Raw genomic sequence first — 57,313 nt, forward strand, 5'->3', positions numbered from 1 at the left:
ACTGCCAGGGGTCGGCGCCGTAACACACCTGACAAGTGTGGATATCCCAGAATAACGAGACGGCGTCCGCTCCATGGGCGAGGCGCCGCCCCAAGAGGTACACAGAATATGCCCGCCCTCCTGCCGAGTCTCAATGCCGATCCGCGCCCCCTGCCCCGCGCTACGTCCATCAAGTTCGCACCGCCTGCGCTCAGCGCCGGCCAGTTGGCCCGACCGAGACTGCTGGAGCAACTGACTGGCAGCACAACCGCCCGCCTGATTCTGATCCGTGCCGCAGCAGGTTTCGGCAAGACCACGTTGCTACGCCAGTACCACAGCCATCGATTGGCGCAGGGCGAGACCAGCCTGTGGATGAACCTAAACGCTGCCGACAATGATCTGCAACGTTTCGTTGCTACCTTGGGCGAGGCCTTGTACGGGCTGTACGGGTTCGATCGCGCAGTACGTGACCCCCAAGACTTGCTGGACCAACTGATGGTGCTGGGCGAACCGTTTGCACTGCTGCTGGACGAGTTCGAGGTCTTGCACAATGCCGAAGTACTCGGCTTCATTCAACAAATGCTCGGTGTGCTACCTAACGGTTGCTTGCTAACCATCGCTTCGCGGTCTGTGCCCGGTATCGGCCTGGGACGCCTGCGTGGCCGAGGGCAATTGCTGGAAATCCGCCCCGACGACTTACGTTTCACCTACGAAGAGACACAGCGCTTTCTTTGCGAAAAACGCAGCCTGCCACTGTGCGACGAAAATGTGCGCGCCCTTCACCGGCGCACCGATGGCTGGATCACTGGCCTCTATCTGGCCAGTTTGTCCCTGACCAGCCGCGATGATCACGCTGCGTTCATTGAGTCCTTCTCCGGCTCCCACCTGGAGCTGGCAGAGTACCTGGCCGAGGACGTGCTCGCTCGGCAGACCGCCGAGTGCCGCGACTTTCTGTTGCTGTCGAGCATCCCGGAGCAATTCTGTCCGGCGTTGTGCAATGCCTTGAGCGGCCGCGACGACGGGCAGGCTATGATCGAGCAGCTTGAACGCGCCAACCTGTTCCTTACCTCGGTCGACGGTACTCAGCGCTGGTACCGCTACCACCCCTTGTTCGCCAGTTTCCTGCGGGTTGCACTGCAACGTCAGGACCCGCAGCGGATTACTCACTTGCACGATGTCGCTGCTCGCTGGTTCCTTGAGCAAAACCAGCCAATCCCCGCCATCGAGCATCTGTTCCAGGCCGGTCATGAAGACGAGGCAGCCCAAAGCATCAACCAATATCTGAATACCCTGCTTGGCATCGGCCGCACCAACCTGCTGCTGCGCTGGCTGGACCGCTTTCCGGCGTCGACTCTGGCCCGCTATCCGGCCATGGGCCAGGCCTATGCTCTGCTGCTAGCGCTGACCAGCCGCTTCCAGGACGCTGCACGTGTCGCCGAGCGACTGGCCGACCAGTATGCCTACGTGCCCGAAGCAATCTATTGCCTGCACTTGGGGGTCCTCGACCAGGTGGATGAGTTGTGCCAACGCGGACCGCGAGTCCTCGCGCGCATACCCGACGACAATTTGCATCTGTACGTCGCCCTATCCCACTGCCTGACCGCAGCACTGCTCTCGAGTGGCCAACATGAAGAAGCCAGCCGTTTGATGTCCACCGCGATGCAACGTGAAGCGCAAGTGCATCGGGGCTTCATGGGCTACACCTTCAACGTCAACGAAGGCATCATGGACCTGATCCAAGGCCGCTTGGGCAGCGCCATGACACGCCTGGGCAGCATGCGCAGCACGCCACGCCACGATCGCATCGGCAAACCCCACGAGACACTATTGGCGCTGGATGTGTTGCTGGCTTTGGTGCATTACGAACGTGGTGAACGAGAAGAGAGTGAGCGCCTGTTGCTGCATTGCCTGCCATTCGCCAAGCAGGTCAGTTCTCCAGATCTACAGATCTCCAGCCATGTTCTCTGCGCGCGTCTGGCCCTGCGCCGGGGCGATCGCCATGGCTGGCTTCGCAATCTGGTCGACCTGCAGCACCTGGGCGAGCGATGCGACTCCCAGCGGATGCGTTGCGCTGCCTGGCTGGAGCGCGCACGCGTTGCCACGCTCGAACAGCAGCTCGACGGTGCCGCCCAGGCCTTGCGCAATGCCGAACAACTGGCCGACTGGGATCGCCCCGGCTTCAGTAAGTTCAGCACCGACAGCGACACCCTTGGCATCGCCCGCCAGCGCCTGCGTATTGCCCAGGGTGAGCACCTCGCTGCTGTGCGCGCGCTGCGCCCAGCGCTAGAAACAGCCTTGCACTGGCAGCATCAACGTCGAGCGCTGAAGCTGCGCCTGTTACTGGCGCTTGCCCTTGAGGGACTGGGACAACGTCAGGAGGCCTTAGAAACACTCAGCCAGGCGCTGGTCCTGGCTAGCCAGGAGGGGTTCGTCAGTACTTTCTGCGAAGAGGGTGAACGCCTGCATGCCTTGTTGCAGAGCTGGGCCATTCAGCAACGCAACGGTGGTCGCCAATCCGGAATGCAATGCGCTTTTGTCGCGGAGCTGCTGCGTCACATGGTCAGCAATAGTCCCACCCTGCCTGTCTCGACGACGCTGGTCGTGTCCTCGTTGTTGACCGAGCGTGAGTCGCAAGTATTGCGCCTGCTGGCTGCAGGACACCGGAACAAAGTCATCGCAGCCAAGATTTTTCTCTCCGAATGCACTGTTAAATCTCATCTGCAGAAGATTTACGCCAAACTGGAGGTCAGTGGCCGTACCGAAGCCTTGGCCTCAGCCCGCCAACATGGCTGGATTGATTGAACGCTAGCGTCCGTTCCGCCAAGCCTCCTGGGCCGAGGCCTTGAGCGGATCCTGAACAGCGACATCCGCGTTACGAAAAAGCGGTCGACGCGAGCATGACCATAGCCTGCTCACGCCGACCGCCAAAGTCTTACTGATCGAAGACAATCACCGAACGTGCCAGCTCGCCACGACGCAGTTCATCGAAGCCTTCGTTGATCTGCTCCAGGCGGATCCGCTGAGAGATCAGTTGGTCGAGCTTCAGACGACCCTGCATGTAGAAATTGACCAGGTTTGGCAGATCCACCGGGAAGCGGTTGGAACCCATGAACGAACCCTGGATACGGCGTTCATGCAGCAGCGCGTAGGGGTCGATATCCAAACGCGTGCCGGGCTTGAGCATCCCGATAATAGTGGCCGTACCCCCGCGGGCGAGCATACCGAAAGCTTGCTCGGCGGTCTGCTTGAGACCAATACATTCGAAGGCATGATGCACACCGCCGCGTGTCAGCTCCAGCACCTGCTGCACCGGATCACCGTTGTTCGGGTTCACCAGGTCGGTGGCGCCAAATACGCGGGCCAGCTCCAGCTTCGAGTCGAGCTTGTCCACGGCAATGATGCGGCTGGCACCAGCGAGCGCTGCACCATTGACCGCCGACAGCCCGATACCGCCGCAGCCGATGATTACCACGGTGTCGCCTGGGCGCACCTTGGCGGTGTTGAACACTGCGCCAGTGCCGGTGGTGACCGCACAGCCCAACAGTGCTGCACGGTCCAAAGGCATGTCGCGGTTAATCGCCACCAGCGCGTTCTCATGGACCAGCATCTGCTCGGCATAGGCTGAAAGATTGACGAACTGCACCATCGGCTTCTGTGCCAGGGACAACCGCGGCGCCTCCTCCGGCCCACGCTTGGTTTCCGGGGACACGCACAGAGACAAGTGGCCAGTGACACAATGCGCGCAGTGGCCACAGAACGCCGACAGGCACGTCACAACATGGTCACCCGGCTTGACGGTATGAACATCGGAACCTACCGCTTCGACGACGCCGGCGGCCTCATGGCCCAGCACCACTGGCGCTGGAAACGGGTACAGACCATCGACAAAGTGCAGATCGGAATGGCACATGCCGACGGCGACGGTGCGCACCAGGACCTCGCGCGGACCGGGCTTACCAATGCTCACCTGTTCAATGGTCAATGGGCTGCCCGGTTTATGGAACACAGCTGCTTTCATGGTTCACCTCAAGTTGGAGTGGGCGAAGCAGGCTTCCTGCCTCGCGCAGGGTCAGCGCTGGATCAGGGAACAGATGAGTTGACGGGTTTGCTCACTGAAGGGAGGGCGCATGACGTCCGGGCCGTCAGCGGCCCGCAGTACCGCCTTGGCATGGCTGAAGGTCTTGAAACCGTCGAAGCCGTGGTAGCAGCCCATGCCGCTGGGGCCGACACCGCCGAATGGCAGGGTATCGACCCCGGCATGCTTGAGCGCATCATTGATGGTCACACCACCGGAACAGGTACGGTTGATGACCTGTGCTTCTTCGGCGGCATCGTTGCCGAAGTAGTACAACCCCAGTGGGCGTGGGCGCGCATTGATATAGGCCAGCGCCTCATCGAAGGTCTGGTACGGTTTGATCGGCAACAGCGGACCGAAGATCTCCTCCTGCATGACCTGCAGTTCGTCGTGCGGATCGATCAGCAGGGTCGGTACCAGTTTGTGGTGTGGCTGGCCATTGAAGTCTTCGTCGGCGGGGTTCAACGCCACCAGTTCCACACCTGCGGCTCGCGCCTCGTCCAGATAGCCGCACAGGCGCTGGTAGTGGCGGGCATTGATCACCGAGGTGTAGTCAGGGTTGTCCAACAGTGTTGGGAACAGCTGGGCCACTATCGTGCGGGCGCAGGTTACGAAGTCGGCGACGCGTTCCTGCGGCACCAGAACGTAGTCCGGGGCCAGGCAGATCTGCCCGGCGTTCTGCAGTTTTGCGGTGATTATTTTGGTAACCACCGTTTTCAAATCGGCAGAGCGCGATACCAGGGTCGGTGACTTGCCACCCAGCTCCAGGGTCACTGGCACCAGATTCTCGGCAGCGGCGCGCATCACCTGACGGCCAATGTTGCTCGCACCGGTAAACAGCAGATGGTCGAACGGCAGACTACAGAACGCCTGGCCGACGTCGGCCCCACCGGAGATCACCACCACTTCACCGTCTGGATAAGCCTCGGCCACCAGGCGCACAAACAGCGCCGAAGTCTTCGGGTTGAACTCAGACACTTTGATCATCACCCGGTTGCCAGCCGCCAGGGCGTCGGCCAGGCCGCCGAAAATCATCACCCCCGGGAAGTTCCATGCAGTGACGATACCCACCACGCCCAGGGGCTGATACTGGACCCAGGCGTCGCCGCGATTGCTCGCACGTGCTTCCGGCTCCATCCACTGGGCAAGGTTGGCTTTGGCATATTTAAGCGATGCCAACGGGCTGAGAACATCGTAGATTCGGGACAAATCCTGACTGCGGTGACCGAAATCCTCGGTCAAGGCATCGATGATCGCCGCCTGGTGATCAACCAGAAGTCCGATGGCACGATCAATCAGAGCTATACGCTGCTCTGCACTCCAGGGGTCGCTGTTCAGGCTGGCTTGGCGCTGTTGCTGCAGAATCGCGCGTAAGGCGTCGTCGTGCAGAGATTCGTTCATGGTCATCTCAGGGCTCCTCGGTCAAGGCGCTAGGCCCAGGGGCTGGCCTCAGTGGTGTGAGCGCGGGCGGTAGCTAAAGCGCCGCCGCACAGGTGTCCGTCGATACTAGGAACGCCTGCAAGGGAGCGGCGACAGCCAAAGGGAGGACAACAGGAGGGTTTTGCACCTGGTTCAAACGAACCATGGGTAGGCGTAATCTCTGGGTAGGCCGCGGCCCACCCCGCTCGCACGCGCCGCAGGGATATATGTCGACCGCCCGTACACACTTGCGGCGGACGGCCCACACTGTTCTCGGCGCAGACGCTCGGCAATAATGCTGCCCTTGATCCTTCACTGGAGAACCTCGTGACCCGTGCCAGGAGCGTCCCCCCTCTTCTCGACTTCATTGTCGATCCCGCGGCGCTGCTCAGCGATGGCCCGTCGGTGCCCAGCTCGCCATTCAAATTCAGTGAACCGGCGGCCAGTGCAATCCATCTCCCTCGTGACGCCTTGCTCGCTCATCTGGGCCATGTCCGGCCTCGGTTGCTGGTGGTCTGCGCGCCAGCCGGGTTTGGCAAAACGACCTTCCTGCTGCAGTACCACCAACAGTGCCTGAACGAAGGGCGTGATGTCCTCTGGTGCAACGTCGATGTCGCCGACAACGACCTCGGGCATTTTCTCCAGGTCTTCGGCAGCCAGCTGGCGCACGTGTGGGGCCTGCTTCACACACCGCTGACGGCAAGCGAACTGCTGGCTTGCATCAGCCAACGCGAAAAAGCCTTTACCCTGATCCTCGACGAGTTCGAAGTGCTCGACAATCCGGCGCTGCTGGCGTTCATCCAGCACCTGCTGGACACCTTGCCTGCCCATGGCACCCTGGTCATTGGCTCGCGTCGTGTACCTGAGCTCAATCTCGGTCGCCTACGGGCACGCGGGCAGGTACAGGAGATAAGCCAAGGCGCCTTGCGCTTCAGCCTTGAAGAAGCCAAACGCTACATCCGCTTATGCTGCGCGCTGCACCTGAGCGATGACGACGTTGCCCGGCTGCTCGCGCGTACCGAAGGCTGGATCACCGCACTGTACCTGGCGACCCTGTCTTTGCGCTGGCAAGAGGATGCCAGTGCTTTTATCGACGCCTTCAGCGGCAGCCACCTCGAGGTGGCCGAGTACCTGAGCGAGGACTTACTGATGCGCCAGGACCCCGAAATCCGTGACTTCCTTCTGGACACCTGCATGCTCGACGCGTTCTGCGCGCCGTTGTGTGACGCCGTCACCGGGCGCGACGACAGCCAGGCGCAGATAGAGCGCCTGCTGAGGGACAACCTCTTTGTGCTACCCATGGACCATTGCCAGCACTGGTACCGCTATCACCCGCTGTTTGCCAGCTTCCTTCGTAGCCTGACGCAGCCGGCGCAGACCCAGCAGGGGCACTCGCGAGCCGCGCGCTGGTACCAGCAACAGGGCCGCTACGAACCCGCGATGGAGCACTTGTTCGCCGCCGATGAGACCGCACAGGCAGTGAGCCTGCTGGCCGCCCATGCCGGTACCTGGATGCTTGGCGGTCATGCGCGGATGCTGCTGTCGTACCTGCAACGCCTCCCGGAAAGCATCTTCAACGCACAGCCCGAACTGGGCATGGTGTACATCTGGTCGCTCCTCCATGCCCGCCGCCTTGCAGACGCCGAGCGCCTGATCGCGCATCCGGGGCTGGCCGCACGCGCCAGCATCGCCAAGGTGCAATGGCTGGCGCTGAGTGACCGCATGGAAGACGCCTATGTTGCGGGCCTGGCCCAGCTGGATAGCCTGAGCGCAAAAACGGACGACCCTGCCTATGCGCAGGTCGCCTACTACCTTTCGTATTGCATGATCTGCACTGGCCGCTTCGACCAGGCCCGCGCGCTGCTGGCCAAATTGCCGCGCCAGCCGGGTTACCTGCGCAACGGAGCCGACAGTCTGGAATCGTTGCTGGACCTGCATCAAGGGCAACTGGACAGCGCTCTTTCGCGCCTGCGTGTCACCGAGCAGGAGAACCTGCGCCTGAACGAGCATGCGACCACGTCGATGCAGACGTGCCTTGCCTTGCTCCTCTATGAAAACGACCAGTTGAGCGAAGCTAGGCAACGCCTGGAGCAGGTGCTGCCGCAGATCAAAGAGTTGAGTTCCCCGGACGCCTTGATCAGCGCCCATGTGCTGTTGGCACGCATGGCCGCGCTGGACGGCGAACATGACACCTGGATGCGCTACCTGACACAACTGGAACAGTTCGGGCACCAGAGCGGCTCATTGCGCATGGTCTGCTCTGCCTGGCTGGAACGTGCCCGCCAGGCTACCCATGCCGGGCACTTCGACACCGCCCGGCACGCCTTGCGTTCGGCTGAACAGGTGGCTGATTGGGCGGACTCCAGCGTGTGCTTCTACGCCAACGAAGTGGATACGCCCTTCATCGCCCGCCAGCGCCTGGCCATTGCACTGGGCCAGCCCCAAGCGGTAACCGAGGTGCGCGAAGCCCTGACACAAGCACGTCGCGAACAGCGTCTGCGTCGCGCACTGAAGCTGCAGTTGTTGCTGGCCATGGCCCAGAATGCCATCGGCGAACATCGGGAGGCGCTCGATGAACTCAGCATGGCATTGCGCTTTGCCAGCCAGGTCGGCTTTAAGCGCAGTTTTCTCGACGAGGGGCCGGCGCTTGGGGCATTGTTGGAGCGTTGGACGGTAACCCTATATGGGCAGGAACAGACGCTTTCGATCGCACCAGATTTCCTACCCGCGCTCCAAGCCCGCCTGTCGTTAACAACGCCCGCTAGCAACGCCGAGGCAGCCCTCCCCCAGGCCGGGCTGACCACACGTGAGCTGCAGGTTGTACGCTTGCTGGCCAAGGGTTACCGCAACCGGGAAATCGCCGAAAAGCTGTTTCTTTCCGAACTTACGGTCAAGTCTCACCTGCGCCGGGTCAACGCCAAGCTCGGCGCCCAAGGCCGGACCGAAGCGCTGGCGATCGCCAGGCAGCGGGGTCTGCTGGATTGAACGGGATCAACGCGGCACCACTGCCAGCGCCGCGTTGACGAAATCGAGCATCTGCCGGTGCACAGCGACCAGTTCGATGCTCACCGGGTCGAGCAGGTGTTGCAACATCACGCCACGCAAGGTTGCGAGGATCAGCGTGGCCCCGGCCGAGGCATCGACATTGCGGCGAATGTCGTCGCTGGCAATGCCCGTGCGGATGTGCGATGCCAGGTAGTCGTGCACCGAGCGGTTATAGTCAGCAAGAATTTCACGAGTCTCAGCATCCTCAGTTACTGCTTCGGCCATCAGCGCCAGCAGCGCGCGGGTATTAGTCCAATCGCCTGCGTCGCGACCCAGATAGACACCAACGAAGCCAAGCAAAGCATCCAGCCCAGGTTGCCGGCACGGTAACTCGATCTCCACCAGGTCCATGAAGTTGCGATTGACGTAGGCCGCCAGGGCACGTAACAGGCCTGCCTTGCTGCCGAAATGATGAGCCGCCAGGCCGCGGCTATAACCGGCCTCCTCACCGACTTCGGCCAGGGTCATACCGACCCAGCCCTTGCGCGCAACAATCTGCCGTGCGGCCTCCAGCAGGCGGCGCTCGGCATCGGCGCGGCGCTCCGTCTGGGTTCTGCGGCTAGCGTGACTGCTAGGTGAAGTGGCATCGGTCATGGACATTCCTCGTTACTGGCCGGTGAATACAGGCAAGCGCCGCTCAGCCATCGCGCGGTTGCCTTCAGCGAAGTCGGCGGTGACGATTTGCCACTCCTGCTCGCTGGCCTCGCGATCGATCACGGCGTCCACCGCATCGGCCAGGCCCGCGCGTAGTGTCTCACGACTGGACATTACCGCCAGCGGTGAGCACTGGGCAATTTCCCGCGCCAGCGCCAGCGCCGCCTCACGCTCACCGCCAACGTCCGCCAGCACATCGGCAAGACCGATGCGCACCGCTTCGCGACCGTCAATTCGCCGCCCGGTAGCGATCAACAACGACGCCATCTGGATCCCCACGACGCGCGGCAGGGTCACGGAAATACCAAACCCCTGGTGGATGCCCAGGCGATTGAAGTTCGCGCAGAAGCGCGCTTTCTCGCTGGTTACCCGGTAGTCGCCCACCAGTGCCAGGCCCAGGCCGCCGCCAACCGCGGCACCTTCGACCACAACAATCAGCGGCTTGCGCGTGCGGAACAGGCGCACCGCGTACTTGTACAACTGTCGGGGAAAACTCGGCTCGCGGGTATGCGCGGTGCCGTTGAAGTCGGCCCCGGCGCAGAACGTCTTGCCCGCTGCCTGCAACACCACAACCCGGCACTCCGGCAACTGATCGAGGTATTCGAGAGCCGCGACCAGGTCCTCGATCAGGGCCTGGTCGAAGAAATTTAACGGCGGGCGGCTGAACTCCAGTACTGCCACATGCCCTTGCAGGGCAAGCTCAAGTCCATGACCGGGATTGAAGGGCACAACGGCTGACATGAGGAACTCCTTAAATAGAAATGGGCTTGCCTGGATGACTAAGCTGCTGCTAGCGTATTTACTTGCTGACTGACAAGCAAGTTAAAAACACCCTTCACCTTGCGAGCAGATTCCTATGCAGGCCCTTGATATACGCCCTTGTACCCTGGATCCCCGCAGCGAAACACTGCGGGCCGAGGTTCGCGCTTTCCTCAGCGAAACGCTGCGAGACTTACCCGCCGCTGAACGCGCCAGAAACTGGAACGGCGTCGACGAAAGCTTCAGCCGCAAGCTCGGCGCACGCGACTGGCTGGGCATGACCTGGCCGCGTCGCTATGGCGGCCATGAACGCAGTGCGCTCGAGCGCTACGTCGTTCTCGAAGAGCTACTGGCCGCCGGCGCCCCGGTCAATGCCCACTGGATTGCTGAGCGCCAGAGCGGGCCGCTGCTGATCCGCTTCTCGCCCGATAACCTGGCACCGCGCATCTGTCCCGGCATCGCTCGCGGCGAAACCTATATTGCTATCGGAATGAGCGAACCCGACGTTGGTTCCGACCTTGCCGCGGTGCGTACCCGCGCCGACAAGGTAGCCGGTGGCTGGCGGGTCAACGGCCAGAAGATCTGGACCACAGGTGCCCAGCGCGCCCAGCATATGGTGACGCTGCTGCGCACCTGCCCCCGCGATGAAACCAATCGTCATGCCGGTCTATCACAGTTTCTCGTCGACCTGAGCGCCCCGGGGATTACCATTCGGCCGATTCTCAACATGCTCGGTGAGCACGATTACAACGAAGTATTTCTCGAAGACGTTTTCGTCCCCGACCACGATGTGATCGGCCAGCTCGGTGACGGCTGGAAGCAAGTGGGTGCGGAACTGGCACTGGAGCGCAGCGGCCCGGAGCGTTATCTGAGCAGTACCCAGTTGTACCTGGAAATGCTTGAAGTAGCTGACCCGCACGATGCCCGTCAGACCGTCAGTCTTGGCCGTGTCGCGGCGCGCTACGCGGCCTTGCGGCAAATGTCCCTAGGCATAGCAGGCATGCTCGCCCGGGGCGAGAGCCCCGCGATCGCCGCGACCCTGGTCAAGGACCAGGGATCTGTTCTGGAGCAATCCATGCCCGATCTGGCGCATGAACTGTTCGGCGGCCTGCGCACGTCGGGCTCGCCCTTGGACCAGACCCTGCATTACATCACCCAGACCGCGCCGTCCTTTTCTTTGCGCGGCGGCACCCGAGAAATTCTGCGTGGCATCATTGCCCGAGGACTAGGACTACGATGAACAGCCTCGAATCCCAAAGTGCCGATAGCGGCGCCTGTTCCGAACTGCAAACGATGATCGGTGACAGCGTCGAGCGCTTGTTCAGCCGCGCGATCACGCCGTCGGTGCTGGCGGACTTTGACACTCATGGCCGTATCGACGACCTGTGGCAGCGCGTGAGCGATAGCGGCCTGCCCCATGCACTGGTGCCGGAACACACCGGGGGAAGCGGAGCCAGCCTGCAGGATGTCGGTGCCGTTCTGCGCGCCATCGGCTACTGGCAAGCGCCACTTCCACTTGGCGAAACGTTGCTGGCCACGGCACTGTTGGCACGTGCCGGCCTGGACATTCCGGACGGACCGATCAGCCTGATTCAGGCCGGCCGTCTGGGTGACGTACGGCTCACCACGGATGCCCATGTCGTTGAAGGACGTGCCGAGCAAGTACCCTGGTCGCGCGCCTGCCGGTGGGCAGTGATTGCCGATACCGGACGCATCGCCCTGGTCGACCTGCAGCATGACAGCCTGACGCGCAGCGCTGCCTGCAACTTCGCCAATGAACAGCGTGACACCCTGTGCTTTAAGCGCACGCCGGTGGTTGCCACCGCCGAGCTCAAGCTACCCGGGGTTAGCGAACCGGTCTGGCTGCTAGGCGCACTGCTGCGTGCCTGTATGTCAGTCGGCGCTCTGGAGTCGGCGCTGGACAAGGCAGTGAGCTACGCCAACGAGCGCGTACAGTTCGGCAAGCCAATTGGCCGCCAACAGGCACTGCAGCAGTTGCTGGCGCAAATGGCCGGGGCGATCAGCCTGGCACGGATGACCACGCTCATCGCGCTGGGCAGCACCAGCGACTACCTCGAGGGACGTCTGGCACAGCCCCAACGCATACTATTCGACATCGCAGCGGCCAAGGTCTGCGCCGGTGAAGCAGCGACCCTCGGCTGCTCCGTGGCACATCAGGTGCACGGCTCGATCGGTTTCACTCATGAGCACAGCCTGCACCAGGTCACTCGGCGACTCTGGTCCTGGCGCGAGGAGTTCGGCAGCGATGCACAATGGGCGCACCTGCTGGGTAGTGCAGCCATTGAGTCGGGCGCGCAGGGCTTTTGGCACGGTCTGGTGGAGCGCGATCTGTGGCGTTCGCGTACGCAGGTGGCCTGATCAGAATCCTGATTCGCGGTCCTGCCATCGATTTCGACAGGACCGCGATGGTTCAGCTTTAAGCTGCAGCAATGAGGCGTGCTCATCGTAGCCTGATAAAGTGACTGACGGACGCGCATCATCGCCACATGAGGATCGCGGGCCCACATAATCCTCCCGCGCTGGGCCACCAAATCATCGAGCAACTGCTTCTTCTCCTCCACCAGGCACTCTGGTGTAGTGGTCTAATGATTCCGGACACCCATTTAGGCGAGAATGCTCGCCACAGAGAAGTGCCTGATGACCAAGCAACGCCGTACCTTTACCCCCGAGTTCAAGCGCGAAGCAGCCAGCTTGGTGCTCGACCAGGCTACAGCCACATCGACGCAGCCCGTTCGCTCGGACTGGTGGAGCGAGCAAGCCCAGACTATCATCTAATAGCCGATACCTCCTACTCCCTACCCCACTATCTGCTGCTCTCCGAATTGATCAGACTTGGCCACCAAGAAACGAACACCGGCCAATGCGAAGCGCCTTCAGTCTGCGTTTGAGCAGGTCACGCTCTTCGGCCAGTCAACCATCCGCTTCAACCCGGTTATACACGGCGAACGGCACGGCCTGTGACAGATAGTCCGCATCAGGCACGACAAACGACGCCCCGCCCTTTGGGGAATCTTCGCGCCTGATGGACGAACACTAAATTCAAGGCTCAATCACAGATGAAAATCGCCCGCAGCCTCCGGCTGATAAAGCACTTTCCTGATCTCAATCCTCCGGGTCCGATCAGAAATTCGCCAATCGATGGCGTCCCCCTCCTGATAGCCCAGGATGGCGGCACCGATGTCGGAGCACACAGAATGCTTCCCGGCGCTGCTGTCCGCGTCTTCTGGGTAAACCAAAGCCACCTCGATCTGTTCGTCGTCCAACTGCAGCAAGGCCCTGGAGTTCATCGTGACGACATTGCGCGCCACCTGCTGCGGTTTGACGACAATGGCTCGCTCAAGCTCATGTTCGAGTTCAATAACGGCCGGGCCTTGTTCGAGCACGATCAGGCTCTCGAGCCTGGCCTTGTCGATTTCAGTGATGTAGATCCCCGTGGCGTCGCCAACGGCACCTTCGCGTAGCAGCTGCAGATAGCGCCCCATCGTCATGGAGAATGATTTCAATGTCGGCGTTTCGCTCTCAAGCAGAAAGCCGCTGCGCAGGAAAGCTTTCAGCGAGCGCCCGTTGTCTGGGTGGATCTTGGCGATGAGCTTCTCGGCCCGCATGTCGAGGAAGGCCAGTTTCATGCCTTCGCGGATGGTGCGAGCGCCAAGGTTGCGGCCCCATTTTTTGCTGTCGCCGATGACCAGGACGATCTCGCAGTTTGAACCGGTCTTGACGAGACGGACAAAGCCCACTGGGGCGTCGTGCCGGTCGTAGGCCATGAAGAATCGGCCGCCGCGGTTGAATAGATGGGTCAGGATCGGCAATTGCGTTCGATCGATGGCTTGCTCGATGGAACGGGAGACATGACGTGAATCGCTCAGATAACAGGTGACGCGCTCATCCTCCAACCAGTCCATCAACGTCAGCGCGTGTGCCCGAGTAATTTCAGGGCACAGCGAAATGAAAGGCTTGTTCATCTTCACCACACTTATTTGCAAAGAATGAAAGCCCTTCATGGCAATGGCCATGACGGTTCTTTCGGCAACCGGCTATCTTAAGACATATCGCGAGAAATGCCGAACAGCGTGCGCACTTTGCCTTTACCAGCGTTCCTGATAGGGGGCGCTTGCCACCCCCTTCCCTGCTTCAAGAATCAAAAAACGGCGGAAGAGTGACAACGGCAGCGCTGCCAAAAAATGGCGCTGCACCCATCAGTCTGAGAAGTTTCCATAGGCTTATTCCACCACTTCGAAATCAGGCAATTTGAACGTCTTGTCGTTCATCTCCTGAGTGGGCCCATAGAAACGAATGGCGGGTAATGGACGCTTGCCGGATGTGGGAATCCAGTTCGACTCCATGCCTGCAGGCGCCTTCGGCCCGACGTAGAGGGTGACACCGCCATCGGCGTTCTTGTGCATTTTCTCCAGGTCAAAGGACGACAGCGTTGTCCGGTTCGATTCGCTGTAGATGAACGCCATGGTGGCGCGATCGTACACGGTCAGTGCCCAGAACTGCTTCACTGGCATCTTCGCGGGAATGTCCAGCTTGTAAAGCTTGCCGGCCTCCAGCAGCTTTCCATCCTTGTCAGCCATCGCCATCATGTACTGGGTCGCCGGTGTGGCACTCAGTGCCTTGGGCATGTAGGTGCACCAGAAGTACTCGGCGGCTCGGTTGATGAGGTCGACGCGGTTGTCATCGACGAAGGTGAAGGTCTTGTTGGCGTCGGTCATCAGCAACGAGGCGTAGTGCCGGTCGGTCCAGTAGAGCCTGTCTTTCGGGAAGTTGTCGAACCAGTGCTGCAGGTAATACCACGCATCGACGGCCGCCTGGCGCATCGCCCGCTTGCTGGTCTCGTCCGGTGCGAAGGGTTTGCCGTGCTCGATGCCCAGTGACGACAGCATGCCCATCATCACTTTGTCCTGCGGCTTGACCGGCTCGACGCTGACAATGGCATGCAGGTCTTCGAAGTAGCGCTCGTCGTACAGCGGCAATGTCGGATAGCGGTCGTTGATCGGGTCGACAAAACGTTGCTTCGGCGGATTGGCCGCATCGGCCAAGTAATACATGCGCAGCTTCTGGGCATACGCGTACGCGTCCGCCACGCTCTTGCCCGGTGCGGGCACAGAGCGGAATGCCAGGGCAATGCGGTAGTTGGGCGAAGGGATGTGGATATACCCTTGCGGAATTTTGCCGTCATAACCGGGGGGCGTGAACAGCAACTTGCCGCCCTTGCCCTTGTCCACCCCCGAGGGGCCGACGTCGGCAATCGTCAGTTGCCAGGCATCGACCACCTGGCCGTAGACGCTGCCTTGCTCTCCTGCGACGGGTACTTCCAGGACAACCGGACCTTTGCGCAAGTCGGTAAATGCAGAAATGTAAGGCGTGGTGCTGTTGGCCGTAATCGCTTCCAGCTTCGGCGTGGCGGTTGAGGAGTAGGCAATGATGTCATTGTCCTTCAGAGCAAGATCGTGCTCGCCGGCCCGCCGAAAGCTGTAGATGGCCGTTGCCGGAATCCCCCATAGCACCGCCTCGAAGGCTCGCTGGTACTTGAGCTGGTAATCGAAATCGCTGACCGAAGCCTTGGCATCGGCAGCTGGCTGTCCTCCCTGCGGGTCGGTCTGGGCGCTGGCCCAGTTCATCACCGCCATCAAACCAGCCCCTACGACGAATAATCTGCATGCTTTCATCTGCTGCTCCTAAATGCGTCTGAGGTCACTCAACTTTGGTCAGTTGTGGCATTACCCATTCGCCAGAAAGGATCGCTTGCGAAGGTTGGTATAGCCGCAGAATCACGTAGAAGCCGCCTTGCGGGGCGGGAAGCCAGTTGGCCGCGTTGTCACCTTGGGGCTTGGCATGGGAAATCGGCATGGTGATCGAGCCGTCCTTGGCCACCGTAAGGCCTGGCGTGTCGGTGCCGACCTTGTAGCGAGCCAGTTCGTTGTCGACCAGCATCTTGTCGCTGGCGTCGTACATCGTCAGCGACCAGAACGCGCCCACTGGCGGCGCCGAGGCCAGTTTCACCTCGTACCGGTTACTGCCAACCAGCGGCTGGTTGTTGCTGTCGGTAAAGCGGATGGGGTACATCGCTTCGTGCTCGCCCTGCCCACCCAGGTAAGGCCCGGCGACCATGGCCCGCAGCGGGTAGTTGTAGCCGAAGCTGTCCAGGCCGGTCACCCAGTTCCAGCCACTGCGGATCGACGAGGTGCTGGCCAACGAGGCAATGGCCACGTAGGGCGCGTCTTTCAGGCCCTCGGTCAGCCCTTTGCGGGTGGCCGGGTCGAGTTTGCCAGGGTCAAAGCTTTTTTCAGTCAGGCCGATACGGGAGAATTGCGCGAACAGTGCGGCGTCCGCCGGTTTAACCGGATTGTGCTGGAGCGCTGCGGCCAGCTCGGTGAAGAAACCCAGCTCATCGGCCCCGGTTGTCGGCAGGGGCGGCAAGGTGGAGTCCTTGGCGGGTTTGCCACTCAAGGGCACAAGGTTGAACTGCTTTTGCAGCGCCAGCACCGGTGCGGCGTTCTCACCTTGCTTGACGTGCAAGCGGCCCCAGAGCCAGACCTTCGAGGTGGAAACGTCCAGGCGCTTGGCATCCTCAGGTAGCGAGCCCTTCCAGCCCGGTGGCACCAGAACGAACTTGCCGGCCTTGGTACCCGTGGTGCGACGCCCGATGTAATGCTCCAGCTCCTGCCACATGTTGAAGACGTCGACCACGTAATAGCGGTCGTGGGTGTCGGGTACGGTGAGCACGTAGGGCTCGGTGAGGTTCACCACTGCGCTCATGTAGTAGGTGTCATTATTGGCCGTCGGCATGTCCTTCGCCGCCGGAGAGGCCAGCTCGGTGGCCCAGCCGATCTGGTTCAGCTCGGCGCGGTAGCTGGTCTTGGGTTTGGGCGAAGGCACCGTGGTGTACTCGCGTGCGACACGTTCCATGCGCACCAGCGGGTAGCCCCAGTTGTAGGCCGAGATGGCCAGGCTGTAGCCATCGGCCTGCAAGCCTTTCTGCACATTGTCGGGGGTTGCGGGTGTGGACAGCAGCAGATCCGCTGGTGCTGCCTGTGCCCCATGGCCCAGCACTAGGCAGAAAGGTAGGACACACAACAGTAATTTACGTGATGAGGCCATGCGGAACCCTCCGGTGGCACAGAGTAGAAAGACGTATCCAAACGCCATAGCGTCGAAGCTGGAAACCAGAAAGTAGACTAGTTGGCGGGGCTGAATCGTCAATTTCGGCAACGACCTGGTTTCGTCGAATCCCCTGACTGTGTAGTATCAGCGCAGGCTTATGCTGCCTGCCGCTCGCACCGATAAGGAAGGTGAAAGCATATGTACTCCAGACCCTTTCGCATCTCTCTTGATAGTCGAGGTTTGGCAACGCGAGCACCAAGAAGCTTCGACTCCAGGAGCAATGATGTCGACAATCGAAAACGCCAAGCGGATGGCCAAGCGTCTGCGTACCTCACTTGAGGCCCGCAATCACGAGTTATCCCATAGCGCTGCGCTTGAAATGGTGGCCCAGCAGCTGGGATACAAGGATTGGAATACCGCTTCAGCCGTGCTTCCTCACGAATCGACGGCCCCTGCCGTCACGCTGAAAAAAGCCATACCGATACTGCGAATGTTCGATGAAGCGAAGGCAAGAGAGTTTTATCTCGATTTTCTTGGCTTCAGCGTCGAGTTCGAACACCGTTTCGAAGCTGATCTTCCCCTGTATCTGGGGCTCAGCCGCGACAGTCTGCAGATCCACCTTTCCGAGCATCATGGCGACGCAAGTCCGGGAACGACCCTTTTCGTTCCCATGCACAACATTGAGCTGTTTCGCGACGAACTGATCAGCAAACGCTACGGTTTTGGACGGCCAGACATTGTCGAGCAGGATTGGGGCAAACTTCTGGAAGTCTACGATCCGTTCGGTAACCGTATCCGTTTCTGCCAAAGCTGATTGCTCGCTGAGCTAACTTCACTTCAGCGTAAATGAGGGGGCGCCTGTTTAATCATTCAGATTAAGCAGGCGTTCTCTTTTAAAATTGCCCTGCCTCAGTTTCAGCGCACCGGCAACGCCATCGGCCGCATCGGCGCCGCATCCGCTCCGCGCAGTTTCAACGAAGCGCCGACAAAGGCGAACTGATAAACCCGGTCCTTGGACAAACCTTCCAGGTTCACCAGTTCGATGATCGGCGCGCCCTGCATGGCCAACAGGTAGGTGTGCACCGGCAGGTAGTTGCCTTCGACTTCCGACGGGAACGTCTCGAAACTCAGGTTATCAGCGCCGACCACCATCGCCCCGCTCTCCTCGACCAGGAATTTCGCCGCATCCAGGCTTAAACCCGGTGGGTTGGCCATGTACGCCTGGGCGTTTTCATAGTCACGCATGCGCCCGGTACGGATCAGCACGACATCGCCTTTCTCCAGCACCACCTGTTGCTTGGCCAACGCCTGCTGCAAATCGCTGCGGGTGACGCGGTAGTTATCCGCCAGTTGCTCCAGGCCCTTGGCCACCGCGACATCAATCATGACCCCGCGAGCGATGATCGGTGGCAGTTTCTCTGCACCGGTGACGTTCCAGCCACGGTCTCCCAGGTGCTGGTCGGCACGAAAGCCGTTCCAGATTTTACCGTTGAGTCCAAAGTGGTTGAGTGCGTCGATATGGGTGCCCATGTGGGCGTACATCGACACTGCCGAGCCGCTGTAGCTGACGTGCTGGTTCATCGGCTCGCCGACTTTCATCGGGTCGGCGATGACGTTGCCGTGTGGAGTGTGGGTCATCCACATCTGGTAAGGCGGGTCGCCTGCGGCTTGCCAGCTGGGCATGCCGACAAAGTACTCCACCGCCAGGTCATAGGCCTGGGCGCCGTTGACCCGGGCCATGATCGCAGCCTGCGACTGCGGGGTCATCAGGTTCAGGCGCCCTATTTCGTCTTTCTCGCCCCAGGGGCTGATACCCACGTCGGGCTTGGCCAGCGCGCCGGCACTGTACAGTGAGCCGAGCACCGACAAGACGGCCAGCCCGGTAAGGTTTTTGATCCACGATCGCTGCTGCATGAGATAGCTCCTAAAAGGGGGAGCACTCATGGTATTGGCTGCTAAATCATAGATAATCAGGCGTTTGGTTAATTGATATTCAACCCAGGAGAAAATATATGGATGTATTGCTGGCCATGCGTACCTTTCGCCGCGTGGTTGAGCGCGGCAGCTTCAGTCTGGCGGCTGTCGACCTGGGGCAATCTACTGCGGCGGTGAGCAAGCAAGTGCGACAGCTGGAGGAACGCCTGGGCAGCCTGTTGCTGCTGCGCACCACCCGGCGCATGAGCCTGTCCGAGGCCGGTCAGGCGTACTTCAGCGAATGCTGCCACTTACTCGATGAGCTGGACGCTCTGGAACGTGCGACCCAGAGCGGTTCCAGCGAGCCCAGCGGGTGCCTTCGGGTCAACGCGCCGTTGTCGTTTGGCCTCAAGGTACTGTCGCCGATTCTGGTGGCGTTCATGCAGCGCTACCCGCAACTGAAGGTCGAGCTCACCCTCGATGATCGCCTGTTGGACGTGGTCAGCGAGGGCTTTGATGTTTCGCTGCGGATTCGCAGCCACTTGCCGGACTCATCGCTGGTCGCCAGACGCCTGGGGGACATTGCCCAAGTGATCTGCGCGGCGCCAGCTTACCTGCAGGCCAACGGCACGCCGCAGCGCGTCGACGACCTGCGTGACCACAGTTGCCTGGCCTATCGTCTGGCAGAACATCCCGGCAGCTGGCAGTTACAAGGCCCACAAGGCAATAGCCGTCTGGAATTGCCTGTGCGCCTTGCAGTAGACAACAGCCTGATGCTGAGCGACATGCTGCTGGCTGGCCTGGGCATCGGCGCCCTGCCCTCGTTCATCGCCCAGCCGTTGCTCGACAGCGGCCAGTTGCTGCAATTACTCCCAGAGCAGTCCATGCCGCGGCGTTCGATCTATGCCTTGTACGCCAGCCATCGGCATGTATCGCAGAAAGTCCGGGTGTTTGTGGATTTCCTTGCCGATGCACTGCAAGCGCTGCCAGTAGCGGCGGTGCCCAGCGGCGCAACGTCTGTTCGGGAGTAAACCTGTCCGACTCAGCGTGACGGCTATGGTACTGCCTGCAAATGAGCATTGGCGCCTAGCCCTTCGCCCAGCGTTTCGGCTGGTGGCTGTGGCTCGACGCCTCGTCGGCAACGGTGTTTACGCTGAAACCAGAGCCTCTTCCTCGGACTGCTCGATAGCTTCTTCTACTTCAAGCTGATGGCGCGTCCACTCTGCGGCAATGGCCGGGTTCTCGGTAATCTGCTGCTCGATACGCTGCGTCTCTTTGAACTCAAGTGCCTTAGCGCTCATCGTCCATTGTGTTTCAACACCCAACTGTTCGAGCTCTTCACGTATCGCCGGCAGGCCAATGCGGAAGAACTCCTTGCGTGGGTTGACCTTGTTCACCTGCTCTCGCAGGAAGTGACGGTGAAGCTTTTTCTCAAGCCCAGGGGCATCGTCGCTGAAGATCATGGCGTGGATGTCGAACTCGAACGGAACACTTGCGTCACCGAGTTCACGCACCCGATCCAGCGGTTCAAGGCGGCGGGTCATGCCGATCTTGAACACTTGCTCACCGAAGGAACCAATGTTGGAAATGACATAGACATGACCTGCACGCGTCTGCTGAGCCATGGAAAGAGCGCGCTGATTCTTGTCCTCAGCGGCCTGCAATTGCACTTGTAGAAGCGCCAGTCGAGCCTCGAACTCTGCTCGTTCAGCGGCGCTGGCGGCGGCAACCTGCTCCTGAGCTTTCTCCAGCGCTTTGCGCAAGGTGGCCTCTTCTTTGGCTGCTTCCTTGATCGCTCGCTCATATTCCCGGCGAGCTTTTTCTTCCTCGCGGATTTGCTCACGCAACTGGCGTTGCTCTTCACGTTCCTGATCTTTGAGCAGCTTAGCAGTCACTGCCCAACGCAACTCCTCCAGGCGGGAGGCCAAGTACTCTTCATTAATCCGGGCATTGCGGAACGGGGCTCCGTTGAGATTGACCAACGCAGCAGCATCACGGATCTCCTGTTCAAGCTTGCCGTGATTGTCGGACTTGGTACGGGAAAGAATTGAGTCGACTTTGCCGTTAAATGCGTCCACCACAAAGCGCACAGCAGTGTCACGTCGATTCGCCTCCACGTAATCACATGCTGCAGCTCTACCCGTCTTGATCATCAGACGAGAGAACTCCCGGGCCGCTTTGAGCTTCTGGCCGGCCTCGGTGAAGCCAAATTCCTCTGCCAGGTCGTCCAGCAGGTTGTAGGTCGGAACGATGTAAGCGTCGCCATACCCTTCCACAACGTTCTTCATAGCCTGGGCGGCATCAGTGTAGTGCTTGGCTTTACCCATAGCGGCCAAGGCATCCCCCGCTACTTGTTCAGCACGAATCTGGGCATCGGCAACAATTTTCGCTGCGTCTACAACGGCCTGCTGCAATCGTTCTTCAGCCTGGCTGACCTTAAGCTGAGCCTGTTGCAACAGTTGCTCACGTTCCAATCTGGTCTTGCCGAGGATCTGACCGCTCTGCGTTTCTGCATTTGCAATAGCCTGTTTCAGTCGGATCTCCGCCTCACTGACTTTAGCTTGGGCCTGGTGCAGTAGCTGGGTACGTTCTGCTCGGGTTTCATCCAGGATGCGAGCGGCTTCCGCTTCTGCGTCCAGGATGTCCTTGAAGCGCTCCAGCTCCTTCACCTCTCGTGCTAATTGCTGCCGGAGTGCAGTGACCTCTTCTTCTGTAGCCTTCAGATCGTTCTGCCTGGCTCCAAGCTCAGTTTTCAGCTGGCTGATCATTCCCTTTGCCCTGATGCTTTGCACCAGAAACACACAGGCGGTAATGCCTGCGATTAACGCTATAAGCTCCATTAGCGGCTATCCATGTCTATGACAAAGCGTGGATCGTACATGGCCTTCGTGGCTATAAGCCATCACTCTGGATCTTCTATCACCGACTGGTAGCCGAATTACACAGGCGGAGTACATTTGTACTCCGCCCGACTATTTCAGCCCTGTTCATTGTCCAGGCACGCAGTTGAACATCTCACTCGCGTTGTCTATTCCACTCAAATCTCCAGCGACTCACCGAGGCCACCCGCACGCGCAGTCTCCACACTCGCTCGAATACACCGCCAGTTGATATCAGGCACCGATTGCTAAAACAGCGCTGCGGATCGCAACGCTCAGCTCAACGCATGACAAATTCACCCACCATTCCGGCCTGATAATGGCCCGGCAAGGTGCAAGCGAAGTTCAGGCTGGAGGCATCGGCGAAGGTCCAGACAAACTCTTTGGTAGTGCCGGGTTCAACAAGGATGGCGTTAGGATCGTCATGCCTGGCTTCAATCACCTCTGGATAGCGCGGCGGGTCCATATCGCTCGGCGCGGTGAAGTACTCGCGCCAGACAATCGATTTCGCCTTGCCCGTCGGCGTCAGTGTGCCGTCTTTGAAAAGCGCCGCCATCTCGCGCTGATGTTCCAGCTGCGCAGTAGCCTTGCCGATGTTGAATTCATGCATCAGCGCCCCTTCGTTCTTCACTATAAAACGGACCGTCTCGCCAGGCGTTACATCAATCGACTTCTGACCGTAGCGAATGTCGTCCATCTTGATGAAAACGCTGCGTGTTGCAGGCGTTGCTTGAGTCTGTTGGCCAATGTCGGCGTCACTGGCGGACGGATTCGCTACGGCTTGAGTGGTGGCGCTAAAGATAAGTGCGGTGATCAGTAATTGCACAGGTGAACCGTTCATGATGAAACCTCACTGTAGTGGGTTGGCAAACTGATGCTATGCCCGGTTTCCTGCCACAGGGATTACGCCAATACTACAAATCCGTCATGTTGAAAAAGTTCGCTTGGCAACCACTTCGAGCGTCGTGTGGCTGACATGTCGTCGATGTAATCTGTGCATCATTAGAATGACAGGCATGGCATTTTATTCTTGCATCACACCCACTGGAGTGATGCGCCATGAAATCATTGATCGCTATTAGCGCCATACTGGTCCTGAGCACTTCATCTTTCGCGACGGCAGACGGTAGTACTGATCCCGTGCACGGAAAGATGATTCAGGCAAACGAGCAGGCAATGCGTGAGCTTGCAGCGGCCAGAGGTAAGAACCCACCGGAAGTTACTCACTATCGTTATGGAACCAAGTTGGATATTGATAAAGTTATCAACGTTACTTCGACTAAAAAGAATTGCAATGTGATGCCTGCGCAAATGACTTATGAAGACTCCAGTGGAGAACTAAATATTCTGGAGTACCGCGTTGCTGGAATAAATTGCCAGAACCAGAACTGAGCACAATGATCAGCTGGCCATTGTTTTCGCGGCGCAAGGCCGCTCCTACAGTGATCCCCGGTAGGAGCGGCCTTGCGCCGCGAAAGAGCACCATCAGCTATGATGAGCGCCCGTCAGACAACTGGAAGTCCGATCCTCATGCGCAAACCCTTGGCCGCCCTGGTACTCGCCTGCACTTCTACCTATGCCAGTGCCGCGCCCACCGACCTCGCCGGCGTCTGGAAAGGCACGCTCGGCAAGTCTGCAATCACCGCCTGTTTCAACACCGCTCCCGACAGCAACGGCAGCTATTACTACCAGCGCTTTCTTACACCGATCCAGCTAACCCGGGAACAAACCGGTGGCGTCTGGAGCGAAGAAGGCAACACCGGGCTCTGGGATCTGCAAGCGGTGAACGGCAAAACGCTGAGTGGCACCTGGCGCAAAGCGGCAGGCGCCAACCCCCTGCCCTTGGCATTGACCCGCGCAAGTGCTGAAGGCTGTGGTGGTGACGCCTATAACGCGCCCATGGAGGCAGCACCGCTGCCCGTCAAGGTAGAGAAAAAAACCTTCGACGAGCACGCCTATCAGCTCAGAACCCAAGGCGCCCAGGTCACCATCAGGTTGGCGGGCGATACCCCGGCTATCGACAAGATCAACCAGCAACTGGCACGGCTGGCCGTCAGCCCAGAGGACCAGCAACAGTTTTTCATCGAGCGCCGTGAATACCTGGGCCGCGATGGCGCTGCGACGACGAGTGAGATCAGTGTGGAACCCACCTATTGGTCATCGCAGTGGATCACCGTCAGGTTTTACCGCTGGACGGCAGGCTTTGGCCGCAATGGCATCAGTTGGGGCCTGCACACCTGGAATCTGCAAACTGGCGAATCCGTCGATCCGTGGACCTGGGTCGGTGCTGATTTCCAGTGGTACAGCCCTTACTCCGGGCATGTAAAACTGCCCAAAACCTTCGCCACCTGGCTGCAAACCCAGGCAGAGGCAGATGCCGACTGCCCCGATGTTGCCAGCTACGACAATTACGACCTGAGCTTCGATTCCCAGGGCATGCGCCTGGCCAATCAACCTACCGGTGACGGATGTGATGTCGATCTGGCGTTCAGTTGGAAGCAGCTGGAACCGCAGCTGTCGGCGCAGGGTCGGGCCGCGCTGGCGAGTCTGCAGACGCCGTGAGCAATGCCTGGATGTAACCGGCCAGTCGTTGTTCGCGCAGGCGCTGGGAGCGATCCTGGCTGTTAGCCGCCAGGTCCGCGGCTTGCTGCACAAAGTGCGCCGAGCGCTCGGTGTCACCGGCAAGCGCAGCGCGCAGCGCCAGACAACGCGGCCGGAAACTGGGGGCGTACCAGTCGATTGGCGCGTGGAACAAGAAGTCATTCAACTCGCGGGCATCGCACTCAAGCATCGCCCGCGAAAATGTCAGCTCCGCCCGTACAATCGACAGCAAAACCATGCTTTGCCGCAACGCAGCAGGAGGCGCTGCCAACAGTGCCTGCAACTCATTGCCGAGCGCCACCGCAGCGCCCCAATCCGCCAGATTCTGCCGGGCATACAGGCGAAAGCCCAGCGCAGTCAAGGACGCGGGCAGCGGTTCGGCGCTCAGTTGCTCAAGATCGACTTCAGGCAAATCCTCAGCTTGCGTACCCGCAACGGTCAGTGCCAGCAACCGCGCATTGGCCAGTGCCGGCCCCTGTTCATCCGGTTTGCTGAGCCACGCCAGAAATCCCGCGCCATCGCTGACACGGCCCGGGCTGACCGTGGGGATCAGGTTGGCCAGCCCGGTGCTCAGGTTGCACACCCCTAGCGCCAACAATAGCGCTGCGAACTCACCAATAAACAGCGACGAAAGTGCCAGGCACACTCCCGCCACGAACAGGTTGAGTACTGGCCCAGCCAGGGTGAACACCAGCATTGCCTGGCGCATTGGCTGCTGCGACGCGTGCACCGCCATGACATAGCCGCCCAGTGGCTGACCTTTGGCGTGACGCGACCAGCGCAACTTCCAGCCGTGCTGCAACGGTTGCAGCTCCACGGCCAGCACCCGCACCGAAAGCACCGTCATGCCAGCGTATCTAGCGCCCAGGTAATGCCCGCCTTCGTGTACGCAGAGGCTGAGAACCCCGAGGATGAAGGCCATGAACATGGCGGAGAACGGCTGCAAGCCGACATCGATGCTTTCACCGAGGATCAGCGCTGGCAGGAAAAATCCCGCAGCACCGATGATCCATTGCAGCACCAGCAGCAGCCGGTGTATCCCTCTGAACAGCATGATCCAGTCCTTTGTGATCGCCCTGCTCTGGCATGAGTGGCAAAGCGGACCGCCCATTGAAACACCGGTTTTGCACCCACAGCAATTTTCATCGTGACATCAGTTGCCTGGAGCCTCAGGCGGGTCTGACAAGGACTACGCTAGAGCGATGGATCGACCACTCTCAAGGTGACTGCCATGAGTGCCCTGTCGCTGTCTGAACTCGATGCCGCGTTGCCCGGTTTAACCCGCAAAATCCGCGTACTCGACGCGCTGGCATGGCCGGACGGTGTCGAAGAGGTGTTTCTGGCTCAATGGCGCAGCGGCAAGGCGCAGTTACCCAAGGTCGAGTTCAGCCCGCGCGAGCACGGCGCCGACATCGCGGCGCTGGACAGCTTTGTCGCACAGTGCGACCAAGGCCATCCGGCCGGTCACTTCCTCGCCAGGACTGCTCACAGCTACGCCACGGCCGGGCGTATGTTGGGGGCCATGGGGACCCCGGCGTTTACCCAATATTCTTCGGCACTGTACCGGCGCCCGGACTTCTACTACCCGCGGCAGAAGCTGAGCATGCTCGACGCCGCGCATTTCTTTCTGAAAACCACCGATGCCCTGCTCGGCGGCAGCCATATCGCTCCAAGCCCGGCGCAGATCCCGGCCAGTGAGTTTGCCGCCTGGCTGCAACCAGAGCTGGACCGCTTTTTTGGCCCAGGCCAGATCAGCATCAAGCTTGACCCTGATCTGGCCGCCAAGGCAATTGCCGGGACAAGCCGCATTCGCCTGCGTGCCAGCGCTTTGTTCACCGAGCTGGACAAGCAGCAATTGCTGCAGCATGAAGCCTTCGTGCATGTGGCCACCGCGCAGAACGGTGCGCGCCAGCCCAACCTCAAATGCCTGGCCTTGGGCGCACCCCGCACCACCCAGACCCAGGAAGGTATAGCCACGCTGGCCGAGCTGCTGACCGGCAGCATGGACATCAACCGCCTGCGGCGCCTGGCCTTGCGGGTGCTCGCGGTGCAGCAAGCACTGGATGGCGCCGACTTCATCCAGGTGTTTGAGGGGTTTCTCAACGCCGGTCAGTCAGAGGAAGAGTCGTTCCGTTCAACCCAGCGCATTTTTCGCGGCGCCACTGTGCGCGGTGGGTCGGCGTTTACCAAAGATGCCGCCTACCTGACCGGGCTGCTCGGTGTGCACACCCTGTTGCGCGTGGCGATCCGCGACAACCGTCCGGAACTGGTGGGGCATCTGTTTGCCGGACGCCTGAGCCTGGGCGATACCCTGCACCTGGCGCCGCTGTTTGAGTCCGGCTGGTTGCAGGGGCCTACTTATATTCCGGCCTGGGCTAGCGACCTGCGGCGCCTTGCTGCGAACCTGGCGTTTTCTGCGTTTATTGCCCGAATCAAGCTGGACGTGCTTGATCTGCAACTGTTCATGGCCTTTGAAGACGAGCATGAGGTCGATACCAGCCGCCTCACTTGAGCGAAATCTGCTGGCCCTCACATCAGGCAATAGTAGTCACTGACCTGTGCAACGATTTCGCGCTTGGCGTTGTACAAGTGCGCTTCAGGGGTCATCGCCATCGAACGGCCTTCAAGCACGTAGCGTTGGCCTGCACTGAAATGGGCGTAGTTGAGGGTCAGGTAGCAGGTGCGCACGGTCGTACCGCCCATCATGCTCATACCCCCGCCGCCGGTGACTTCGTAGTCGAAGCGCACCACCAACTCGTGGCTGCCGGGCGTCACCTGGAAAAAACGTCCGTCACGCAGGCGCTGTTTGTCCAGGCGCTCAGCCAGCAGCAAGCGGTCGTTGGGAAATGGCGTAGAGAAATCGACCCAGGCCATCTGTGGGTCTGCCTTGGGTAGCGGCGCCTGACAGCCAGCCACCAGGCTGGCCGCGAGTAACAGCATTATCCGGTACATGATCAACATCCCGAGGGATTGTCGATTCAGCATAACGCCGACCCAGGCCGTTGGCCAACGGCCTGGGTAGCGGGCCAATCACAGCTTGAATTTGCCCACCAGCGCCTGCAGGTGCACACCCAAACGGGCCAGTTCGATACTGGAGGCCGCGGTTTCCTCACTGGCCGCTGCGGTTTGCTCGGACACGTCGCGTACGTTGAGCACGCTGCGGTTGATTTCCTCGGCTACTGCGGTCTGTTGCTCCGATGCAGTGGCGATCTGCAGGTTCATCGATTCGATGGTGGCCACCGAACGGGTGATGTTCAGCAGCGACGTGCCTGCTCGGCGCGTCAACTCAACACTGTTGCTGGTCAATGCGCGGCTGCGTTCGAGGATGTCGCCCACCTGCTGGGTGCCACGGTGCAAGCCACCAATCAGTTCCTCGATCTCTTCGGTGGAGGTCTGGGTGCGTTGCGCCAGGCTGCGCACTTCATCGGCAACCACCGCAAAACCACGCCCGGCCTCACCGGCACGTGCTGCTTCAATGGCCGCGTTCAGGGCCAGCAGGTTGGTTTGCTGGGCGACCGACTTGATCACATCCAGTACCGTACCGATCTTGTCGCTCTCACGCTTGAGCTCGGCCATGGCGTCGGTCGAATGCCCCACCTCAGTGTCCAGATGGGTGATTTGCTCGATGGCCTGGTTGACCACGGTATCGCTTTCGCGCGCTTCGAGGCCGGCATTGACTGCCGCATTCGACGCCTGTTCAGCGCTGCGCGCGACTTCCTGCACGGTCGCAGCCATCTGGTTCATGGCCGTTGCCACCTGATCGGTCTCGACCTTCTGGCTGTTGACGCCTGCACTGGTCTGTTCGGTGACCGCCGACAGCTCTTCGGCGGCCGTTGCAATCTGCACCACGCCGTCGCGCAAGCTGCCGATCAGGTCGCGCAGGTTCTCGGTCATACGCTGCATGCTGGTCTGCAACGCGCCCAGTTCGTCACGCCGATTCACCTGGATGTCCTGGCTCAGGTTGCCGTTGGCCACCCGTTCGGCGCTCTGCAAGGCAACCTGCAGCGGCTGCACGATCAAGCGGGTGATCAACCAAGCGGCCAAGACACCAAGCACCAGCGCCAACACGGCGGTAAAGACCAGGCGCTGGAGCGACGACTGCACTTCAGTGTCACGCTTTGTCGACTGGCTAAGCGACAGCTGCCCCGAGGCGTCCAGCAGGCTTTTCAGCGCGCTGTCCAGCACTTCCAGGGCTTGATTAGCCTGGGTTTCGTTGCGCGCCTCAAGGGCCTGGGCGTAATTCTGAAAGTGCTCGCGGTAGCGCTGCACCGCAGCGTCCGCCTGCTCGATCGAACGCTGATCGCCAGCATCGGTGAATTGCTTGGCGAGCGTATCGAGCTGATCGTTGAGATCATCGGTCACTTTGACCATCTGCGCTGCCTGCGCAGCACCCGGCGACACCGTGTAGTTCAGGCGCGCAATGCGCATGTCGCGTGCAACTTCGTTGATGCTGGCGATGCTGCTGAGCTTGGCACTGCGTTCGCCGAGCTCGCTCAGCCCGGCCCAACCAATGCCTGCAACCACCACGGTCAGTAACAACACCAGCGCAAAACCCAGGGTCAGTTTCGACCGCACGCTGATATCAGCCAACACCTTCACCACTGCGTTGAACATCCTTTTAACCCTTCTATTGCCACTGCTTGAAAAAATCATTACCGGGCGATACCCGGACGGGTCCGGTTTCACACGGTAAGAGAAGTGCCGACGCGCACTGCGTCGGCGAAGGAAGAGTGGCCTTATGCCATCAATGGCGCGGGAATATACAGCTGTGCCTACTGTGCGACAACAGATTGACGGATTTTTTGCATACAATTTTGGCATGCAGCTGTGGTCAATGCTGATTCAGCAGGCAGTACAGTCACCCCTTCAAGGGGTGACAATGTTAAAGGTCGGCTGGAAGGTGGTGAGCGAGGTCATGAGAGTGGCCAGCTTCTGCTGGTCGCCTTCGATGCGCACATCCCCCTGGCGGATGGCGGTCGCCATGTCGAGCTGACGCATGCCAATGCGGTCCAGCGTGGCCTTGCTCATGCGTACCGTCACATCGGGTTTGTCATGCGCAACACCTGGACGTTGGGTCAGTACGCCATTGCGCAAGGTCAACGCGAATGGCTGATCGAGGTCGGTGAACGACCAGTTGAGGGTCATGTCATGGCCAACAGCCTTCTCGCTGTCGAGCCGCACGGCCAGGAAGTCGAAGAACATGCCCGGCTCGAGGGCGCGGATCATGTCAACAGCGCTCTTGGCTGTAGCCGCCGCTGGCGTACCCTTGCGCAGCTCCTGGGCGCCGGTCAGGTACATGTTGCGCCATAAGGCACTTTCCGCCTGGTAGCCCATCTGCTCCAGGGCGTCGGCTTGCAAGGCACGGGCAGCGGCGTTGTCTGGCTCGGCAAAGACCAGGTGGTTACCCAGTTGCGCCGCCCAGCGGTAATCGCCCTTGCTCATGGCCGCGTTCATCAGCTCCAACACCTTGGCGCTGCCGCCCATGGCCTCGACATAGTGCTTGCCGCTCTCTTGCGGTGGCAGCGGGTCAAGGTTGGCCGGGTTGGCGTCATAGAAGCCCAGGTAACGCTGGTACACCGCCCGAGCGTTGAAGCTCAGCGTGCCATAGTAGCCGCGTGTGTGCCATTTGTGCTCCAGCTCACCTGGCAGTTTCTGCATGTCTGCGGCTATCTCCAGCGGCGACAGGCCCTGGTTGAGCAGGTGCAGGGTACGGTCATTCAAGTAGGCGTACATATCGCGCTGATCGGCCAGCACTGTGCGGATGTTCGCCGCGCCCCAGGTCGGCCAGTTGTGTTGGGTAAACAGCACCTGGGCCTTGTCACCGTAGCGGGCCAGGCTCTCATCCAGGTACTGGCTCCAGCCTTTGGCATCGCGCACCTGGGCACCACGCGGGGTGAGGATGTTGTGCATGGTATGTGAGGTGTTTTCTGACATGCCCAGGGCGTTGAACTGTGGCAGATATAGGTTCATCTCGGCCGGTGCTTCAGTACCGGGCGTCAGTTGAAACTCAATGTCGACCCCGTCGATGCGATGACGCTCAAAGGCGGCTTTCACCAGCAGCGTCGGCGCAATCAAGCCAATCGTGCCACTGCCACTGCCGACCTTGCCGATTCCAGTGTCTAACTGGCCACGCTCGTCTCTGGGCACCAGACTGCCCGCCTGGTACTGCGAGCGGCGCAACATGGCGGTTCCCGCGAGCAGGTTCTCGCTGACGGCCTCCTCCATAAACCCGGCAGGCGCGATGACCTGCACGTTCCCTGCCTTGACATCCGCCTCGTCGATAACGCCGCGTACGCCACCAAAGTGGTCGAAATGGCTGTGGCTATAGAGCACCGCGCGTACCGGTTTCTTAGGCCGGTGCTGATAGTAGAAGTCGAGCGCAGCTCGGGCCGTTTCGGTGAATGTCAGCGGGTCGATGACGATCAGCCCGGTGTCTCCCTCTATGACGGTCATGTTCGCCAGGTCGAATCCACGCAGCTGGTAAATACGTTCGCTGACCTGGAACAGACCGACGTGCGCGTTCAACTGCGCCTGGCGCCACAGGCTCGGATTGACGGTCGCGGGCGCCTCCTCGGCATTGAGGAAGTCATACACCGTACTGCTTCGCAGTATCGCGCCGTTGGCGTCCTTGATGTCACCCTCGAAGGCCGCTACCAAGCCCTTGCTGGCCATCTCGAAATCGCTGCGGTCGGCAAATGGCAACGTGGCCAATACCGCTGCGTTATGAGCAGCGGTACTGGCACTGGCGGGCTTGGGGGTGATCGTTGGGTTGTCGGCGTAGAGCGTGGTGCAGGTCATTAAAGGAACCAGCATCAGGCTGGACACAATGTTCAAACGCATGGCAAAGGCACCTTACAGGGCAGTATTGGCGAATTGATCCGCTAGCGGTTCAGCGTTCTGGTTATCAACAGTTGCGGGCGACAGGTGCGGTAAGCAGCGCATAGATCATGTGCGCCAGCAGTTGCGCGGTGTCATCCTCGGCCAGGTAGTCAGGCCGCTCGACAACGATCGCCCGTGGCAACGCCAGGAGCGCCTGGAAGGCCAGGAACAACGCCTTCTCAACGCTTTGCACGCACACTTCTTCGGGAAAGCGCTTGAGCAAGGCCGGTGCGACACTGGCGGTCCAGACATGCTGCGCCTCCACCAGGTCCAGGCGTACCAATTCATCGTATTGAGCCGATCGCACAGAGAATTCGGCGGCCAGTTGCAGGCGCTTGTGATGCGCCTTCAGGCCAAGCCTGATGCTGAACAGCAAGCCATCGAGCAAGCGCGCCGTGTCCGGCAGCGTGGCCAGCCCGGTAATCAGCTGCGTACGCGACTCCTGGCGCAGGTCGTCAAAAATTACCGCGACCAGCGCGTCCATGCTCGGAAAGTACTCGTAGATCGAACTGCTGGCGACGCCGGAGCGCTCCGACAGGTTGAATAGCGTCAGGGCCTGGCGGCCTTGCTCTTCAAGAATTTTGCGGCCGGTCTCACGCAGGGCATTGACCATGGCGATCGAGCGCGCCTGACGGGGCTCCTTACGGGGCCGCGCAGGGAAGCGCAGGCGTCGCAGCACATTGTCTACATCATCTCTGCCTGGGCTGGCTTTCGACATCAACTCTCTCCTTAGCGCCTGAAGCCTATAGCCGCACCTTAATCACGTTCGCAGGAGCTGCTCCCCACTCCGTGCGAGGGGGGTAACGGCGTGCCGGTGCTGCTGGCCCAATTCCGGACAGCCCTTAGGGCAGCTATATATTTACCTTTTACATCAACAGCTTACAGATGAATTCTGGTGTCGGAATGCGGAGTGTTCCGGGCCTTTTCCGTCCTTATACTGCGCCAACAGCCTGACCACAGGCCCTGTAGATCACCGGTGCTATCGCCGGTTTTCACCTTCCTCAGCGAGTCCGACAATGTCCAGTGCAGAACAACAACTCCAACAACTGCTAAACGACCCTGCGGCCCTGGCCGACCACTCCCACCACAACTGGGGACGTCAGTCACGCGGCGAAATCGAGGCGCTTCAGCTGGCCGGGCTGAAGCAGCGCTTCGCCGAGCTACGTGAACGTATCCCGATGCTGAAAAAACTCGCCGACGCTGAAGGTGTAGCGCGAATCGAGACCCTCGACGACGTGGTGCCGCTGCTGTTCGAACATACCGTATACAAGTCCTACCCGCCGTCCTTGCTGGAGAAGAAGAACTTCACGGCCATCAACAAGTGGCTGGCGAAACTGGTGACACCGGACGTCGGCGCCGCGATCCTGGCTGCAGACGTCAGCCAGTGCCAGGGGCTGGACGACTGGTTCGACAGCATGGACAAAGCCGTACCGGGGCTGCGCATCAGTCATACTTCGGGCACCTCGGGCACCCTGTCCTTTCTGCCGCACGGTGTACGCGAGTTCGAGAAGGCCTTCGAGGTGCGCCGGCTATTTGCCTGGAACATGGAAGGTCCGAATAGCCCACAGCCTTCCCTGCACGCGGTCTATCCGTACTACCGCAAGGGCTACCTGAGCCATGTTCGCGCTAGCGAATTTCTGATCACTACCTTGCTGGCGGATGAGGCGCACTTCCACCCCGCCTACCCGGCCACCCTGTCCAGTGACGTCTTGCACCTGGGCGCACGGGTGCGCGCCGCGCATGCCAATGGCACCCTCGACCGCCTGCAGGTTTCCCCGGCGCTGCACAGCAAGAAGGCTGAGTTCGAGCGCTTGCAGGCCGATATGCCGCAGCATCTGGCGCGGTTCTTCGAACAGATGACCACCCAGCTCAGCGGCAAGCGTGTCTACGTCGGCGCCACCTGGAACCTGCTGCACAACATGGCCAAAGCCGGGCTGAACAAAGGGCTGGAGGGGGTATTCCACGCCGATTCCTATATCACCACCACCGGCGGGGCCAAGGGCGTGGTGCAACCAGAAGGCTGGCGCGAGGACGTGTTGCGTTTCACCGGCGCCAAGACGCTGCACGAAACCTATGCCATGTCGGAGGTGGTGGGTGGTTCGCACATGCGCTGCGAGCACGATCACTTTCACCTGGCGCCGACCGTGATCACCTACCTGCTCGACCCGCAGACCAGTAAACCGCTGCCGCGCACCGGCCGCGTAACCGGCCGGGCAGCGTTCTTCGACCTCGGTGCGCAAACCCGCTGGGGCGGTTTCATTACCGGCGACGAATTGACCATCGAATGGGATGCGCCTTGCCCGTGCGGACGCCCAGGCGCCTACGTGGCTGGCCCTATCCAACGCTACAGCGAAAAAAATGGCGGCGACGACAAGATCACCTGCGCCGCAACCGAAGGGTCGCACCGCGAAGCCATGGACTTTTTGAACAACCTTGAGGGCTAATCATGAACCACCCTATTGCACCGCTGATCATCCGTGGCGAAGTCATCACCGACAACCTGATCGAAGTCGGTGGACGTGGTGGCGACCTGACCTTCCTGACCCCGGACGTGCACTGCTACATCGAACGCCTGCCGTTGGGCAATCCGGCCCGCCTGGCCGACCTGTACGCCCTGAGTTTCGACGACATCCTCGACTATGCCGAGGCGCTTGGCGAGCGCCTGCATTTCGATCACAACCCCTATCTGCAGCAAGCCTGTGAGCTGTCCTACCAGACCTCCTCGTCCACCCCCAGTATCGTCAAGATGTCCTACATGGGGCTACAGCACCTGCTGTCCCGAGACTTCATCAGCGAGATGGTGGAGAGCACAGTGGGCATCAAGTACCTGGAAGGTTGGGTGTCGCAGCGGCTGCTCGATGGTACCGAGCTGGAAGTGCGCTGCTTCGGTGCGCGTACCTTGCACATTGTGGCCGGTAATGCCGTGGCGCTGTCGTTATGGACCATCATCCGCAACATGGTCTTGCGCAGTGACGCGATTATCAAGGCGCCGTCCAACGACCCGTTCACGGCCTTGGCCATCGCTCGCACCATGGTCGATATGGCGCCCGACCATCCCCTGACCAAGCACCTGAGCGTGGCCTATTGGAAAGGCGGAGACCAGGCCCTCGAGCAACGCCTGTACCAGCCGCAGAACCTGGAGAAGATCGTTGCCTGGGGCGGTTACGCCGCGATGAAGCACGTCACCCAGTACATCCAGCCGGGGCTGGAGCTGATTTCGCTGGACCCCAAACGCAGTGCCAGCATCATCGGCCGCGACACCTTCAACAGCGAGGCCTCCATGCGTGAAGCCGCAGTACGCCTGGCGGCTGACATCGGTGCGCTGAACCAGAAAGGCTGTGTTTGCGCCCGTGTGGTCTACGTGCAAAGCGGCACCGATGAGGCGGGCCTGGCAACCCTCAATACCTTCGGCCGCTATGTGTACGACGCGATGCTGGCGTTGCCCAATACCCTGAGCACGGCGCCCAAGCGTTATGACCCGGCGCTCAGAGCGGAAGTCGACGCACTGCGTCTGGATGACGAGTGGTACCAGGTGATTGGCGGCAAAGACGGTGAAGGCGCGATCATTTGCTCGCAGTTGCCCGAAGCGGTCTCCTTCGCAGCCCGTCTGGATGACCGTACCGCCAACCTGGTGCCGGTGGAAAGCCTGGACGAGATGATGAATGCGGTTGATGCCTATACCCAGACCGTCGGCGTTTATCCGGAGTCGATCAAGGATGAGCTCAAAGACCGCCTGCCGCTGCACGGCGCCCAACGTATCGTCTCGCTGGGGTACGCCGCGGCGATGAAATTCGCCGCCCCGCAGGACGCCATCGAACCCATGCGGCGCATGGGCAAGTGGGTTTCCAACCAGATCGCTTCACCGCACACCACAGCGGCGCCCTGGCTGCGCCCTTCCATCTGACCCTGAACCCGCCCCGCCGTCAGCCGCGGCGGGGCGCTTTCTTTGCCTACCTGAGGAAACGCTCATGACCACCTGCCTTGGCTACGCCGCACATGAAGCCCATGCCCCCCTTACCCCACTACGTTTTGAACGCCGGGCCCTGCGCAACGATGATGTCGCCATCACCATCGACTACTGCGGTGTCTGCCATTCAGACCTGCACTACGCCCACAACGACTGGGGCAGCACACGTTTTCCCTGTGTGCCTGGGCATGAAATCGTCGGCCATGTCACCGCTATCGGCAGCGCGGTCACCCGCTACAAGATCGGTGACCGTGTGGCAGTGGGCTGCATGGTCGACAGTTGTCAGCACTGTGCGCCCTGCCACGCGCACCAGGAGCAGCTGTGCAGCAGCATGACGCCGACCTACAACGGTAAAGACCGCCTTAGTGGCGAAACGACCTTCGGTGGTTACGCCGAACACATCGTGGTGCGCGAAGACTTTGTTCTGCGGGTACCGGCAACGCTCGACCCACGCTTTACCGGCCCGCTGCTGTGCGCGGGTATCACCGTATGGACGCCTCTGCGCCGCCACAATGTTGGTGCCGGGATGAAAGTCGCAGTGGTGGGCCTAGGCGGCCTGGGGCATATGGCCGTCAAGCTGGCGGCAGCGCTGGGTGCCGAGGTCACGGTCATCACCAGCTCGCCCGGCAAGGCCGACGATGCCCGTGCTCTGGGTGCCCGCCACGTGCTGCTGTCCAGCGATGCGCAAGCAATGAAAGGCGCGGCGTCAGCCTTCGACTTCATCCTCGACACCATCCCCACCCGCCACAACCTCAACCCTTACTTGATGCTGCTGGGACGTAACGGCACCTTGGTGCTGGTCGGGGCGATCGAGCCGCTGGAGCCCATTCATGGCGCGTTATTGATGATCAACAACCGCTCGATTACCGGTTCACTGATCGGCGGCCTGCAGGACACTCAGGAACTGCTGGATTTCTGTGCCGAGCACCAGGTGCTGCCGACCTGCGAAATGATCGGCATCCAGGACATCAATCTGGCCTTCGAACGCATGCAGGCCAACGATGTGAAATACCGCTTTGTCATTGATATGGCCACGCTCTAGTGGGAGCGGGCTTGAACTGGCCTAATGATCCTGGACACCTCAATCGGGCGCTATGATGGCGCCCAAACCTGAGGTGTTTGGATATGCGTAATTCTTACTCGAGTGACTTCAAGCTACAGGCGGCCAGCATGGTGCTGGACGAAGGCCAATCAGTTCCACAGGTCTGTGCCAGTTTAGGCATTGGCCCTACAGCGTTGCGTCGTTGGGTCGATCAACTGCGCCAGGAGCGTCAAGGCTTAACCCCTGTGGGTGCCAAGGCAATAACGGCAGACCAGCAGGAAATCCAACGGCTCAAAGCCCTGCTCAAGCAGAAAGACCGGGATATCGAAATCCTAAAAAAGGCCAGCGCTCTCCTGCTTTTGGACGCCAAAGATCACTCGCGTTGATCGATGAGCTGGGTGAGCAATACGGCGTTAATGAGTGTTGTCGGGTGCTTGGGGTCAGCCGCAGCAGTTTCTACTGCTGGCGCCAGCGTAAGGACCGGCGTTACCCCGGACGGGAAAAACTCAAGGCCCAGTTGATCAGACATCATCGTGAGTCGAGAGGGGCGGCAGGTTCGCGCACCTTGGCCAAGATGCTGCAAGCCAGTGGACACCCAGTCGGCCGCTTCAAGGCGCGCCGCCTGATGCAAGAAGCTGGGATCAGCAGCCGTCAACGCAGACGCCACAAATACAAATCTTCAGGCGTTGAAGCCCTGACCGCACCGCACGAGCTCAAACGGCAATTCGATGTGCGGGCGACAAATGAGGTCTGGTGCGGAGATGTAACGTACATCAAGGCTGGTAAGCGCTGGCTGTACTTCGCGGCTGTCTTGGACTTGTTTGCACGGCGGATTGTCGGCTGGTCGTTCTCGATGATCTCGGATGCTGAACTGACCTGCGCGGCCTTACGCATGGCAACCGAGCTGCGCGGACGCCCCAAGGGTGTGCTATTTCACTCTGACCAAGGCTGTCAGTACACCAGCCACAAGTTCAGAAATGAGCTGCGCGAGCATGGGCACCGGCAGAGCATGAGCCGTAAAGGCGAGTGCTGGGACAACGCCCCGATGGAGCGGTTTTTTGGAAGCCTGAAATCTGAGTGGGTACCCGAAGATGGCTACGACTCGGAGCATGAGGCCCGAATGGATGTGCAGCGCTTTATCACCCGCTACAACACCACTAGGCCTCACAGCTACAACGGATACCGGTCGCCGGTCGAGGCAGAGAAGCTGGCGGCGTAAACCTTAACGGGTGTCCAGGATTACTTGACCAGTTCAGCTTGCCCCGCGATAGCGATCTGCCTGACACACCGCAATCGCGGGGCAAGCCCGCTCCTACAGTCAGCCAAGCGATACGCCTGCAGCTTGACCTGCATCAAGCCAGAAATTTCCTACAGGCGTAGATAGGTAGTGTGCTTTTCGTATCTCTCCCTTTCCACGGAGTACATTCCATGGCACTTACTCAACCCGAGGCACTGACCCCCTCCCCTGCAATCTTTGCTCCCGAACAAGGCGAGCACTGGATTGAACCACTCAAGGATGGTCGTCACGTGCTTATCCGCCCATTACGGGCCGAAGATCGCGAGCGTGAAAAAGCCTTCATCATGCGCCTGTCGCCCGAATCACGGCACTTCCGTTTTCTGTGCCAGATCAACGAGCCCGGCAAAGCCATGCTTGACCAGTTGATGACCATCGATCAGCAGCACATGGCCTATGTAGCCCTGGCCCATGTCGATGGCGAACTGCTGGAAGTCGGGATCAGCCGCTATGCAACCGGCGCTTCGCCGGATGAATGCGAGTGCGCGATCACCATCGACGATCAGTGGCGCAACCTTGGTCTGGCGTCGCTGTTGCTAGGCCACCTGATCGACCACGCGCGTGAGCACGGCTATAAAGAAATGTATTCAATCGAGGACGCTGCCAATACCTATGTGCACGACCTGGTGCGCGCATTCGGCTTCTCGACCGCGCGTGACCCCGAAGACGCATGCAGGGTTGTCCATCGCCTGGCATTGAGGTGACAAACGCTGCACGGTACTGAACAAGGAGATTGATATGTACCCGCTGAACCACATCCTGGTTGCCACTGACCTTTCCACACCGGCACGCCACGCGGCAGAGCGTGCGGCATTGCTGAGCAAGGGCCTGGAGGCGAAACTGGATCTGCTCTACGTTGCCAACTCGGCACCCTTCGAGCGTCTCAAGCAGATTGTCGCGCCGGATGAAGACCTGCTGCAGCGCACGGTCGAGGCCGGGAAAAAACACACCCACGCACTGGCTCATGATCTGTTCGAACAGTACGGCGTTGCCTCCGCTGCACACGTGATGGCCGGGGGCGTGGTCACTGAGATCACCCGTGAAGTGCAGGACCGGCGCATCGATGTGCTGGTGTGCGGCGCCAAGGGCCAGAGCCGGGTACGTCACCTGCTGCTGGGCTCGACCGTGCAGCGCATGCTCAACCGTATGCTCTGCCCTACCCTGGTGGTCAAACAGCCGCCACGCGGCGAGTACCGCAGAGTGCTGGTTCCGGTCGATTTCTCGGCGGCGTCGCTACGTACCATCGAGCTGGCCAAATCCGTCGCCGGACCGGCCGAAATTGTGCTGCTGCACGTGTTCGAGGCGCCCTTCGAGTCGAGCATGCGTCTGGCCAACGTCGACGCCGATACCCTCAAGCACTACCGCGATGTCATCAAGAAAGATGCCATCGAGCAGCTCGCAGCATTGGCCGACACCTGCGAAATTCCCGAGGCCAGGCAGCTGGTAGTCCAGGGCGACCCGGCCTGGAAGATCGTCGAGCAGGAACAGGAACTGGACTGCGACCTGATCGTGATCGGCAAGCAAGGTGAAAGCGCACTGGAAGAACTGTTGGTGGGCAGCATCACCAAATATGTGCTCAACGAATCGCGCTGTGATGTGCTGGTGTCACTGTAGCCGGTTAGTCCGGTAAACCCGCCAGGCGCAAACCCTCGGCGAACTGCTTGAGGTCCTGGGCGCGTTGGATGGGCAACCACTGCTGCAGGTTGCCCGTACGCAGCGTAGGGTCCAGGGCCTGCAAGCGCTGCATGCTGGCCCGCGCCTTGTCCAGCTGTCCGGCGTGCGCCTGGCTGGCGGCGAGCAAGGCTACCGCCACCAGCAGGCTGGGCAGGTTGCCCAAGGCTTTTTCCGCCCACACTGCGGCGAGTTCATAACGCCCGGCAAAAAAATGTGCCAGGGCCATGCCCACTTCCATGCGGAACATCTCGGGGTCCAGCGGGCTCAGGCGTACGGCATGCTTGAGGTTGTCGATAGCCGTGTCGGCCTCACCGCGCAGTGCCCGTAAAATACCACCGAGAAACCACGCTGGGGCCAGGTTGGGGTTGAGCACTCGCGCCCGGTCCAGCAAAGCAATGCCACTATCGAGATCACCCGTCAAATGGGCCAGGGCGTGCCCTCCGCGGGTCAGCGCCACGGCGTCATCGCGCCCCAGTTCTACTGCCAGCCGTGCCAAGCGTGCACCTTCAGCGATTTCACGCGGGCGATCGGCCATCCAGCCGTTGAGTTTGCGCCAGAAATGACACCACGCCGCCATGCCATACGCCGAGGCGTACTCGGAGTCGAGTTCGATGGCGCGGTAGAACAACCCCAGCGCCTGCTCGATGGCGTGCTGGTTGCCCTGGTGCAGCTTTGCCGTCCCCTGCAGGTAGTAGTCGTAAGCGTCTAGGCTGTCGGTCGGTTTGCCCTTGGCACGCTCAATTTCTGCGCGCTCCAGCTGCGGCGCAATGGCGCCCACAACACTTTCGGCAATGCTGTCCTGCAGTTCGAAGATGTCATCGAGCAGACCTTCGAAACGTTCCGCCCAGATATGCGTACCACGGCTGGCGTCGATCAATTGCCCGGTTATGCGCACCTTGTTGCCGGATTTACGGATGCTGCCTTCGAGCACATAGCGCACGCCCAGTTCCTGGCCCACCCCCTGAACGTCAACGGCCCTGCCCTTGTAGGTAAAACTGGAGTTACGGGCGATGACAAACAACCAGCGAATGCGCGACAAGGCGGTGATGATGTCTTCGACGACACCGTCGGCGAAGTAATCCTGCTCGGCATCGCCGCTGAGGTTCTGGAAGGGCAGTACGGTGATCGACGGCTTGTCGGGAAGTATCAGTGCTGCAGGCGCTGGCACAGGTGGCGCGTTGTCGGCGAGTTCCGTGGTGCTGGTCGCGCTGTTGTCAGCGAGTCGCACCTCACCGACAAAGCGGTAGCCCTTGCGCGCCACGGTACGTATCAGGCGCTGCTCCTCACCGCTATCGCCCACGATTTTGCGGACCGCATTGATGTGGCTGGTAATGGTTGACTCAGAGACGATCCGCGTGCCCCACACCGCTTCGAGCAGTTCCTCCTTGCTCAGCACCCGATCACGATGAATGACCAGTTGCAGTAACAGGTCAAACACCTGCGGCCCAAGCGCCACCGCCTGGCCAGCGCGGGTCAGTTCCCGGCGTTCTTGATCGAGCAGGTAGTCTTCGAAGGCGAATGGCAACGTGGGTATCCCCTGGATGAGCGCCCTAGGCTCCGTGTCCGAGGCGATAATCAATATCAAACGATAATACGGCAGCTTTGGACGAAAAAGCAGGCGTACGTGAAGGAAAATCCAAGCCTGCAGCAAAGACCCGGCGCGGGTCAGAAGGCACTCTGATTACATCCGGGCGGTAACGGTTACCGTCCCCAAGTGGAGTGTTGCCATGAACATCGTCGTCATCGGAGGCACCGGCCTCATTGGTTCCAAACTGGTCAAGAATCTTACCGCACGTGGCCACCAGGCGTTGGCCGCTTCGCCCGCCACTGGTGTCAACAGCATCACCGGTGAAGGGCTCGCCGCCGCCATGGAGGGCGCCGATGTGGTGGTCGATGTGGCTAACGCGCCGTCGTGGGAAGACCAGGCAGTATTGGAGTTTTTCCAGACCTCGACGCGCAATCTGCTGGCGGCTGAGGCTGCCGCTGGGGTTAGCCACCACATTGCGCTGTCGATCGTCGGTTGCGAGCGGCTGCCGGACAATGGCTACTTCCGCGCCAAGGTTGCCCAGGAAGCCTTGATCAAGGCCAGCGGTCAGCCGTTCAGCCTGGTACGTGCTACGCAATTCTTCGAGTTTGTCGGCGGCATTGCCGAGTCGGCGCTGGTCGGTAATGAAATTCATCTGTCGCCGGCACTGATCCAGCCGATGGCTTCCGACGATGTGGCCGCCGCGCTGACCGATGTCACGCTGGCCGCGCCGCTCAACGCTACGCTGGAGATTGCCGGCCCGGAAGCATTACCGCTGGACGAGCTGGTACGCCGCTACTTGCGCGCCACCAACGACAGCCGCAAGGTCGTGGCGGATGTGCATGCGCGTTACTTCGGCGATGTACTCGACGATCAATCGCTAACCCCCGGCGCGCATCCGCGCCTGGGTGCGATCCACTTCGAAGACTGGCTGGCGCGCTTGATTGCCACGTCAAACCGCTAACTGCCAACGCGTTGTTCCCACAGGAGTACTGCAATGAAAACTCGATTGCTGCTGGCCGCTGCCGTTGCAGCGCTGGCCTTCAACACGGCTTCAGCCGCCGACCCGGCGCCCGGCAAAGTCACCCTGGTGTTCGATCGCACCCTGCCGAACGTGCCTGGCAAAAGCATGCGCGGGGTGCTGGTGGAGTACGGGCCGGGCGCGGCGTCACCGGCGCACACCCATCCCAAGTCGGCCTTCATCTATGCCACGGTGCTCGAAGGTGCGGTGCGCATTCGCGTCAACGATGAGCCGGAGAAAATCTACAAGGCCGGGGAAAACTTCGTGGAAGAGCCCGGATCGTTCCACGCGGTCAGCGCCAATGCCAGTGACAGCCAACCGGCAAAACTGCTGGCGGTGTTTGTGCTCGACAGCGATGAAACCGATCTGGTGACCCCAGCCAAGTCAAAACCCTAGACAGTTACTGCGGCCCTTCGCCAGTTGCCTGAGGCTAACGCAGGGCCGCATCCGCTTCAGTGATACGTGAGGTGTTGCAGCAACCCATTGCGGTATTGCTGGCTCGGCGTACAGGTAATCTGGCACAGATGAACCTGAACAGCACGGTGAATCAGATGCAGCTCTGAATGAGCACTCCAGACAATGTGTTGACAATTAATTTGCAAAACGCATTTTGCAGCGTATATTTCTGCCGCAAGCGATGAATGTGTCAACAATAACCAAAACACACACCGTACCTATTTCGCAGGGGCAGGCTGTTTTCGGCGGTCTGGAGCGGTCACTCTCAATGGCCGGAAATCTGCTCCTGTTTTTAATGATCAAGGCCAGGTTCAACAACCTGCGACCTTGTCCCGTGCATGTAGCCAAGCGCCCTACAGGAGATCGCCAGTGCTCGAAGCCTATGCCCACCATGTCCAGGAGCGCGCCGCCAAAGGCCTGCCCCCTCTCGCTTTGAATGCCGAGCAAACAGCGGCTCTGGTCGAACTGCTCAAGCAACCCCCTATCGGCCAGGACGCCCTGCTTGTCGAGCTCATCAGCCAGCGCGTGCCTGCCGGGGTGGACGAAGCGGCCTACGTCAAGGCTGGCTTTCTCGCAGCGCTGGCCAAAGGCGAAACCCGCTCGCCGTTGATCGACAGCACCCGTGCCGTTGAGCTGTTGGGCACCATGCAGGGCGGCTACAACATCGTCACCCTGGTCGAGCTGCTCGATCACCCGCAACTGGCGGCGGTGGCGGCCGAGCAACTCAAGCACACCCTGCTGATGTTCGACGCCTTCCACGACGTCGCGCAAAAGGCCAAGGCCGGCAACCTTCACGCCAAGGCCGTGGTGCAGTCCTGGGCCGACGGCGAGTGGTTCACCGCGCGCCCGGCGCTGGCCGAGAAAATCAGCTTGCGGGTGTTCAAGGTCACCGGCGAGACCAACACCGACGACCTGTCCCCTGCCCCGGATGCCTGGTCGCGCCCGGACATCCCGCTGCACGCCCTGGCCATGCTGAAAATGGCTCGCGACGGCATTGCCCCCGATGAGCCCGGCGTCACCGGCCCGATGCAGCAGATCCAGGCCATGCGCGAACAAGGTTTGCCGATCGCTTATGTCGGTGACGTGGTGGGTACCGGTTCTTCGCGCAAATCCGCGACCAACTCGGTGCTGTGGTTCTTCGGCGACGACATCCCTTATGTGCCGAACAAGCGTGGCGGTGGTTTCTGCTTCGGCAACAAGATCGCACCGATCTTCTACAACACCATGGAAGATGCCGGCGCCCTGCCGATCGAATTTGACGTCGCCGACCTGCACATGGGCGATGTCATCGACGTGTACCCTTACGCGGGCAACGTCTGCAAGCATGGCAGCGCAGAGGTCATCAGCACCTTCGAATTGAAAACCCCGGTGCTGCTCGACGAAGTCCGCGCCGGTGGGCGTATCCCGCTGATCGTCGGCCGTGGCCTGACTGAAAAAGCCCGTGCCGAACTTGGTCTGCCGCCGTCAACCCTGTTCCACCGGCCGCAAACGCCTGTCGATTCGGGCAAGGGCTACAGCCTGGCGCAAAAAATGGTCGGCCAGGCCTGCGGTGTCACCGGCATTCGCCCGGGCACCTACTGCGAACCGAAAATGACCACCGTCGGCTCGCAGGACACCACCGGGCCAATGACCCGTGACGAACTGAAAGACCTGGCATGCCTGGGCTTTTCCGCCGACCTGGTGATGCAGTCGTTTTGCCACACTGCGGCCTACCCGAAACCCGTCGATGTCAACACTCACCACACCCTGCCAGACTTCATGCGCAACCGCGGTGGCGTGTCACTGAAGGTGGGCGACGGCATCATCCACAGCTGGCTGAACCGCATGCTGCTTCCGGACACTGTCGGTACCGGTGGTGACTCGCACACCCGCTTCCCAATCGGCATCTCCTTCCCGGCCGGTTCCGGCCTGGTCGCCTTCGCCGCGGCCACTGGCGTGATGCCACTGGACATGCCGGAGTCGGTACTGGTGCGCTTCAAGGGCAAACTGCAACCAGGCATCACCCTGCGTGACCTGGTCCATGCCATCCCTTATTACGCGATCCAGAAGGGCCTGCTGACCGTCGAGAAGAAAGGCAAGATCAACGCCTTCTCCGGCCGCATCCTGGAAATCGAAGGCCTCGACGAACTGACCGTCGAGCAAGCCTTCGAACTGTCCGACGCCTCGGCTGAACGCTCTGCCGCCGGCTGCACCATCAAGCTGCCGGAAAAAGCCATCGCCGAATACCTGCAGTCGAACATCACCCTGCTGCGCTGGATGATCAGCGAAGGCTACGGCGCCCCACGTACCCTGGAGCGTCGTGCTCAGGCGATGGAAGCCTGGCTGGCCAACCCAGTGCTGCTGGAAGCCGACAAAGATGCCGAGTACGCCGAGATCATCGAAATCGACCTGGCCGACGTCAAAGAGCCTGTGCTCTGCGCGCCGAACGACCCGGACGACGCGCGTCTGCTGTCGACCGTACAGGGCGAGAAGATCGACGAAGTGTTCATCGGTTCGTGCATGACCAACATCGGTCACTTCCGCGCTGCCGGTAAGCTGCTGGACAAGGTCAAAGGTGGCATCCCTACCCGTCTGTGGCTGGCTCCGCCAACCAAGATGGACGCCCACCAGCTGACCGAAGAAGGCTACTACGGCATCTACGGCAAAGCTGGCGCCCGCATGGAAATGCCAGGCTGCTCGCTGTGCATGGGTAACCAGGCACGTGTGCAGACCGGTTCGACCGTGGTTTCCACCTCGACCCGTAACTTCCCGAACCGCCTGGGCGACGCCACCAACGTCTACCTGGCCTCTGCCGAGCTGGCAGCGGTTGCCTCGATCCTGGGCAAACTGCCAACCGTCGAAGAGTACATGGCGTACGCGAAGAACATCGACAGCATGGCTGCCGACGTTTACCGCTACCTGAGCTTCGACCAGATGGCCGAGTTCCGTGAAGCTGCTGCGAACGCCAAGATCCCGGTTGTTCAAGCCTAAGCTGACTTAGCTAAAAAAAACCCGCCAATAGGCGGGTTTTTTTTAGCTCTTGTGGGAGCAACTGTCTTGCACTACCTGTGGGAGCGGGCTTGCCCCGCGATGCGATGCGACTGACACACCGCAATCGCGGGGCAAGCCCGCTCCTACCGGTCAGTGGACCTTCAGGGTGTGTCCTGAGCGTGCTGCGCGCTTTTTTCTGCCTGGCGTAACTGCGCCTCAAGTTTGCCGATCAGCTGCAACTGCTGGCGCAGTTCGGTCACCCGTTCCGCCAGGCTCAAGGCAAGGTTCTGGTTCTGCTTTTCCATCTCGTCGCGTGAACCGTTGAGCTGCGCCAGGTTGATTTCCAGCCCCTGGATCTGCGCCTGACGGCGATCAGCCTGGGTCTTGAGCGTGCGCTGGGTGTCCTTGAGCGTGCGGATCTGCACCAGCAAGCCTTCATTGTCGCGGTTCAGCCGCGTGAGTTCGTCCTGTTTGACGATCAACGTCTGTTGCATCTGCCGCGTTTCAACCTGCAGCTGTTGCACCTGACCCTCATGGCGGCGTTGCTCCTGCTCGCGCTGTTCGCGGCTGGCAGTGCGGTAATGCTCGAGGGCGTCACGGGCGTGCTGGTGCTTGTCTTCCAGCGAGGCGATTTGTTCGTCTTTGTCCGCCAGGCGCAGGTTCAACTCACCGACCGCCTGATTGAGCGTGGCGTTACGGGTCTGCTCGGTTTGCAAGGCGCTGCGGGTGGTGGCCAGCTCGGCAGATTGTGCGGCTAAGGCGGTGGCCTGGATGTCGTACTGCTGCTGCAGTGCCTGCAAGGCCTGCTGGCTGATCTGCACTTGGGCCGACAGCGTTTGCCGTTCTGCTTCAAACGTACTGCACGCCTCGTCGATATGTACCTGTCCTTCCGCTTGCAACTGCTCGGCCAGTTGTTCGACCAGCGTTGCCAGCGCATCGCTGAGGTTTGGTGTACTCGCTGGTGCCGCCGGGTACTGGTTATCGAGTTCTTTCAGGTAGCGGTGAATAGTGGTTTTCGAGCCGGTATTGCCCAACTCGATACGTACTGCATCGATACTCGGGTGTACACCACGGGCCAGCAGCGCCTGCCGCGCCTTCTGCACGACAGCCTTGTTTATTCCGCCACGGGCCATGGTTACTCCTACGATTTCGTAATGTAGTACGTACTATGTGTTTACATGGTATCTCATCTCCCAAAATAACGCTTAGAAACCTTGTTTCTAAGATTGAATAATCACGGCTTATCGCATCTGAAATGCTAAATTCACACAATTCGGCTCAGCAAACTGCTTGCACAGCGCCCTCACCCTGCGCACGCCCGGCCAGCAAACAGCTGAAGGCCAACACGGCAATCACCGCGCAGCCCGCCGCGACCCATAACAACGCGGTAAACCCGTGGCTGAGCAACTGCCCGGCCAACGCCGGGCCGGCCATCGAGCTCAAGGCAAAGGCGGCGGGAATCAACATGATCGAGCGGCCGCTGCTGTCCATGCGGGCAATGGCAGCGGTTTGATAGACGCAGCCCCAGGTGAACCCCACCTCCCAGATCCAGGCGCCAGCGGCGTACATCGGGAAGCCATCGGCGTTCCCCAGCAACAACAGCCCAGTGCCGAGAACCAGCAAGACGATGAGGTGCGGTACTCGCACGCCAAGGCGATCACCGACGGCGGCAAGCACCAAGGCCGCCGCACCGCCCAACAGTTTGAGTACGGCGAAGACGATGCCCAGTTCGGTCGGTTGCAGCGCCAGGCTATGACCCAGGCGCTCAAGAAACGCCCACAGGCCGATCTGCCCGGCACCGAACAGGAAGAAAAACCCTAGCGCGGCATACGCTGCCGGCGGGAACTGAAAACGCGCTAACAACGAACCGCTGTGCGGCCGTGCAGCGGCGCCCAGCAAATCCTGGCGCCGCGGCAATGCCCAGCTGCTGAGGCTCAGCAGCAGAATGATTGCGGCCAACAGCAAGGCCGCACCGGTGTAGTGGAAATTCGCGATGACCAGCGATGGCAAGGCAAACAACACCGCCGCCACCACGCCGAGTTCGATGCCCAGACGCAAGCCCAGGGCGCGCTCCTTGTTGGGCATTTCGCCCATGATGCGCATGCCCAGGCAGGTCATCAGCGCGGCAAAAAAACCAATCAACGCCCACAGCGGCAATTGCGCCGTGGCCGGTAGCCGTGACGACAACCCGTACGCCACCGCAGCCCCGAACGCGCAGCCGAGGGTCAGCCAGCGCCAGTTCAAACGGTCGATCAGCGCCACTGCCACCAGGGTGCCGAGCAGGTAACCGGCAAAGCACACCGCCCCCAACAGGCCGATCTGTTCGACCGTAAAGCCCAGGCTGTCGACCATCGAACCGAGCAGAATCGGCAAGGTATTGAACGGTAGCCCGCCTATTGTCGAGGCGAAGCTGGCCGCCAGCATGATCGCCACGGTGTTACCACGACTGATGTTCATTGCGCGTTCCTGCCCGGGTAAGTGATCAGCGTTGGCCGACGGTGATGATTTCGCGGCGTTCGTTCATGCTGGCCGGCACGCTGGCTTCGTCCATGAAGAACTGCTGGTACCACTCGCGCAGTTGGTAAACCGGGCCATCACCTTCAGCCAGTACCGGGTTGTTGACGCGGATCTTGTGTGCCCAGATGTCCACGTCCTGGTAGAAGGATTCGCGGTTACGCAGCACGTAATCCTGCGCCAGTGCGCGGTTCTGCTCTTCACTCCAGCCCGGGATCTTTTTCACCATGCAGCCAAAGCGCAGCTCGAAGCTGTTGGCGCTGATCGGTACGTGGCAGTTGAGCAAAATCGAATGGATTTCCTTGCCTTCGAACACCGCGCGCATGCGGGTGAAGTGCGTCGCTGGCCCGTAGTACGCCGACTCGGCAACCAGATCACCGCCCAAGCGCTCGGAGTCACCGTGGAAAATCTGCTGGGCAATATGCCCTTCAAAGATGTTGGCAAAGTACTTGGTGGGCGTGCCATGAACCGGGCCAAAGTGCTGGGCGTCTGCCAGGTTATCGACCAGTTCGCGCGGGTTGGTTTCGATAATCAGCTTGTCCATGTGCCAATCGTGCAGCCATTCGTCACTGTCCTGCTCCGGCAGGTGCGGAATCACCACGCCGTCGGCCGGGGCCTGGCCTTCCGGGTTGTTCCAGACGAACAGCAACTTGTTCTCTTCACAGGTCAGCCAACTACGGGTTTTGGCTTTCGGCGGAATGCGCTTGCAGTACGGAATTTCGACGCACTTGCCGCTGGCGTCGTACTGCCAGTGGTGGAACGGGCAGACCACCCGGTCGTTTTCCAGGGTACCGCGTGAGAGGTCGGCGCCCATGTGCGGGCAATGGGCATCAATAACGCTGATCTGACCGCTGGAGGTGGCAAACGCCAGCAAGCGGGTGCCGAAGATGTTCAGGGTGTGCAACTGGCCGTCGCGGTAGTCGGCTGCCTCACCCAGGCAGTGCCAGCCTCGGCCAAAGCGAGGGGCCAAGGTAGTTTCGACATTGATTGCTGCGAGCTTGGTCATTGTTATTGTTCCTCGTGTGGAAATCCCCGGTAACTTGCCCGGACAATCTTCACCGAGGAGAAGCGGGTGCTCATCCTCCGCATGGACTAGATGAGCACCGTAGGATCAATCAACGCCAATCGGCGACGATGCCGTGCTCCAGGGCAAACGTCTGTGCCGCAAGGGTGCGGCGCTGAAAGCGCACGGCCTGATCCTGGGTGGCCAACCACACCATGACTGCGGCGGGCACCTGCGGCGGCGCTGTGCCGGTTTTCATCGCCAGCAAGCCGTTGTCGCCGATCGTGGCCTTCAACGCATCGGTCGTGACCACACCGGGGTTGAGGGTAAAGGCACGAATGCCCTGCTCGCCCAGCTCGGCGGCAAGCACCCCCGACACTCTGGAGACCGCAGCCTTGCCCGCCGCATAGGCATAGCCCCAGCCACCCTTGGCGGCGGCAACGGGTGGATCGACCTCACCGGCGCCGGAGGTGACGTTGATCACCACCCCGGCACCGCGTTCGAGCATGGCGGCGACCACGCGCTGGGTCAGCAACAGCGGTGCCAGCACATAACCCTTGAACACCCGTTCCATGGTCTCTGGCTGCAGCGTCATGAACGCAGCATTGAGGTCATTGCCTTGGTAGATCGCGTTATTGACCAGCACATCAATTCGTCCGAACGCGGCCAACACCGTTTGCGCGGCGGCCAGCACCGAGGCACTGTCGAGCAGGTCCATGGGCACCACCAAGGCCTCGCGCCCCAAGGCGCGGATTTCGGCAGCGGTGCTGTTGAGGCTGCCCGCCAACGGTATGCCCTGGGCATCGCACAAGCGGTGCGTGGTGTGTTCGCCTTCTTCCAGTGTGCGTGCGCTGATCGCTACATCGAAGCCGGCCCGGGCAAACGCCAACGCGGTTTCGCGCCCGATGCCACGGCTGGCGCCGGTAATGAATGCCACTTTGCTCATTGTTGTCCCCCACCGAGGCAAAGATCAGAAGCGTGTCGGGCGCACCATCGCGTCCATACCGCCATCGACAAACATCACCGTGCCATGGACAAAGCTGGCCTGCGGCGACTGCAGGAACGCCACGACTTCGGCGATTTCCTCGGGATTGCCAGCGCGTCCCAGTGGCGCAACGAACTCACGCACCGCCTTGGCAAAGCGTGGATCGTTCAGCGAGGTCTGGTGCAACGGCGTCTCCACCGCGCCTGGCGCCACCACGTTCAAGCGAATGCCCTGCCTGGCCCAGGCCACCGCCTTGCTGCGGGCAGTGCTGGTGACTGCATATTTGGAACTGGCATAGGCAACATGCGACTGACCTTGAGCAGTGGCCTGCTCCAGTGCCTGCACTTCGTTGCCGGCCAGCATGGCAGCGATCATCGGTTGCTGCTCGGGGTTGATGTGCGTAGCGGCGATCGAGCCGATTACCACTGCGGCAGGCCGATCGCCCTTGGCCAAGGCATCGGCGAGCCCGTCGAGCAGCTCGGTGACACCAAAGTAGTTCACCGCAATGATGACATCCGACACCGCGCTGGAACCGACCCCGGCGCAGCACACCAGGCCATCGAGCACCCCGTCGCTGTGCTCCAGCACGGCATCGATCGCGGCTTGACGCCCGGCCGCGCTGGACAGGTCGGCAATCACCTCGGCGTCTGCCCGGTCGATACCAATAATGCGATGCCCGGCAGCCCGGAGTGCCTGGCAGACTGCCGCGCCGATACCGGATGCAGAACCGCTGACCGCTGTGACTGGCATAACGTTCTTCCTTATAGAGAGTGACGGTGGCGACTAGTATTGAGGCCGTGCAGACGAGGCAACATCGTCTGCACGGACTAGAGGGGAGCGGCCATACCACAACCTGTGGGGCGGGCTTGCTGTGGGAGCGGGCTTGCCCCGCGATTGCGGTGTGTCAGGCATATTGCAATCGCGGGGCAAGCCCGCTCCTACAGGTCAGGCGCTGTTGCGGGCGGCGGGGGCCAGTTTCAATTGTGGTTTTTCCGTCTTATCGCTTTTCAACCCGGCCGATTTCGGCTTTCCCAAGGCAACCACACTGTTGAGGATGATCCGCACCAACTCGGTCTGGCGACGTACACCGGTCTTCGAGAAGATCGAGCGCAAATGTGCCCGGGCCGTGTTGCGGCGCACATTCAACACTTCGGCGGCTTCCTCCAGCGAGAGGCCATTGGCCAGTTCCATGGCCAGTGCAGTTTCGGCCCGGGTCAGGTTGAACAGTTGTTTGGTCACCGTTTCACTGGCCATCGAGCGGCCAACGGCGTCGCGGATGTACACCACCACCGCCGGCGTGTTCTTGCCGTCTGCCCAGTCCTGACTGGGAATCGCCTCGACCACCACACCAAGGTTGACCTGCCCTGAAGGCCTGGCCACCGACAAGGCATCAGCGGCGCTGTTGCCCGGCGCTTTGTTGGCATCGTGGGCAAAGGCATTGCGCACCAGGCGCTGCAGCTCACGGTTGTCACTGGGATAGGAGGCCTCAAGACGCCCACCCACCAGTTTCAGGCCGTCGGCGCGCTCCAGCAGCTCGCTGGCCACCGGGTTGAGACGCAGCACGCTGCCGTTCTGGTCAAGCACGATGGTGGCCACAGACAAGCGGCTGATCGCCTGGGAATACAGCTCGCCAATCGACTCGCTGCGGTCGAGCAGGTTGTGCACCTGCATGGCCCGGCGCAGATGCGGCACGAGCATCTCGCACAGCGTACGCTCCGAAGCGGTGAACCGAGGCGCAGCTTTGGGCCGAGTGATGCGAAAGCGCAATTTGCCGCCATCGGCGGTGGAAATATTGGCACCCATGATGTGGTAGGTGTCGTGAACGATGCCGTAGGTTTTGAAGTACACCGAGTTGGTCCACTCGGCTTCGCTCATCAGGTCATCGACCGTGAACACCTGGTCCATGGGCGGGTTGTTGAACGGGGTGACGGTCTGCGGATAAGCCCAGTAGCTCACCTCGCCCTCACCTTCGATGTCGCCTACCACGATCATCAGGCCCAGGTCGGGTTGCTCGGGTACACGCAGGATCAACGTGACGTAGTTAGCCTGGTACACACTACGGACATGGCGCAGCGCCTTGGCCATCAACTTGTGGTCCATTGAACCGTCGTAGATCCCGCCAATCAGCCGGTCATAATCGGCCAGATCCAAACCCATGTCGGCCAAGGCGTTAACACCCAAGCTGGAGTTTTCCATCGTCCGTCTCCTCGCAGCACGCAGCCCAGGCCGCGGCCGTTGTTATTGTTATGGATGGAACATTTGCGCACGCGGTACGGGGTTTGCCTTGGCGGCTACCAGGGGTTTGCCCAGGTTGAACCAGGCGGCCAACGCCGGGAGCAGGAAAATCGCCCCAAGTACATTGACCAGAAACATGAACGATAGCAAGACCCCCATATCAGCCTGGAACTTGAGCGGTGCAAAGGCCCAGGTGCAGACCCCGATCGACATGGTCAAGGCAGTAAATACCGCCGCCGTGCCACGTTGGCACATGGCCTGGTAGAAGGCCTGGCGCAGGTCGGCGCCGGCGGCCATTTCGTGCTGGATCCGCTCATACAGGTAGATGCCGTAGTCCACCCCCACGCCGACGCCGAGCGCCATGACCGGCAGCGTCGCGACCTTCAGGCCGATGCCAAGCATGGCCATCAGCGCATTGCACAGCACCGCGACGATGGCCAGCGGCACGAGGATGCACAGCACCGCGCGCAGCGAGCCGAAGGTCAGCCAGCAGAACAACAGCACCGAACCGAACAACGCCACCAGCATCAGTACCTCGGCGCGTTTGACCGCATCGTTGGACGCCGCCATCACCCCGACGTTGCCACCGCCGAGGAAGAACTTGATTTCCGGCACCTGGACCTGGTCGATGATTCGTTTGGCTTCGTTGACCACATGCGACACGGTGGCGCCATCGTGATCGGTGAGGAAGACCAGCACCTGCATCTGTTGGCAGCCATCGGTCACCAGGCCATCTTCGGGCATATAGGCACGGGCGCCCTGACTCAAGCCACGCGATGAACCCGGAATCGCCGCCCAGCGCGGGTTACCCTCGTTGTTGCCGGCAATCACCGTTTTACCGTAGCCAGCCACCGACTGCACCGACTGCACACCGGTAACGCTGCGCATCTGAAAGTCGAAGGCCTCCACCGCACGCATCACCGAAGGCGACAGGCACGCCTCTTCCAGGCCCTGGGCCTGAACGAACACTGCCAGCACATCGAGGCCGATCGAGTAGCTGCTGACAATCTTGCTGTTGTCCTGGTTGTAGCGCGATTCGGCGCGCAGCTCCGGGGCACCGGCACCGATGTCGCCGACTTCCAGTTGCCGGGCCTTGAACACTGCTGCACTCAATAGCATCAGGCTGATCACCAACACCACCAAGGCCGGACGCGGTTCAGCCAGGGCCGACAGCCGCCACCACAGCGGGTGCTTGCCAGTCTGCTGATTGCGTTCCTTGCTTAACACGCCGCGTTCCAGGCGCAGATGAGCGATGATGATCGGCAGCATCAGTTTGTTGGTGATGATCATCAGCATCACACCGATGCAAGCGGTCACCCCCAGCTCGTGCACAATCGGGATGTCGATGAGCATGATCACGGCAAAGCCCAGGGCATTCATCAGCAGCGCCAATGAGCCTGGAATAAAGATTTTGCAGAAGGCCAGGCGCGCCGCCTGCACGGAATCCTTGCCAGCGAGCACCTCCTGTTTCCAGGCGTTGGTCATCTGCACCGCATGCGACACACCGATCGAGAAAATCAGGAATGGCACCAGAATCGACATCGGGTCGATGCCCAGCCCCATCAGCGGCAACAAGCCGAGCAGCCAGACCACTGGCAACAAGGCCACCAGCAAGGCCACCACGGTCAGGCGCAACGAGCGCGAATAGAACCACAGCAACACGCCAGTGATCAGGAAGGCGACAACAAAGAAGCCGATCACCGTCATCAGCCCTTCGACCACATCGCCCACCAGCTTGGCGAAGCCGACGATGTGGACCTCGACCTGATCGTTGCTGTACTTGGCGCGGATCGCTTCCAGACGCTTGGCGACCTCGACGTAACTGACCGCTTGACCGGTTTGCGGGTCGATATCCTGCAGGTCTGCACGGACCATCGCCGACTTCAGGTCATTGGCCACCAGCCTGCCCACCTGTCCGGAGCTTGCGGCATTGCTGCGCACCTGGGCCAGGTCCTCGGCACTGCCGGTAAAACGTGGCGGCACCACCACATCGCCAAAGAAGCCCTCTTCGGTGATCTCGATGTAACGCACGTTGGCGGTGAACAGCGAGGTGACACTGGCGCGGCTAACGCCGTTGATAAAGAACACATCGTCGGTGACTTTGCGCAAGGTCTCGAGAAACACCGGGTTATAGATGTCGCCTTCGCCTTTCCACTTAACGCTCACAAGAAAGCGGTTGGCGCCGGTGAAGTACTGACTGAAATGAAGGAAGTTGAGCATGTACTCATGGCGCACCGGGATCTGCTTGTTGAAGCCCGGGTCGAGCTGGGTATGGCTGGCGCTGTAGCCCAGGCCCAGGGTCAGCAGCAAGAACAGCGTCAACAACAGTTTGCGGCGCGCCAACAGCAGGTCGGCGCAGCGCTCAACCATGCGTTCGCTCCAGGATTTAGCGGGTTTCATGCGTTTGCTCTCCTTTGCCCAGTGCAGCGACGCTGCTGGCATTTCCCTGCAACACGCCGCGTTCACCGGCGACCAGCAACTGATCGCTACCCAGCACAATGGCGGCGGTCAAGGTCCCCAGGCCCGGCAGGCGGTTGGTGCCGAGCAAACGGCCCTGGCCATCCAGGCGCACCATCGAACTGCCAGCGCCGACGATCAGCACCCCGGCGTTGTCCGGCAGCAGCACATGACCATAAAGCGGTTGCGTGTTGCCGACCTTGATGGCCTGCCACTGCTCGCCGAAGTTGTCGCTGACAAACACATGGCCGCGCATGCCGTAGGTCACCCAGCGCTGGGCACTCAGGCGCACCACGCCAAACAATGAGCCGTTATAGGGGTTGTAAGCCGGAAACCCAGAAATTTCCGTCAGCCGATCAACATGGCTTGTCTCGCGCTTGGTCGATGAGTTCCTGCATCGCCCGCATGACTTCTTCGTGGGTGTACGACTTGGCGTTGGGGTCGTCGGCCTCTCGGAGAGCTTCCTCGACCTCGCGGGTCATCCGCACATATTCTTCCGGCCACAGCGCTTGCTCCATGCGCAGCGACGCCTGCCCAAGCAGGTGCAGCAGGCCGAACAGCCGCATGTCATTGGTGGCGACGACGTGCTCTCGAATCCGCTCCTGGATCACCTCGCAGGCCCGATGCGCCTCTGGCGTCGCCGTGCCCTCGTAGCCGGCTGGGAGTTCTGCTTCTTCAGCGATTCGCGCCCAAGCGATAGCCAGCGCCTCGATGGTGGACAGGTTCATTTGCTCATCCACTTGCGCAGCAGACGCTTTTTCAGGGAGGCGCGCTCTTGCGGATTGCGTCCCTTGTGGTTGGCAATGCGATCCGCCGTGGCGGCCTGGCGCTTGATGGGCCAGTAGGAGCGGCCATCCTTACCCATCGACCAGACGTTGCTGACCTGGTTTTCCAGTAGAGGCAGATGGGCGCATAGAGCTTCCGGCGACGCGCTGGCCAGCGCGGTGCGCTCGTGGGTTCGCCAGCGCTGATGCCAGAGTTTCTTGTCCTCGCGCTCGCTACGGCAGGTCGTGTGCCCAACGATGGGCGTTTTGCGGCGGCTGCGGCTCATGATGTGGTTGTCTCCAAGAACATTCAGGACAGGCTTTCTGGGTAGAGCGCCGTCAACCGGGACAGGGTTTCTTGCACTTGTTCCAGCGAGGTCATCAGATGATCAACCTGATCCTGAAGATCCACGGCGAGATCAAATAGCTCAGCCACTCGGCTGCGTGATCCCTCGTTGAACGCGGCCATTGCCAGTTGATGCAGCTTCAACAGGTCGGTGCGCAGTTGCGGAGGTGCGCCGTCTGCGCTGTCATTCAAATCGCCGCGCAGCACGTCCACGGCATCGACTGCACGCAGCAGTGCCGTGGTATCGAAATTCTCGGGAGTCAGTTCGTCCCATTCGTCGTCGGTGATGCGGGCTGCCATCAGGAGAGCTCCGATTAAGCGGTTGCGAGCGTTAGATGCCCGATCGGCTCGGCTGCTGGCCGTACCTTGATTTCGATGTCGTAGCCGAGGCGATTCAGACAATCCATCAGCTTGCGTTCGGATAGATTGGTGAAGTCGCCGCGCATCATGCCCGACACCTTCGGTTGCGGGATGCCCATGCGTTTGGCCGCCGCTTGTTGAGTCAGCCCAAGGGCGCGCATGGCCCTCCTGATCTCGACCACCAGGCCGGTCTTGATCTTGAGCTTTTCAGCGTCAGGCAGTCCAAGGTCGGCAAAGACGTTGCCCGAGCTGCGCTGAACCTCGACGCCTTCAATGATTCGTTTTTGCATTTCGTAGCTCCTGTGCCAATACCTCGGCCACCTTCAGCCGAGCGCGGATGATGTCCATGTCGGCCTTTGGCGTGGCGATTCCGCTCTTGCTCTTCTTCTGGAAGCAGTGCAGGACGAACACCGCTTCCGCAAACTTGACCGTGTATACCGCTCGATAGGTGCCGCCGGCATCGTCTTCGACGACCTCCAGCACGCCGGCACCACCGAACCCCTTGAGCACCTTTGCTGCGTCATCCTGATCGCCTATCTGCGCCAACGAGAGCGCGTAACCGAAACGGCGACGCACGTCGGACGGCAACGCCATCAAATCCTTGTGGCTGCTCGCGATCCATTCGAGCGGTTTTTCTTTGTTTGTCATGACGGAATTTTATACCTGTTCAGGTAATGATGTAAACGCGGCAACCTCAAGGAGGTGTCGTAAAACATTTGTTTTGCGACAGGCTGTCAGCCGCCGCTGTGCTACCTGTGCAACACCCCCTCAAAAATGTACGGAAAACTCTATCGCTATTCACTATTATGCGGAAACCTGTTTTTGATGGTTATCCGCCTATGTTGGTTGGCTACATGCGCGTGTCGTCGGACTCCGACCGCCAGAGCACGGACTTGCAGCGCGACGCGCTGCTCGCCGCCGGCGTCGATCCGCGTCACCTGTTTGAGGATCGTGCCTCTGGCGCGAAGGATGACCGTGCCGGCTTGGCGCGGGCGCTTGAGTTCGTTCGAGCCGGCGATGTGCTGGTGGTGTGGAAACTCGACCGGCTCGGTCGCTCGCTGTCGCACCTGCTCGCCATTGTGACTTCGCTCAAGGACAAGCGGGTGGCGTTCCGCTCGCTGACAGAGAACCTGGACACTACGACGCCCTCGGGCGAATTCCTGTTCCAGGTGTTCGGTGCGCTCGCGCAGTACGAGCGCGCCTTGATTCAGGAGCGCGTCGTCGCGGGCTTGGCCGCCGCACGCAAACGCGGCCGGATCGGCGGCCGGCCGCAGGCGATCACTGGTGAGAAGCTGGACGCCATCGTCGCCGCGCTCGATGGCGGCATGTCTAAGGCGGCGGTGTGCCGCAACTTCAATGTCAAGCGCA

At 60.7% G+C, this 57,313-nt stretch carries 47 protein-coding genes and 2 pseudogenes (1 of these 49 only partly in view); 20 read left to right on the forward strand and 29 right to left on the reverse strand.

The genetic code is table 11. The features are described from left to right. Positions 1-108 precede the first annotated feature (108 nt). A complete protein-coding gene (locus ACP6KB_RS13320; RefSeq protein ID WP_442114187.1) occupies positions 109-2,781 on the forward strand; it encodes a LuxR C-terminal-related transcriptional regulator in 2,673 nt (890 codons plus the stop codon). A 130-nt stretch (positions 2,782-2,911) separates the two neighbouring features. Here ACP6KB_RS13320 and ACP6KB_RS13325 read toward each other — a convergent pair whose 3' ends face one another. Further along, on the reverse strand, positions 2,912-3,997 hold the full coding sequence (locus ACP6KB_RS13325) for a Zn-dependent alcohol dehydrogenase (RefSeq protein ID WP_442114188.1): 1,086 nt from the start codon (positions 3,995-3,997) through the stop codon (positions 2,912-2,914). Positions 3,998-4,048: 51 nt separating this feature from the next. After that, on the reverse strand, positions 4,049-5,461 hold the full coding sequence (locus tag ACP6KB_RS13330; protein ID WP_442114189.1) for a coniferyl aldehyde dehydrogenase: 1,413 nt from the start codon (positions 5,459-5,461) through the stop codon (positions 4,049-4,051). Between the two features lie 339 nt (positions 5,462-5,800). Here ACP6KB_RS13330 and ACP6KB_RS13335 point away from each other — a divergent pair, with 339 nt between their 5' ends. Beyond that, a complete protein-coding gene (locus ACP6KB_RS13335; protein WP_442114190.1) occupies positions 5,801-8,458 on the forward strand; it encodes a LuxR C-terminal-related transcriptional regulator in 2,658 nt (885 codons plus the stop codon). 6 nt (positions 8,459-8,464) lie between these two features. Here ACP6KB_RS13335 and ACP6KB_RS13340 read toward each other — a convergent pair whose 3' ends face one another. Together ACP6KB_RS13340 and ACP6KB_RS13345 are read right to left on the reverse strand one after the other, a co-directional pair. After that, positions 8,465-9,112 carry a TetR/AcrR family transcriptional regulator gene (locus ACP6KB_RS13340; RefSeq protein WP_442114191.1) on the reverse strand — a complete coding sequence of 216 codons (648 nt, stop codon included), beginning with the start codon at positions 9,110-9,112 and terminating at the stop codon, positions 8,465-8,467. A 12-nt stretch (positions 9,113-9,124) separates the two neighbouring features. After that, complete coding sequence (locus ACP6KB_RS13345) at positions 9,125-9,913, reverse strand: enoyl-CoA hydratase/isomerase family protein (RefSeq protein WP_442114192.1); 789 nt, start codon at positions 9,911-9,913, stop codon at positions 9,125-9,127. A gap of 115 nt (positions 9,914-10,028) precedes the next feature. Between ACP6KB_RS13345 and ACP6KB_RS13350 the strand changes: the two genes are divergently transcribed. The 3 genes and pseudogenes from ACP6KB_RS13350 to ACP6KB_RS13360 all read left to right on the forward strand — a co-directional run. Next, positions 10,029-11,171, forward strand: a complete 1,143-nt coding sequence (locus ACP6KB_RS13350) for an acyl-CoA dehydrogenase family protein (protein ID WP_442114193.1) — start codon at positions 10,029-10,031, stop codon at positions 11,169-11,171. After that, positions 11,168-12,310, forward strand: a complete 1,143-nt coding sequence (locus ACP6KB_RS13355; RefSeq protein ID WP_442114194.1) for an acyl-CoA dehydrogenase family protein — start codon at positions 11,168-11,170, stop codon at positions 12,308-12,310. The genes ACP6KB_RS13350 and ACP6KB_RS13355 overlap by 4 nt, the downstream gene beginning before the upstream one ends. 279 nt (positions 12,311-12,589) lie before the next feature. Further along, positions 12,590-12,708 (forward strand): annotated as a pseudogene (locus ACP6KB_RS13360) (transposase); the annotation flags it as partial. A 294-nt stretch (positions 12,709-13,002) separates the two neighbouring features. Here ACP6KB_RS13360 and ACP6KB_RS13365 read toward each other — a convergent pair. The 3 genes from ACP6KB_RS13365 to ACP6KB_RS13375 all read right to left on the reverse strand — a co-directional run bounded on the left by ACP6KB_RS13365 (position 13,003) and on the right by ACP6KB_RS13375 (position 17,056). After that, entirely contained in the window at positions 13,003-13,965 is a 963-nt protein-coding gene (locus tag ACP6KB_RS13365; protein WP_442114195.1) for a GNAT family N-acetyltransferase, read from the reverse strand. A gap of 207 nt (positions 13,966-14,172) precedes the next feature. Next, positions 14,173-15,624: a DUF1254 domain-containing protein gene (locus tag ACP6KB_RS13370; RefSeq protein ID WP_442114196.1), complete on the reverse strand. Its 1,452-nt coding sequence runs from the start codon at positions 15,622-15,624 to the stop codon at positions 14,173-14,175. A 25-nt stretch (positions 15,625-15,649) separates the two neighbouring features. Continuing rightward, on the reverse strand, positions 15,650-17,056 hold the full coding sequence (locus tag ACP6KB_RS13375; protein ID WP_442114197.1) for a DUF1254 domain-containing protein: 1,407 nt from the start codon (positions 17,054-17,056) through the stop codon (positions 15,650-15,652). 286 nt (positions 17,057-17,342) lie between these two features. Between ACP6KB_RS13375 and ACP6KB_RS13380 the strand changes: the two genes are divergently transcribed. After that, a complete protein-coding gene (locus ACP6KB_RS13380) occupies positions 17,343-17,873 on the forward strand; it encodes a glyoxalase superfamily protein (RefSeq protein WP_442114198.1) in 531 nt (176 codons plus the stop codon). Between the two features lie 101 nt (positions 17,874-17,974). Here ACP6KB_RS13380 and ACP6KB_RS13385 read toward each other — a convergent pair whose 3' ends face one another. Then, a complete protein-coding gene (locus tag ACP6KB_RS13385; protein ID WP_442114199.1) occupies positions 17,975-18,973 on the reverse strand; it encodes a cyclase family protein in 999 nt (332 codons plus the stop codon). A gap of 98 nt (positions 18,974-19,071) precedes the next feature. Between ACP6KB_RS13385 and ACP6KB_RS13390 the strand changes: the two genes are divergently transcribed. Continuing rightward, entirely contained in the window at positions 19,072-20,004 is a 933-nt protein-coding gene (locus ACP6KB_RS13390) for a LysR family transcriptional regulator (RefSeq protein WP_442114200.1), read from the forward strand. 117 nt (positions 20,005-20,121) lie between these two features. On the opposite strand, the gene ACP6KB_RS13395 is transcribed toward ACP6KB_RS13390, so the two are convergent. Together ACP6KB_RS13395 and ACP6KB_RS13400 are read right to left on the reverse strand one after the other, a co-directional pair. Next, positions 20,122-21,813, reverse strand: a complete 1,692-nt coding sequence (locus ACP6KB_RS13395) for a DUF4041 domain-containing protein (protein WP_442114201.1) — start codon at positions 21,811-21,813, stop codon at positions 20,122-20,124. 319 nt (positions 21,814-22,132) lie between these two features. Continuing rightward, a complete protein-coding gene (locus ACP6KB_RS13400; protein WP_442114202.1) occupies positions 22,133-22,693 on the reverse strand; it encodes a cupredoxin domain-containing protein in 561 nt (186 codons plus the stop codon). 218 nt (positions 22,694-22,911) lie between these two features. Between ACP6KB_RS13400 and ACP6KB_RS13405 the strand changes: the two genes are divergently transcribed. Both ACP6KB_RS13405 and ACP6KB_RS13410 read left to right on the forward strand, forming a co-directional pair. Then, positions 22,912-23,244 carry a DUF2790 domain-containing protein gene (locus tag ACP6KB_RS13405; RefSeq protein WP_442114203.1) on the forward strand — a complete coding sequence of 111 codons (333 nt, stop codon included), beginning with the start codon at positions 22,912-22,914 and terminating at the stop codon, positions 23,242-23,244. 138 nt (positions 23,245-23,382) lie between these two features. After that, on the forward strand, positions 23,383-24,414 hold the full coding sequence (locus tag ACP6KB_RS13410) for a hypothetical protein (RefSeq protein ID WP_442114204.1): 1,032 nt from the start codon (positions 23,383-23,385) through the stop codon (positions 24,412-24,414). Here ACP6KB_RS13410 and ACP6KB_RS13415 read toward each other — a convergent pair. Continuing rightward, positions 24,341-25,507 (reverse strand): M50 family metallopeptidase, encoded by a 1,167-nt coding sequence (locus ACP6KB_RS13415; protein ID WP_442114205.1) that lies wholly within the window; start codon positions 25,505-25,507, stop codon positions 24,341-24,343. The two genes, ACP6KB_RS13410 and ACP6KB_RS13415, sit on opposite strands and share 74 nt — an antisense overlap. Positions 25,508-25,684: 177 nt before the next feature. Between ACP6KB_RS13415 and ACP6KB_RS13420 the strand changes: the two genes are divergently transcribed. Further along, entirely contained in the window at positions 25,685-26,965 is a 1,281-nt protein-coding gene (locus tag ACP6KB_RS13420; protein WP_442114206.1) for a flavohemoglobin expression-modulating QEGLA motif protein, read from the forward strand. A 17-nt stretch (positions 26,966-26,982) separates the two neighbouring features. Here the strand turns inward: ACP6KB_RS13420 and ACP6KB_RS13425 are convergent, their stop codons facing one another. The 4 genes from ACP6KB_RS13425 to ACP6KB_RS13440 form a co-directional block, all read right to left on the reverse strand. Then, a complete protein-coding gene (locus tag ACP6KB_RS13425) occupies positions 26,983-27,405 on the reverse strand; it encodes a PA0061/PA0062 family lipoprotein (protein ID WP_442114207.1) in 423 nt (140 codons plus the stop codon). A 78-nt stretch (positions 27,406-27,483) separates the two neighbouring features. Further along, complete coding sequence (locus ACP6KB_RS13430) at positions 27,484-29,067, reverse strand: methyl-accepting chemotaxis protein (protein WP_442114208.1); 1,584 nt, start codon at positions 29,065-29,067, stop codon at positions 27,484-27,486. A 252-nt stretch (positions 29,068-29,319) separates the two neighbouring features. Then, positions 29,320-31,266, reverse strand: coding sequence for an alkyl/aryl-sulfatase (locus ACP6KB_RS13435; RefSeq protein ID WP_442114303.1), 1,947 nt, complete (start codon positions 31,264-31,266; stop codon positions 29,320-29,322). A 91-nt stretch (positions 31,267-31,357) separates the two neighbouring features. Further along, a complete protein-coding gene (locus tag ACP6KB_RS13440) occupies positions 31,358-32,050 on the reverse strand; it encodes a TetR/AcrR family transcriptional regulator (protein WP_442114209.1) in 693 nt (230 codons plus the stop codon). A gap of 298 nt (positions 32,051-32,348) precedes the next feature. Here ACP6KB_RS13440 and ACP6KB_RS13445 point away from each other — a divergent pair, with 298 nt between their 5' ends. The 6 genes from ACP6KB_RS13445 to ACP6KB_RS13470 all read left to right on the forward strand — a co-directional run bounded on the left by ACP6KB_RS13445 (position 32,349) and on the right by ACP6KB_RS13470 (position 39,249). Beyond that, positions 32,349-33,776: a hypothetical protein gene (locus ACP6KB_RS13445; protein ID WP_442114210.1), complete on the forward strand. Its 1,428-nt coding sequence runs from the start codon at positions 32,349-32,351 to the stop codon at positions 33,774-33,776. A gap of 2 nt (positions 33,777-33,778) precedes the next feature. Continuing rightward, positions 33,779-35,236, forward strand: coding sequence for an acyl-CoA reductase (locus ACP6KB_RS13450; protein WP_442114211.1), 1,458 nt, complete (start codon positions 33,779-33,781; stop codon positions 35,234-35,236). A 64-nt stretch (positions 35,237-35,300) separates the two neighbouring features. After that, positions 35,301-36,341, forward strand: coding sequence for an NAD(P)-dependent alcohol dehydrogenase (locus ACP6KB_RS13455; RefSeq protein WP_442114212.1), 1,041 nt, complete (start codon positions 35,301-35,303; stop codon positions 36,339-36,341). Positions 36,342-36,424: 83 nt separating this feature from the next. Then, positions 36,425-37,560 (forward strand): IS3 family transposase gene (locus ACP6KB_RS13460; RefSeq protein ID WP_442108379.1). Its coding sequence is split into 2 segments (ribosomal slippage): positions 36,425-36,698 and positions 36,698-37,560, totalling 1,137 coding nucleotides; the frame shifts between segments, so codons are not numbered across the junction. Between the two features lie 209 nt (positions 37,561-37,769). Then, complete coding sequence (locus ACP6KB_RS13465) at positions 37,770-38,339, forward strand: GNAT family N-acetyltransferase (protein ID WP_442114213.1); 570 nt, start codon at positions 37,770-37,772, stop codon at positions 38,337-38,339. Between the two features lie 34 nt (positions 38,340-38,373). Beyond that, entirely contained in the window at positions 38,374-39,249 is an 876-nt protein-coding gene (locus tag ACP6KB_RS13470; RefSeq protein WP_442114214.1) for a universal stress protein, read from the forward strand. A 4-nt stretch (positions 39,250-39,253) separates the two neighbouring features. On the opposite strand, the gene ACP6KB_RS13475 is transcribed toward ACP6KB_RS13470, so the two are convergent. Beyond that, entirely contained in the window at positions 39,254-40,834 is a 1,581-nt protein-coding gene (locus ACP6KB_RS13475; protein WP_442114215.1) for a winged helix-turn-helix domain-containing tetratricopeptide repeat protein, read from the reverse strand. Between the two features lie 202 nt (positions 40,835-41,036). Between ACP6KB_RS13475 and ACP6KB_RS13480 the strand changes: the two genes are divergently transcribed. The 3 genes from ACP6KB_RS13480 (at position 41,037) to acnB (ending at position 45,281) form a co-directional block, all read left to right on the forward strand. Next, on the forward strand, positions 41,037-41,798 hold the full coding sequence (locus tag ACP6KB_RS13480; protein WP_442114216.1) for an SDR family oxidoreductase: 762 nt from the start codon (positions 41,037-41,039) through the stop codon (positions 41,796-41,798). Between the two features lie 33 nt (positions 41,799-41,831). After that, positions 41,832-42,251 carry a cupin domain-containing protein gene (locus ACP6KB_RS13485; RefSeq protein WP_442114217.1) on the forward strand — a complete coding sequence of 140 codons (420 nt, stop codon included), beginning with the start codon at positions 41,832-41,834 and terminating at the stop codon, positions 42,249-42,251. Positions 42,252-42,680: 429 nt separating this feature from the next. Continuing rightward, positions 42,681-45,281: a bifunctional aconitate hydratase 2/2-methylisocitrate dehydratase gene (gene acnB, locus ACP6KB_RS13490; RefSeq protein ID WP_442114218.1), complete on the forward strand. Its 2,601-nt coding sequence runs from the start codon at positions 42,681-42,683 to the stop codon at positions 45,279-45,281. 161 nt (positions 45,282-45,442) lie between these two features. Here the strand turns inward: acnB and ACP6KB_RS13495 are convergent, their stop codons facing one another. The 13 genes and pseudogenes from ACP6KB_RS13495 to ACP6KB_RS13555 form a co-directional block, all read right to left on the reverse strand. Beyond that, positions 45,443-46,414, reverse strand: a complete 972-nt coding sequence (locus tag ACP6KB_RS13495) for a DNA-binding protein (RefSeq protein WP_442114219.1) — start codon at positions 46,412-46,414, stop codon at positions 45,443-45,445. A gap of 145 nt (positions 46,415-46,559) precedes the next feature. Continuing rightward, positions 46,560-47,738 (reverse strand): MFS transporter, encoded by a 1,179-nt coding sequence (locus tag ACP6KB_RS13500; protein WP_442114220.1) that lies wholly within the window; start codon positions 47,736-47,738, stop codon positions 46,560-46,562. A 25-nt stretch (positions 47,739-47,763) separates the two neighbouring features. Next, entirely contained in the window at positions 47,764-48,801 is a 1,038-nt protein-coding gene (locus ACP6KB_RS13505; protein ID WP_442114221.1) for a Rieske 2Fe-2S domain-containing protein, read from the reverse strand. 109 nt (positions 48,802-48,910) lie between these two features. Beyond that, positions 48,911-49,744, reverse strand: a complete 834-nt coding sequence (locus tag ACP6KB_RS13510) for an SDR family NAD(P)-dependent oxidoreductase (RefSeq protein ID WP_442114222.1) — start codon at positions 49,742-49,744, stop codon at positions 48,911-48,913. A 24-nt stretch (positions 49,745-49,768) separates the two neighbouring features. Then, positions 49,769-50,533: an SDR family oxidoreductase gene (locus ACP6KB_RS13515; protein ID WP_442114223.1), complete on the reverse strand. Its 765-nt coding sequence runs from the start codon at positions 50,531-50,533 to the stop codon at positions 49,769-49,771. A 195-nt stretch (positions 50,534-50,728) separates the two neighbouring features. Beyond that, positions 50,729-51,979: a helix-turn-helix transcriptional regulator gene (locus tag ACP6KB_RS13520; protein WP_442114224.1), complete on the reverse strand. Its 1,251-nt coding sequence runs from the start codon at positions 51,977-51,979 to the stop codon at positions 50,729-50,731. 48 nt (positions 51,980-52,027) lie between these two features. Then, positions 52,028-54,418: an efflux RND transporter permease subunit gene (locus ACP6KB_RS13525; protein WP_442114225.1), complete on the reverse strand. Its 2,391-nt coding sequence runs from the start codon at positions 54,416-54,418 to the stop codon at positions 52,028-52,030. Then, positions 54,405-54,806 (reverse strand): annotated as a pseudogene (locus tag ACP6KB_RS13530) (WD40/YVTN/BNR-like repeat-containing protein); the annotation flags it as partial. The pseudogene ACP6KB_RS13530 and the gene ACP6KB_RS13525, both read right to left, overlap by 14 nt. A gap of 25 nt (positions 54,807-54,831) precedes the next feature. Beyond that, the gene (locus ACP6KB_RS13535) at positions 54,832-55,203 is read right to left on the reverse strand and encodes a hypothetical protein (RefSeq protein WP_023103794.1); all 372 of its coding nucleotides are present in this window, start codon (positions 55,201-55,203) and stop codon (positions 54,832-54,834) included. Beyond that, the gene (locus ACP6KB_RS13540) at positions 55,200-55,526 is read right to left on the reverse strand and encodes a hypothetical protein (protein ID WP_000091614.1); all 327 of its coding nucleotides are present in this window, start codon (positions 55,524-55,526) and stop codon (positions 55,200-55,202) included. Before ACP6KB_RS13540 ends, ACP6KB_RS13535 begins: the two co-directional genes overlap by 4 nt. A 23-nt stretch (positions 55,527-55,549) precedes the next feature. Continuing rightward, the gene (locus ACP6KB_RS13545; RefSeq protein WP_000741275.1) at positions 55,550-55,885 is read right to left on the reverse strand and encodes a hypothetical protein; all 336 of its coding nucleotides are present in this window, start codon (positions 55,883-55,885) and stop codon (positions 55,550-55,552) included. Positions 55,886-55,899: 14 nt separating this feature from the next. Beyond that, the gene (locus ACP6KB_RS13550; RefSeq protein WP_001172026.1) at positions 55,900-56,235 is read right to left on the reverse strand and encodes a helix-turn-helix domain-containing protein; all 336 of its coding nucleotides are present in this window, start codon (positions 56,233-56,235) and stop codon (positions 55,900-55,902) included. Then, positions 56,216-56,593, reverse strand: coding sequence for a type II toxin-antitoxin system RelE/ParE family toxin (locus ACP6KB_RS13555; protein ID WP_003151133.1), 378 nt, complete (start codon positions 56,591-56,593; stop codon positions 56,216-56,218). Before ACP6KB_RS13555 ends, ACP6KB_RS13550 begins: the two co-directional genes overlap by 20 nt. 191 nt (positions 56,594-56,784) lie before the next feature. Between ACP6KB_RS13555 and ACP6KB_RS13560 the strand changes: the two genes are divergently transcribed. Continuing rightward, on the forward strand, positions 56,785-57,313 hold the 5' portion of the coding sequence (locus ACP6KB_RS13560) for a recombinase family protein (protein ID WP_010465829.1). It continues 74 nt past the right edge of the window; the window shows 529 of its 603 coding nt (coding positions 1-529); it begins with the start codon at positions 56,785-56,787; its stop codon lies beyond the right edge, outside the window.

The organism is Pseudomonas sp. NUPR-001 (genome assembly GCF_052147955.1).
Taxonomy (GTDB): Bacteria; Pseudomonadota; Gammaproteobacteria; order Pseudomonadales; family Pseudomonadaceae; genus Aquipseudomonas.

What these genes read in the sequence shown, in the direction of transcription:
- ACP6KB_RS13320 (WP_442114187.1), top strand. Translation starts at nt 109, where the DNA reads ATGCCCGCCCTCCTGCCGAGTCTCAATGCCGATCCGCGCCCCCTGCCC.
- ACP6KB_RS13325 (WP_442114188.1), bottom strand. Translation starts at nt 3,997, where the DNA reads ATGAAAGCAGCTGTGTTCCATAAACCGGGCAGCCCATTGACCATTGAA.
- ACP6KB_RS13330 (WP_442114189.1), bottom strand. Translation starts at nt 5,461, where the DNA reads ATGACCATGAACGAATCTCTGCACGACGACGCCTTACGCGCGATTCTG.
- ACP6KB_RS13340 (WP_442114191.1), bottom strand. Translation starts at nt 9,112, where the DNA reads ATGACCGATGCCACTTCACCTAGCAGTCACGCTAGCCGCAGAACCCAG.
- ACP6KB_RS13345 (WP_442114192.1), bottom strand. Translation starts at nt 9,913, where the DNA reads ATGTCAGCCGTTGTGCCCTTCAATCCCGGTCATGGACTTGAGCTTGCC.
- ACP6KB_RS13350 (WP_442114193.1), top strand. Translation starts at nt 10,029, where the DNA reads ATGCAGGCCCTTGATATACGCCCTTGTACCCTGGATCCCCGCAGCGAA.
- ACP6KB_RS13355 (WP_442114194.1), top strand. Translation starts at nt 11,168, where the DNA reads ATGAACAGCCTCGAATCCCAAAGTGCCGATAGCGGCGCCTGTTCCGAA.
- ACP6KB_RS13365 (WP_442114195.1), bottom strand. Translation starts at nt 13,965, where the DNA reads ATGGCCATTGCCATGAAGGGCTTTCATTCTTTGCAAATAAGTGTGGTG.
- ACP6KB_RS13370 (WP_442114196.1), bottom strand. Translation starts at nt 15,624, where the DNA reads ATGAAAGCATGCAGATTATTCGTCGTAGGGGCTGGTTTGATGGCGGTG.
- ACP6KB_RS13375 (WP_442114197.1), bottom strand. Translation starts at nt 17,056, where the DNA reads ATGGCCTCATCACGTAAATTACTGTTGTGTGTCCTACCTTTCTGCCTA.
- ACP6KB_RS13380 (WP_442114198.1), top strand. Translation starts at nt 17,343, where the DNA reads ATGTCGACAATCGAAAACGCCAAGCGGATGGCCAAGCGTCTGCGTACC.
- ACP6KB_RS13385 (WP_442114199.1), bottom strand. Translation starts at nt 18,973, where the DNA reads ATGCAGCAGCGATCGTGGATCAAAAACCTTACCGGGCTGGCCGTCTTG.
- ACP6KB_RS13390 (WP_442114200.1), top strand. Translation starts at nt 19,072, where the DNA reads ATGGATGTATTGCTGGCCATGCGTACCTTTCGCCGCGTGGTTGAGCGC.
- ACP6KB_RS13395 (WP_442114201.1), bottom strand. Translation starts at nt 21,813, where the DNA reads ATGGAGCTTATAGCGTTAATCGCAGGCATTACCGCCTGTGTGTTTCTG.
- ACP6KB_RS13400 (WP_442114202.1), bottom strand. Translation starts at nt 22,693, where the DNA reads ATGAACGGTTCACCTGTGCAATTACTGATCACCGCACTTATCTTTAGC.
- ACP6KB_RS13405 (WP_442114203.1), top strand. Translation starts at nt 22,912, where the DNA reads ATGAAATCATTGATCGCTATTAGCGCCATACTGGTCCTGAGCACTTCA.
- ACP6KB_RS13410 (WP_442114204.1), top strand. Translation starts at nt 23,383, where the DNA reads ATGCGCAAACCCTTGGCCGCCCTGGTACTCGCCTGCACTTCTACCTAT.
- ACP6KB_RS13415 (WP_442114205.1), bottom strand. Translation starts at nt 25,507, where the DNA reads ATGCTGTTCAGAGGGATACACCGGCTGCTGCTGGTGCTGCAATGGATC.
- ACP6KB_RS13420 (WP_442114206.1), top strand. Translation starts at nt 25,685, where the DNA reads ATGAGTGCCCTGTCGCTGTCTGAACTCGATGCCGCGTTGCCCGGTTTA.
- ACP6KB_RS13425 (WP_442114207.1), bottom strand. Translation starts at nt 27,405, where the DNA reads ATGTACCGGATAATGCTGTTACTCGCGGCCAGCCTGGTGGCTGGCTGT.
- ACP6KB_RS13430 (WP_442114208.1), bottom strand. Translation starts at nt 29,067, where the DNA reads ATGTTCAACGCAGTGGTGAAGGTGTTGGCTGATATCAGCGTGCGGTCG.
- ACP6KB_RS13435 (WP_442114303.1), bottom strand. Translation starts at nt 31,266, where the DNA reads ATGCTGGTTCCTTTAATGACCTGCACCACGCTCTACGCCGACAACCCA.
- ACP6KB_RS13440 (WP_442114209.1), bottom strand. Translation starts at nt 32,050, where the DNA reads ATGTCGAAAGCCAGCCCAGGCAGAGATGATGTAGACAATGTGCTGCGA.
- ACP6KB_RS13445 (WP_442114210.1), top strand. Translation starts at nt 32,349, where the DNA reads ATGTCCAGTGCAGAACAACAACTCCAACAACTGCTAAACGACCCTGCG.
- ACP6KB_RS13450 (WP_442114211.1), top strand. Translation starts at nt 33,779, where the DNA reads ATGAACCACCCTATTGCACCGCTGATCATCCGTGGCGAAGTCATCACC.
- ACP6KB_RS13455 (WP_442114212.1), top strand. Translation starts at nt 35,301, where the DNA reads ATGACCACCTGCCTTGGCTACGCCGCACATGAAGCCCATGCCCCCCTT.
- ACP6KB_RS13465 (WP_442114213.1), top strand. Translation starts at nt 37,770, where the DNA reads ATGGCACTTACTCAACCCGAGGCACTGACCCCCTCCCCTGCAATCTTT.
- ACP6KB_RS13470 (WP_442114214.1), top strand. Translation starts at nt 38,374, where the DNA reads ATGTACCCGCTGAACCACATCCTGGTTGCCACTGACCTTTCCACACCG.
- ACP6KB_RS13480 (WP_442114216.1), top strand. Translation starts at nt 41,037, where the DNA reads ATGAACATCGTCGTCATCGGAGGCACCGGCCTCATTGGTTCCAAACTG.
- ACP6KB_RS13485 (WP_442114217.1), top strand. Translation starts at nt 41,832, where the DNA reads ATGAAAACTCGATTGCTGCTGGCCGCTGCCGTTGCAGCGCTGGCCTTC.
- ACP6KB_RS13495 (WP_442114219.1), bottom strand. Translation starts at nt 46,414, where the DNA reads ATGGCCCGTGGCGGAATAAACAAGGCTGTCGTGCAGAAGGCGCGGCAG.
- ACP6KB_RS13500 (WP_442114220.1), bottom strand. Translation starts at nt 47,738, where the DNA reads ATGAACATCAGTCGTGGTAACACCGTGGCGATCATGCTGGCGGCCAGC.
- ACP6KB_RS13505 (WP_442114221.1), bottom strand. Translation starts at nt 48,801, where the DNA reads ATGACCAAGCTCGCAGCAATCAATGTCGAAACTACCTTGGCCCCTCGC.
- ACP6KB_RS13510 (WP_442114222.1), bottom strand. Translation starts at nt 49,744, where the DNA reads ATGAGCAAAGTGGCATTCATTACCGGCGCCAGCCGTGGCATCGGGCGC.
- ACP6KB_RS13515 (WP_442114223.1), bottom strand. Translation starts at nt 50,533, where the DNA reads ATGCCAGTCACAGCGGTCAGCGGTTCTGCATCCGGTATCGGCGCGGCA.
- ACP6KB_RS13520 (WP_442114224.1), bottom strand. Translation starts at nt 51,979, where the DNA reads ATGGAAAACTCCAGCTTGGGTGTTAACGCCTTGGCCGACATGGGTTTG.
- ACP6KB_RS13525 (WP_442114225.1), bottom strand. Translation starts at nt 54,418, where the DNA reads ATGAAACCCGCTAAATCCTGGAGCGAACGCATGGTTGAGCGCTGCGCC.
- ACP6KB_RS13535 (WP_023103794.1), bottom strand. Translation starts at nt 55,203, where the DNA reads ATGAACCTGTCCACCATCGAGGCGCTGGCTATCGCTTGGGCGCGAATC.
- ACP6KB_RS13540 (WP_000091614.1), bottom strand. Translation starts at nt 55,526, where the DNA reads ATGAGCCGCAGCCGCCGCAAAACGCCCATCGTTGGGCACACGACCTGC.
- ACP6KB_RS13545 (WP_000741275.1), bottom strand. Translation starts at nt 55,885, where the DNA reads ATGGCAGCCCGCATCACCGACGACGAATGGGACGAACTGACTCCCGAG.
- ACP6KB_RS13550 (WP_001172026.1), bottom strand. Translation starts at nt 56,235, where the DNA reads ATGCAAAAACGAATCATTGAAGGCGTCGAGGTTCAGCGCAGCTCGGGC.
- ACP6KB_RS13555 (WP_003151133.1), bottom strand. Translation starts at nt 56,593, where the DNA reads ATGACAAACAAAGAAAAACCGCTCGAATGGATCGCGAGCAGCCACAAG.